Source organism: Terriglobus tenax (assembly GCF_025685395.1).
GTDB lineage: Bacteria > Acidobacteriota > Terriglobia > Terriglobales > Acidobacteriaceae > Terriglobus > Terriglobus tenax.
This window is the reverse complement of record NZ_JAGSYA010000004.1, coordinates 223,543-281,213: the sequence shown is the minus strand read 5'-3', so window position 1 is coordinate 281,213 and position 57,671 is coordinate 223,543. Positions and strand designations below refer to the sequence as shown.

The window sequence follows — 57,671 nt, the reverse complement described above, 5'->3', positions numbered from 1 at the left end:
TTCGAAGACCCGATGATCGGGCCGCTGACACCAGTGCTCAGGCTGCGGATGTTTCCGTCGTTGACCGTGATCGCGCCACGGCCGGAACTCGTAATCAGGTTGACCGCGCGCGCCAGCAGGAAATCAGCGCCACCTTTGAAGGTGTGCTTGCCCTTGGTCCAGGTCAGTGTGTCGACCAGTTGATAGTGGCTGTCCCAGCGGTTCTGGGGGAGGTTGGTCGAGCCGCCAACAGTGGCATAACCGGTCACCGAAGTAAACGGTAGACCGCTGTTATTCGGATAGTTCGCCTGCGTAAAGTACGGCCCACCCGGCAGCCCCGGATAAGCCGACCCGATGGCCGTATCGTCCTCCTGCACGCGTGGCTGCTGCAGACGCTGATAGCCCACACGGAAAGAGTTCAGAAGCGACGGCGTCAGAATGCGGTCATAGGTCAGGTTGATCAGTGTCGAGATCTGGTTGGTGAAGCAGCCGAACTTCGGCAACGTTGCGGTTCCGCACAGCGAGTTGGACGGCTCAAATGCTGGGTCTTTGAAGATGTTAAAGCTGCCGTTCAAGCTGTCCTTGTCGGTAAGGCGGTGGTCCACACGAATGGTGTACTCATTCATGTCTTCCTGGCGAGTACGCTGTAGCGTGTAAGTGCTGCTGGTCGAGGCCGGAAAGCCGAGCTTGGCAATTGTCTGTCCTGCAACTGCACCGACGGAGTTCCACTGATAGGTATTGCTTCCAGCAAGTTGCGTGGCCAGGTTGTACGTGTACACCGTAGGATCACCCGGTGTAAGGTCCGTCAGAGGCAGACCCGTGGCGGGGTTGTAGATCTGGTTGGATGCGGAACTCTTCGACTTTGTGAAGATTCCGTTCAACATGTTTGTCGTGGGGACAGCACTGGTCAGCACCTGCGCACGGCGAATGCGCTGTCCCTCATAGCCGAAGAAGAAGAAGGTATGGTCCTTCCAGATCGGTCCGCCAAGCGTGCCACCGAAGGTGTTCTGTTTGAAGGATGGCTTACTCGCACCGGCGGTGGTGAAGTACGGCTTCGCCGCGAAAATTTCGTTACGGATGAACTCATATGCCGACCCATGAAAAGCATTTGTGCCGGACTTCGAGATAACGACAACCTGTCCACCCGCCATGCGGCCATACTCTGCTGGATACACGCCCGTCAGCAGGCGAAATTCCTGGATCGTCTCGACAGAAGGACGGTACGACGGCTGGGCCACGCCCATGTCGTTGTTGTAGATTCCGTTGAAGGTGAACTGGTTTGAGATCTCCGACGCGCCCGCAATGTTGATACCGCCGCGGAAGCCAAGCGTCGAGTTCTGCGCCGGTTGATAGGCCGCGGGAGAAAGCAGTGCCAGCGAGTAAAACTGGCGGTTGGACAATGGCAGCTCGACTACCTGCTTGTTATCGACCAGCGTGCTGTTCGACGACGTCTGCGTCTGTAGCAGTGGTTCGGCTGCTTCCACATTCACGGTGTCGTTTACGCCGCCAACCGTGAGTGAGATCGGTAACTCCTGCGTATCGCCGACGTTCAGCGTCAGTCCCGTCAGGGTCTTCGTGCTGAAGCCTGACATCGTCGTCGTGACTTCGTACGAACCCGGCTGCAGGTTCGTCACAGTGTATAGTCCGTTTCCGTCCGTCAGGGTGGATCGGGTCGCTCCTGTACCGGTGTTCTTCACCGTCACGGTCGCCCCGGAAATAATGGCTCCCTGGGAATCTTCCACATGTCCCGTCAATGTGGCGTTGACCGTCTGCGCGTGCGCAGACGCAATCATGCTGATAACGTACAGCAGCAACATCGATAGGGAGATAGAGATAGACCAATACCGTCTACGTCCAAGTGACGACATGCAATGCCTCCAGAATGTGCTAAGCGCGCTACAGGTTTTTTCGATGGTCCGTTTCGTCTGGGTTACGGAATTGCTCGTAAGGCGTGCGAGGAAACACTGGGATACAGCGCAGGTACAGAAGCCAAAACAGACAAAAGACACTACACCGGGCCATGCCAGGGAAAATGAGAGGGTGAGACCAGATGCCCCTTGGCACTCTTGCAAACGTTATTTGGACTCTTGTGTGTTGTCCCGGATTACCTATCTATAACAAAGGTTCACGTCCCCGTGAAATTTGACTTTCTAATCAGGTGATAGCGGAATTCAACCAATCCGGAATCGTGCCGAACGGTGACAACAATGTCGCTTGACCCTTGAAGCAAGTACGTCTTAGAGTCGAGCCACCGGCAATCGTCGGTGCACCTGCTTACCGAGGACAATCGAATATGTTTCTGAAGCGCACGCCGTTGTGTCTTTTGGCATCCCTTGTTGTCTTTACGGGATGCACGAAGAAAAACTCCAGCCCCACAACCTCTGCCACCAAACCCAGGCTTGGCATTCGAGCGCAGGCTGATGAAACCATTCATCCAGATCTGAACAGGACCGCACCAGACCTGAAAAAGGTATACGACTACATCGATGCCAATATTGACGATCATGTGCTCGACTTTCAGCACTGGATCCAGCAACCTTCCATCTCAAACTCCGGCGAAGGAATTCCGGAATCCGCTGAGATGGTCAAAGGCATGTTCGATAAGCTTGGCTGCCAGACCACGCGAGTCTACGATGTTGGCATTACCGAATACGGCACACCCGGCAATCCTGTCGTTTATGCAAAGTGCGATGAAGGCGCACCCAAAACACTGGTCATCTACTGGATGTATGACACCATGCCGGTCACGCAACCTGATCTTTGGGTCGCCCCGCCATTTGAAGGGCGCATCGTCGACGGCAAAGCTGCTGGCATCGATCCATCATTTAAAAAAGTCTTGATCGGGCGTGGAGCGGTTAACTCCAAGGGGCCGCAGCTTGCACAGCTTGAAGCCTTCATGTCGATGAAGAAGGTGCTCGGCAAACTCCCCGTCAACCTCATCTTCGTCGCAGAGGGCGATGAAGAACGCATGGACATTGGTCTTCGCAAGTTTATGAAAGACCACGCCGACCTGTTCAAGGGCGCTGACGCCATGTTGCGCTTTGCCGGTCAGAGTGCGGGTGGAGGTGCAAACATTTCCGGCGGCTCGGAGGGTTGCGTCTATGTCGAGTTGTCAACCACGGGGAAGAGCTGGGGACATGGCCCCACCGTCTCAGACATTCATGGCTCTTATAAGAGGTCAGTTGACTCGCCGGCATGGCGTCACATCAAGATGCTGGGCTCACTTGTCTCCGATGATGGCAACACTCCGAAGATCGATGGCTTCTTTGACAATATGCAGCCGCTTACGGCAAAAGAAACGGAGCTGCTCAAATCATCCTCGGCAAAAGTGAACCTCAAAGCCGCGGCAGAGAATATCGGTGTCGCACGCTTCATCTCCGAAGACCCATACACCATGCAGAAGATGCAACGCTATGGCACCAGCTTCAACCTCGACGGCATATGGGGAGGCAATATGTATGCCGGAGGTGCAGGAGCCATCCTGCCCAACAAGATCACCTCGAAGCATAACTTTCGCTACATCCCGAACATGAAGGGAACTGACATCGTAAAAAAGCTCCGTGCGCAGCTCGACAAAAACGGTTATAAGGATGTCGAAATGAAACTGATTGGCGATGTGCCATGGGCCAAGATGAGTTACGACTCCGACATCGCAAAGGCAATCATGCAGACCTTTGACGAGTTTGGCATCAACTATCAGAAGCCGCTTGAAGAGGAAACCATCCTGGGTGGCTACTGGCCCGCGTATCTCTTCTCCAATCAGGAGGTCGGTGATCGCGTCGTTAACGTGAAAATGCCAATTGCCGCGGGTGGTGCAGGCATGGGCGGTCGAGCTCATGCAGCCAACGAATACTACGTTATCGAAGGCGCAGGCAAGGTCTACGGGCTTGCAGGAGCAGAGAAGTCCGTCGCTGCCACTCTTTGGCATTTTGCCAACACGCCTAAGAACTAACCCGTTCCTCTCAGCGCACATCAAAGGACGCCGGTTTATCCGGCGTCCTTTGATGTGCTGCCTGTCACCGCAGCCGTGTGCTACCGTACGAACGAGGTTTCTCATGCCCTTTGCACGCCGTCTGTCTCTGCTCGCCTCAACCCTTCTTCTCACAGCATCTTCCTTCGCCGCAGTTGGCCCACAGGCTAAGACCGCCAGCGGAATTGTTGAAGGGGAACCGACAACCGACGGCAAGATCATGGCCTTCAAGGGCATTCCTTATGCCGCGCCGCCGGTCGGGAAGCTTCGCTGGGCCGCTCCGGCGCCGGTCGAGCCCTGGACAGGCATTCGCTCCGCACATGACTTTGGATACCACTGCGTGCAGTCCGCAGTCTATGCAGACATGGCCTTTCACGACCCTGGAGCATCGGAAGACTGCCTCACCCTCAATGTCTGGACGCCCGCAAACGCGGAGCCTGGCAAGCTGCCGGTGATGGTCTGGATCTATGGCGGTGGTTTCAGTGGCGGCTCCACCTCGGAGCGTCGTCAGGACGGGCAGTATCTCGCGCATCGCAACGTTGTCGTTGTGTCCATGAACTATCGTCTCGGCATCTTCGGCTTCTTCGTTCATCCTGAAGCCACAGCGGAATCCCCGAACCATGCGGCCGGCAACTATGGTCTTCTCGATCAGGCCGCCGCGCTCGCATGGGTCAAGCAGAACATCGCTGCCTTCGGTGGCGATCCCAGCAATATCACTATCTTCGGCGAGTCGGCAGGCTCTATGTCCGTCAGTTCGCAGATGGCATCGCCCCTCTCCAAGGACCTGTTTCAAAAGGCGATCGGCGAAAGCGGCAGCATTATGACTTCGGCCACCTTTCCCATTCAAACCCGCGAGCAGCGTGAGAAGGCGGACACCTCCTTTGCTCTCACCACGTACGGCACAACAAAACTCTCTGAACTTCGCCGCATTTCAACGGAAGACATCCTGCGGCCCATCCTTGCATCCCGTCCGGCGCCGTCCTTCCGTCCCGTCGTCGATGGCTATTTCTTTCCCAAGTCTCCGGTCGCAATCTATGCTGCGGGCGAACAGGCGCATGTTCCGCTTCTCGCAGGCTGGAATGCGGATGAAGCGCGCGGCGGAGTCGTAGGCGGCTACAACCGCTTCACCGCGGAAGGCTTCACGGCGCAGGTGCAGCGTGAGTTCCCAACCCGCTCGGCGGAGTTTCTCAAGCTGTATAGCGCAAATACTCCCGAAGAGGCGGTCTCTTCAGCCTCCGACTACGCTGGTGATAAGTTCATTGCCTATTCCACGTGGAGGTGGCTCGAAGCCCATACTGCGACGGGCACCAAACCGGTCTACCGTTATTACTTCGCTCTCGACAATCCAGGCGACCGCTATCACACGCCTGCCGCTGGAGCCTTCCACTCTGACGACATTGAATATGTCTTCGGCACACTCGATTCGCGTCCCGAAGCCGTCTGGCACGCAGAAGACCGCAAACTCTCTGACCAGATGCAACTCTACTGGACCAACTTCGCCCGTACCGGAGATCCCAATGGCTCCGGACTTCCCAAGTGGCCAACGTATGGACCAGCCCAGTGGCAGGTCATGCACCTGGACGCAAACTCTTCGGCCCGGCCGGACCAGCACCGCGAACGCTATCTTTTCCTCGACAGTGAATGGGCCAAGCCAGCCAGTGCACCAGCGAACCCATAGCACCCTCGATACGACTCGGCGTTACGCCTTGCAACCGCCGACCTCCAGGCCGTTCATGAGCGCGTAAGCCTGCTCGGAATCGGTAATACCGGGAGGGCAGCCTAATGAACGTACAGCTTATGAAGCTCGACTCTGTAACCGTAACGGTGGTTGACTTCGGGACGCTGGTGTTCATCGCAAAGTCGTTGAGTGGCCCTAAGGAACGCTGCATCAAAGAGTTTCTTTACACCGGCCAGCCGCTCACGAAAACCCAGCTAAAGCAGCTTCCTAAATCGACACGCGAAAAGCTTGTTTGTGCGTACGCGGACCCCGGAGCGATGGGCGACAGCCAGGCGTTTCTCGAAGGGCTTTTCCGCCTCGAAGACGGTCGCAATTCACAAAATCCCCGCACGTAAAAACCCAAGCTAGGGGTATAGCCGAGGTTGTCCAGCGGTCGCTCTACGGTGCGGAATCGCCGGGCCGGGGCAGAACCATTCGAGGGCTTGGCAGTCAGCGTATCCGGTTACTTCTGAACCGAGTCCGCGAGGCCGGAGGCGGAGGCTTTGCGGCTCCATAGTGTCGAGTATGAAGCGATGCCCCACCGTCATTCCCATGCCCGCAATGATCGTTCGAATGGCGCGGGCCGTTCGCCCCTGTCCCGATAAGCTTCGCAGCGCAAGCCGCCGTCCATGGTCGGCCGGAGTTACAGGGGCGAGCCTTCGTCATTGAGAGCGAATCGCCCGACGAAACCGTGTTCCTCCGGGCCGAGAAGCTGGGTCCCTTGAACCGCTGCCGGTGTTCTTTCTCAATCTCGCCCTGAGTACGCGATTGCCCTTGAGTCATGGGGCTGAGACATTGACGCGCAGCCCTGCCGACTGTCATAGTGGCTGAAGCGGGCGTTAGACTCGCCAATCACCAAAACCTCTATTTCCCCAAGCCTGTGTGCATTCCTGCTGAGGACTGCCCGGACGATGAAGCTGTTTGTACGTTTTGCTGCGTTGATCGCAGTTGTGTTCTGCCTTGTTGTTTCCAACGAAGCTCAAACGAACGGAACGGGTATCTATCCGTTCGGTGCCTATGACAACAAAGGCTTCGACACCGTTAATCTTGGCAATCTGAACGTGCATTTCGCACTGCCTATCGTTACGCGTTCGGGACGCGGCCTGAACTTTTCGTATGTTTTGAACTACGAAGGATTGGTCTGGTCACCCAACGGGACATGGCAGCCAGACCCTGAGTGGGGTTTCCATGGGCTTCTGAACGGCAATGCCGTGGCCGGTTATATCACATACAAGACGGGGACAATGAAGTGTCCGAACCAGCCAGACCAGCCCCAGGCGACAGGGACGACAACGTCCAACTACGTCTATCACGACCCTTATGGTGGTGCTCACGGCTTTAAGTACTCAGGCCGATTCTGCCCTAATACGTATGAAGAGCCCATTATTACGGGAGATGGGAAAGCATACGACGGTTCTGGTTTATGGATTAGCGGATGGCCTGAAGCTGTGGTTCATACGCGCGACGGCAAAACTATTTATGTCACGACGAGTTCACCCAATGCGACCGTCCAAGACAGCAACGGTAATACGATCACGATCAATCCAAACGGTACATTCACTGATACGCTTGGCGTGACCGCTCTGACTGTTGGCGGAGGGTCCGCTTCCAGCCCGCGCACTTTCACCTATCCCGTCACGTTGCAAAACGGTGGAGCCTCAACCGCGACGGCAACGCTTACATACCACACCTATACGGTTCAAACAAACTTTCAGTGCTCAGGGATCACCGAATACAGCCCGACAACGGTTGATCTACCGTACCAACTTGTCCTGCCAGATTCTCCCGACGACAAGTACACCTTCGCTTACGAATCCACACCTGGGGCCTCGGGAAATGTGACTGGCCGTTTGGCTTCGGTGACGTTGCCCGGTGGAGGAGTTATCAGCTATGCCTACAGCGGCGGTTGCAATGGATCGGGTATCAATGACGATGGAACTCCGGCAACGCTGACCAGGAGTACAAGCTCGTCTTCGAAGATATATGCTCGCGCTCATAGCAGTAGCAGCGCGACCTCCACGACGGAAGTGGACGACGAACTGAGCAATCACTCGTCCTATGCCTTTGTGAGCACCGATCAGGGCCTATGGTATCCGACCAGCCAGCGCGTATGGCAAGGCGGGAACACAGGAGCTACGCCGCTGTCGGAAGCCACAACCGTCTACAATTCGCAGTCGACTCCTGCGTTGCTGACCACCGCTGTCACTCAGACGGACGTGACGACGAAGTCCAACGGCGGATCGGCTGTGCTGACGAGAAGTGCCTATGACACAAATGGGTTGCTTTCCGGCAGTTGGCAGTACGATCCGGCCAACAGCAACTCGCTACTACGAAGCACGGAGTATTCATATAATCTCAACACCGGTGAATTGGTGGCTAATTATGTATGGGATGGGGCGGGTAATATACTCTCCAACACGACGAATGGCTACGATGAAACGGCAGCAATTGGCACATCGGGCGTTCCACAGCATTCGCTCCTGGGTGGGGCGCCAGGCAATCTAACCTCATCCAAGGTTTGGATCGGAGGGTCTGATTACATCACGACAACTTTTACGAACGACGATGCAGGTATGCGTCGGAGTTCTACGTTGAATGGGTTTTCGACCACCTTCGGCTATGACGGTACTGGAGCATTTGCGACCAGTTCCAGCTCTCAGACATCCGGCAATAGCGCGGTGTCTGCGTTGACCACATCGGCCACGTACGACGCTGGAGCAGCGGCCATTACTTCGAGCACTGGCTACAACGCAGGCCAGACCACACAGGTTCTGCAGTATGACGCTTTAATGCGGCCTACAAAAGTCGGCACCCCTGGTGGAGGTGAGGTGGACTACACCTATGTCCCGTCGATGGTCCGAGTAGCAACGAAGCTCAACAGCAACGACACCGCCGTACAGAAGACGTATCTGGATGGTTATGGTCGGGCATGGCGTACGGCTGTTAAGGCTTCAGCCAGCACCTGGTATCTGACGGACACTTGCTATGACGCAGCCGGGCAGGTGCAGAGCGTGAGCGCTCCCTACTCTGCGTCGTCAGACACGGGCGGGTCGCAATGCACGTCGAACAGTACGAACTATACCTACGACGCCCTTGGGCGCACTCTGTCGATCAGCCGCCCAGACGGATCGACCACAACAAACACCTACTGGTCTCGCGCAGCTAAGACGCAGGTTAATCCGGGCAAGGGCACCATCACACAATATGACCTTCTGGGCCGCGTCAAAGAAGTCTGCGAGCTGACGGGAGCAACATTCCCGAACTCCGGCTCTCCCTCGACATGCCCGACGGATATCGCTGGTAGCGGATACAACACCCACTACGACTACGACGATGTGAACCATAAGACAACGATCAGCCAAGGAGACCGGAGTCGCGTCTTCCAGACCGATGCTGCTGGCCGGACGATCCATACCGAGGAGCCGGAGCGCGGTGTCACCGACTATAGCTACGCGTACAACTCCACGGGCCTGGTAGTCACCCGGACTCGTCCCCGCGCGAACCAGTCTGATTCAAATGTAAAGACGACGACCACAACACAATATGACTCGCTTGGTCGCGTCAACTCGGTGTCCTACGACGATGGCACCCCAAGCAAGTCGTTCGCGTATGACGAAAGCACGCATTGGGGTGATGTTCAGCTAGGGGCTTCAAAAGGCCAGCTTACATTCGAAGAAACGCAGGGCGGAACACAGTTTGCATATGATGTAGCTGGGAATGTGACAAACTCGATTACCTGCCTACCTGACTGGTGTGGCAATCCCGCTCGTGATGTTTGGAAGTGGTATCAATACGATCTTGCAGGACGCATGGTTCAAGAGAGCTGGATAAGCGCTCCCACGGCGACTTACGGGTACAACTTGGCAAGCCAGATGACATCGATAAACAATAGCTCTTTCGGGTCGCTTTACACTGCTACGTCGATGAGTCCGTTTGGGGCGGTGACGAGTGCCCAGGGAAATGGGCTCAACACCTTTAACTGGTTTGGACCAAGCGGCCGCCAACAGGCAAAATGGGTGTGCGCGGGGAATCCCGAATTCAATTGCAACACTCAGATGTACGGTGTCGGTACCACATACATAGCCTCAAGAATGGATGGGCTTTGCGATACCGCTTTGGGGCAGTGTGCGACGATTGCCTATGACGAATTCGATCGTATAGTGAGTATGCCTGGGCCGACGGTTAGCCATACCTGGTCTTATGACCGTTATGGCAACCGCGTGCAGCAGGACGGTCAGTCTCTGAGCTTCGACGTGCATAATCATATCCAAGGGTACGGATACGACGCCGCTGGCAATCTGACGAACGACGGCCAGCGTAGCTATATCTATGATGCCGAAGGTAATTTGACCGAGGTGAGAGATGCGGCGGGTTCTACGGTGCTGGCGTCGTACATGTATGACGCCTTGAACCATCGGGTCAAGACCAACGAGTTCGGAACCGTAAAGAGATATGGGTTCGATTTGTCCGGAAGACGCAGCACGACGTGGCAGGACGATGGAAGCTTTATCGCCACGCAGTATTACGTGGGTGGTCAGCCGTATGCGTACTCCGATTCCAATGGACTTCATTATCAGCACCAGGATCTGGTTGGTACGGATCGCATCCGGACTTCTTCCTCCGGCGCGATGGAAGCATCGTTCTACTCCGCTCCCTTCGGCGATGGCCTGACCAGTTCATCGTCTGACACAAACCCATCCCACTTCGCCCTGACCGACCACGATCTGGCTCAGGGATCGGGCATGGAACACGCCACCTTCCGCGAACTCAGCTCCGCAACCGGAAGATGGCAGAGCCCTGATCCGTACGACGGAAGTTACAGCATCTTCGATCCGCAGTCATTCAATCGGTATACGTATGCCAGCAATAATCCTCTGATAAGAATCGACCCCCAAGGGACAAGCGACTACATATGCTATGACCAATACAATTACGTCGACGGTAGCTACGATAGTATGGATACTTTTTGTGGCTACGTCGGGTCGCGTGGCGGACTTAGCCCAGGGGGCGGCGCTTCGGATGGTAGCGGAGGAGCCCCAAGTAACCCAACAACGGCATCTCATTGTGCTGGTGTGGCTTTGAAGAAGAATGGCGTCTCATTAGCGCTTGACGTAGCATCTATTGGAGCAGGGTTTCTTCCCGGGGGCGGTGCTGTGAGACTGGTTGGAACAATTGCGGTTGGTACAGTCGCTACTGGATATTCTGCTGCGACCTCAACGAGTTTCGCTCAAGGAGTTGGTAATTTCGCGAATGGCACATTGGGAACAGCCGCATCCACACTCGCAATACTCGATAAAGCATCTGCGGTCGCCAACAACTTCAAAGCATTGAGCGCGTTGCCTATTCTGAGCTATATCTCGACAGGTATCAGTACGGCGGAGGATCTGGCAAAAACTTATCAGTCGTATAGTTCCTGCATGGCGGGTAATTAGCATGAAGAGTGATGCAAACGGCATAAGATCAGCGAGCGAATCCGATAGTGCTGAACGTAGGATTGCGCTTCTTTGTTTGCTCTGTGGGATTCCTGTTTTTATGATTGTTGCCCATTTTGCGGGCTGGGGCCGTGGAAGAGCTGCAGGTGTGTGCGTAGCCGTGGATGCGCTAGTGATGGTGCTTCGATGGGAAGCGCGTAGGATGCTGCGGTTTTGGTTAGCAATATTGCTGATACTGCTCATTCAGATGATGGTGATCTTCCTTGTGCCGTTTGGTGACCAGTCGTTGCCTGCATATGGTCTGTTACCTGCGGCTTTGGGGATCTACCTCGTCGACGAGGGCATCATCTACCTGTTTGGTGCACGATCTGCCGATAAGCATCCGGAATCTAGTTCCCCGGACTAACCCAGGCCGCTCTCCGGGGCGGTTTGCAATCACAATGCGAATATGACGAGCGGCGAATTTGTGAGCGAATACGGGAATCTTTGGGCCGAGATAGTTCCCGTTATCGCCCCAAGTAACGGGAATGTCTTCAACTGTGCTTCCAACTTCGGAACGACAACGAGTTTAGCGAACGGTTTAAGCAAGCTCGGAATTGGAACCAGTCCGGTCGGCGGCTTTATATCGAGCGCTTTGGCTGGCAATACCTTCAGCAGCATCACCGATCTCGTAACTAGCATTCGTACAGGTTCGGGTGGCGGCCAGAATGTCTTCTACAACATGGCTCAAGGTGTCCTAGCTGGCCCAAGGCAAGGTATTCCCGGCGGAAGTGGGCCTTGGGGGGCATCAGCCACAGGATTAGCTACAGACGCAATCGTAGCGGGTGTTCCAAACTGCCGTTGGCATTACTTCGGTAGTTAACAGCGCCATCTCTGCGGACACATCAAGAACAGGAGTGGTCGGTCTGACCAGTACATTTGCTGGCCTTCATGTGACTGCGCTAACTCCTGCCGCCCGAATCTCGCTTCGAACTGAGGCTGGGTTTGCGAAATCATTTGCCAACCTCTTACCTGGAATAGGAACGGCGTTAAATGTCATTTCCGCTGGTGCTGACCTCATCAGTACAGGTAAGGATTACAACGCTTGCATGGCTCGGTGAGGCAAATGAGTTCAACGTTGAGGTTCAGAGGTGCTAGCAGAAAGACCGGGCTATGGGTGGGACTTTGCGGCCTGCTCGTATATGTCTTATTTGCTCTGCAAGGGAAAATGGGCTTGGCCATGGCCGGAAGCGTTTCAGTGGCCGTATTGCTCGTTGTTGGATATGGGGCATGGAACTTCCGGCACCTTCGAGCGTTCTGGTATGTCATGGTGGTTCTGGCGGTCGCCCATCTTGCCCTGGTCGTGTTGGTGCCGTGGGGAGATGAACATATGCCTGGCTTCGTCCTTGTACCAATCGGCATCCTCGATTTTGCTCTGAGCCTGTTCTGTGCTCACAGTGTTCTTAAGAGGTATGCGGGCTAGGTTGATGCCTCAATTCAAAACTCTGGACGTGAGAACGGGGGGCTGGCTCGGCCTCGTTCTCGGAATTTGCTACTTTGCTTTTGCTTCTCTAAATGGCGGCGCAGCACGAGCCCGACCGCTCGGCGTGTCAGTAGGAGTGATGTTCGCTCTTGGGTTCATCGCATGGGAGTTCAGGCGTAAGCAGTCGTTCTGGCTGCTTATGGTGGGCATCGCGGCAGTCCATCTAATGGTGACGTTCCTCGTGCCTTGGCAGGACAGCCGCTTCCCCGGGTTCTTGCTGGTTCCGATTTTCCTTGCCGACTTCTGCATCTGGTTCTCGCTCGTTTACTTCGTCCTGAAGCGGAGCTAGTGCCGTCTGGGAGGCACACTGCTTCGCATCGGGTTGAGGTATGACACGTCACTCCAAAATGGGAGCTGCACAGCAACCTGAAGTTGCTGTCCGGGAACTCGTTGAAAACAGGCGGCTAATAGGAAAAGGCCAGCAAAAGCGTTACTCCGGAGGCGAACGCAGGTAGCTGAAGCACTGTTTCGGCGGAGCTCAGCATTCACCGATTTTCCTTTAAAAAGGTGATTGCCTGCCATAGAATCGGCAGCACAGAGAAATTCCGCGATTTTGTGGTTTTTAAGAATGGTGGGCAGAGAGGGACTCGAACCCCCGACATCCTGCTTGTAAGGCAGGCGCTCTAACCAACTGAGCTATCCGCCCATTCCTTATTCAGTCTATCGCAAAACCGCTGTTTGTGACCGCTATGTCATGCTCTACGGCGAGGAAAACGAAAGACTTCCGCATCGTGACGCGCTCCAGCTAAGATTGCACGGAAGGACGCCTGGAAGAAGCCTTGCAACGATTCCGCCTTACGCGCCACCAGAGCGCATCGAATAAGACGCCACGGCAGATCAATCTCTCGCTGGTCTTCAACCTCATCCGCACGCGCCAGCCCATCTCTCGCGCGGAGCTGTCGCGCATCTCAGGCCTGCAGCGCAGCACTGTCTCACTCATCGTCGAGGAGCTGATCTCCGGCGGTTGGATCATCGAAGGCGAAATCGGACGCCTGCCCCGCGGACGCCGCCCAACCTTCCTGCAGATCAACGACAAGCGGGCCGTGCTCGCTCTCGACATTCATCCTTCGCAAACTACGCTGGGTATTGTTGATCTTGCAGGACGTGTCGTTTCGCAAAGCATCGTGCCGCTGCCCGACGACGCACGCGCCGCCATGAACGCCATCATCAAGGCCGTCCGTCGTATGGTCGACACGCATCCTGAGCGTTCGCTCGATGGTATTGGTATTTGCATTCCCGGCCGTGCCGATCTGGAGCAGCAGAAGCTCATCTTCGCGCCCAATCTGCATTGGCCTGTACTTGCCGTTAAGCAGCGCATGGAGCGCGCCACCGATCTTCGCGTCGAGATGGACAACGTCGCCAATGCCTGTGCCTTATCGGAAGTATGGTTCGGCGAGAGTGACGGCATGCATGACCTTGTCGTCGTTAACGTCGCCGAAGGCATCGGCACCGGTATCTTCGCCAACGGGCAGTTGCTTCGCGGGGAAGAGGGCATGGCGGGCGAGTTTGGTCACGTACAGATCGATGAGAACGGTCCTGCCTGCGCCTGCGGCAGCAATGGCTGCTGGGAGGTCACGGCCTCTAACCGTGCCGCCCTGCGCTATTACGAGGAAGCCAGCGGAAGCCGGCTTGCCTCCTACGACAACCTTCTCCACCTGGCGCAGAACGGCGACAAGCACGCGCTCACGGCCCTGCAAAAGGCAGCAACGTATCTAGGCAAAGGCCTGCGTATGATCGCCTCGGGACTTGCGCCCAGCGAGATCGTCATCGTCGGCGATATCACCACGGTCTGGCAACTGGTTGCCTCCTGCATTGACACCGAGATGCGCCGCAACGCCTTCTACCGGGGACCGAAGCTCCGTCCGGCGTTTGAGGGCAGCCTTGCGCGCCTGCGCAGCGCTGTGGCCCTGGTCATGAATGACCGCGCGCTCTAAGTCCGTCTCGCGGTATGCGGTATATTGGGTGAACCAACGAACATCCGATGCCGCGAATCTGGCTGAGCTTCCTACGATTCCCGCTCGGCAGCCTCTTGTCTTTGGTCTGCCTGTTGTCCGTGCCGTCAGCGCACGCGCAAAACTCCGCGCTCACCATCACGCCTGCACCCACCACCAGCACACTCAACGTTCAGGCCATTCTTCCTGCGGCCATCACCTATAGCGCAACAGGCGATCTCTATATCGCCGATGCAGGCGACCATGTCATCCTGCGCCGTACAAGTGATGGCATCGTGACCGTCATCGCGGGCGACCGTCGCCAGGGCTTCTCCGGCGACGGAGGTCCGGCCATCTCGGCCTCGCTCGATACACCGCTCGGCCTTGCCTTCGATTCCATCGGAAACCTCTACATCGCCGACGCGCATAATCATCGCATCCGCCGCATCAGCGGGCAGGGAATCATCACCACCATCGCGGGCAATGGCCTTTGTGGGCTTTCCGGCGACGGCGCAGCCGCAGCCCTGGCCAATCTCTGCCTGCCTTCCGCGATTGCCGTCGCCAGCGATGGCACGCTTGCCATTGCGGACCAGCGCAACCATCGCATTCGCAAAATCGACGCCTCCGGCATCATCACCACCATCGCGGGCAATGGAGAGCAAACCTTCTCCGGTGATGGCGGGCAAGCTACAGATGCAGGTCTCGATTCTCCTGCCGGACTGGCCTTTGATGCCGCTGGCAATCTCTATCTCTCCGATACGCATAACCAGCGCATCCGGCGGGTCGATCTCGCCGGCATCATCACCACGGTCGCGGGCAACGGCTCGCCGGGCAGCGCAGGGGATAACGGCAACTCCACCGCCGCACAACTTGCCCATCCAACCGGCATCACCGTAACCTCCGCGGGAGACATCCTCTTCGCCGACAGTGGCAATCAGCGTATCCGCGCTGTCGCCGGAACTGGGATCAGCACCCTCGCAGGCAATGCAGATCAGGCTGACACGGCCTCTTCGCTTAGCTCCGCGCGAACCGTTGCGACCTCTGCTGCCGGAGATATCAGCTACTCGGGCGGTATCCTCCGCCAGGTGGCTCCCGCAGCGCTCTCCTTCGGCATGCAGAAGATCGCTTCCGCCAGTGCGCCGCAGTCTCTTCTGCTCACCAATACCAGCAGCAATCCCCTGAGCCTGCGCTCCCTCACATTGCCCGGTGGCTTTGCACTGGGCCAGGGAAGCTGCCCGACGCTTCCATCCACACTCGCTCCAGGAGCCAACTGCACGCTCTCGCTTCTCTATGTCCCCGCATCCGTTGCGGCCAGCAGAGGTGCAGCCCAGCTTCGCGTCGACGGGCTGCCTTTGCAGACCATTCGCCTCTCGGGCAGCAGTTATAGCCCTGCCACCACCACCGGACTCACTCCGCTCGGCATTACGTATGCAGGCATTCCAGTCACGCTCACAGCTACCATCACCGCCAGCGGCCCTGCAGTGCCCACCGGTATCGTCCGCTTTACTGACGGTGGAACTCCCTTAGGGCAAACCACTCTGACCGGAAGTACGGCAAATTTCACAACATCGGCATTTACCGCTGGAGAGCACAGCATTACGGCAAGCTACTCCGGGGATGCGAACTTTGATGCCAGCACCTCTTCACCCCTGCTGGCATCCATTACTCCAGTCAGCAGTTTCACCCTCGCGCAGGATGCCGGCTCATCTCCCAATGTCTCCATAGCGGCAGGCAGCTCCGCCCAGTTCCGTTTTGCCGTCACGATTCCTCCCGCAAGCCTGGTCACTCCTGTCATCCTGACCGCCAGCGGGCTTCCCAACGGAGCCACCGTGAGCTTTGCTCCGGCCTCTCTCGCAAGCTCGGGAACCGTCACCATGACGCTGCAAACTTCACCCAGGGCCGCTTGGATTCCCATCCTGTTCCTGACCCCAGCCATACTCCTGTTTGCTCGCAGGCGCCGCCGTATTGCCGTATGCACGGTCTGCTGTCTTTTTCTGTTGACCGGGTGCGGAGGCGGTAGCGTTCGTCAGCTCTCCAGTGGATACACCATCACGGTGACCGCACGGGCTACCACGGTCGCTGGCACGCAGGTCCAGCAACAGCTCAATGTATCGCTCACCATTCTTTAGCGGTTATTTCACCGTCAGCGCGCCATCCACATCCACGACCAGCGTTCCGACCTCAATCAGCATGGAGTGGACCTTCAGCCTCTCCAGGGTCAGCAGGTAGCCGGTGGATGTTCCGGACTTCGTCAGGGAATCCCTCAATAGGTTGGCTGCGTTCACCTTCATGTTCTGTGGCAGCTTATGGCTGAGGAAGGGAACCAGCAGAAAGCTCAATTCCTTGTTCGTGCTCAACTGGTCAATCCGTGTATCGCGAAAGCCGATCGACTCGCCCTCTGCCTCCGGCAGCATGGAGACATCCGCGTCTGTCGTCAGGCCCACGCCAATGCACGCGCCGCGAAACCCGGTACCAAGCCGCGACCGCGTGTGGACGCTGACCACAATGCGGTCATCCTTGAAGCTGACATGCGGATTTTCGGCGTAGACGTAGCAGGCTGATTTCGCGTCGCCGCGCAGGTAATAGCGCCCGTCCGGGGTATTGAACAGCTGTTGTTTCAGCGTGCGTTCCAGGGCCGCAGCCGAGATCTTCAGCTCAATGGCATGGGCGCTGACCGCCATCGCCAACAGGAAGAAAACCACAATCCGTCGTGTCACACTCTCAGCCTATCGCGCCTTAATGTCAAAAAGGGAGAGCATCAGCTCTCCTTTTCGTAAATCCTTCGTAACCAGGCTACTTCGTGCCGGTGGTTTCAATCGTGTTGTCCGCAGTCATGGCCGTGGAGTCCATCTTCGGCCCCAGACCCAGCTTGATCAGAGCGCGGGAGTCGGGCACCAGCTTGGTCTGCCAGCCATTGTCGCCCTGAAGCTTCTGCATGGCGGACTCCGTGTTCGAATCCCAGTGTCCCGTCGGATTTCCTGACAGGTAGCCTGCCTTAATGAGTGCCTGCTGGATCTCCGTTGCGCGGGTGTCGTCAATGCCACGCTGGCCGGGCTTGAATGAGGTACGGCGTGCGACCGGCTTGGAGGAAGCCTTCTTCTGCGTATGCTGCGCGGTCGGCCCTCTGCGCGAACGCATGGCGGCTCCTGACGGAACTACGGAAACCAGTGCTACAGCAACGACGAGAGAGATGCGAGAAATCTGCATAGTTCTCAAAATACCTGCTCCCCCAGTATCGGGCGGATTCGAGTCTGGAATGGCCTTGATTTGCATTCAAGGTTACTCAGAACGTAAACCCCGCGCAAGCCAAAAAGAAGCGGCGCGAAGGGTGTTTTCCCACTTCGCGCCGCATTGTTGTACAACCTTCGTTGCAGTTTACGGCAGGGTTCCGCCAATGTAGTTGTTGCCTCCGGCACGCGAGTTCGGATCACGCACCAGGAACACCACATCGTCGCCCGACTTCAGCCCCTTGATCGCTGTCTGGAAGCTGGCCATATCGGTCACCGTCTTGCGGTTGATCTCAATAATCACCACACCACGTGCCAGGCCAATTTCGTCCGCAAACGATCCCGGTTTGATCGCAGAGATCAGGACGCCGCCCTTGATGCCCATCTTGCCCAGAGCGGCATTCGGAATTGCCGTCACACTCATGCCCAGCTTGTCAGCTGAAACATCCGTGGACTGCGCTTCCTGGTCATCGTCCTGTCCGTTGCCGTTCAGGTCCGCGAAGATCTTCGCGCGATCGCCAATCGAAACGGTTGTCGTTCCCGGCTTGCCATCCCGCAGATAGCCGAGCTTGACCGTCGATCCCGGACGACGGGAAGCGATATCGTTCACCATATCGTCGCCGTCCTTGATCTTGCGTCCGTCAATCGACTCGATCACATCGCCCGCCTGCAGGCCGGCCTTCTCCGCCGGTCCGCCCTTGGATACCGTGCTCACAATCACACCCGAGCCGTACATACGCGCCACGGCGGAAGAGATGTTCGACTGGAAGCTGATGCCGATCGATCCGCGGGTCACCTTGTGTTCCGGCCCGATCAGCATGTTGTAGACGTTCACTACCGTGTTCGCCGGCATCGCAAAACCAACGCCCTGCGATCCCATCGACTGCGTGTAGATGGCCGTGTTCATACCGACTACTGCGCCGGACATATCTACCAGCGGACCGCCCGAGTTACCCGGGTTGATCGCCGCATCCGTCTGGATAAATCGCTGGAACTGGTTGGTCGCAAATCCATTTGCCGAAGGGCCTTCATTGATCTGGCGTCCCTTGGCCGAAATAATACCGGCCGAAACCGTTTGCGAAAGTCCGAACGGGCTGCCAATGGCCAGCACCCAGTCGCCTACCTGCGCGCCTTCGCTGTTGCCCAGCTTGATCGTTGGCAGCGGATCCTTGCTCTCAATCTTGATGACCGCAATATCCGTGTCCTTGTCGGTGCCAATCACCTTCGCCGGACGGCCCGGATCGCTCTCAGGATCGGTCGACAGCTTTACAAAGATCTTGTCGGCCTTCTCCACCACGTGGTTGTTCGTGATGATGTAGCCCTTCGAGTCGACAATAAAACCGGAACCCAGGGCACGGCGCTCGCCGCCGGCTCCGTCGCCATCTTCATCATCGTCTCCACCGCCGTTGCCATTCGGATTGCCACCGAAGAAGCGGTTGAAGAAGTCCTGCATATCCTGCTGGTCCTGCCCGCCACCCTGACCGCGGCGGCCACGGCCCTTCGGTGCAGCCTTCGGAAGGCTCTCGGTGTTAATGTTCACCACCGCCGGACCAACCATCTTCGCAATCTTCGAGAAGCCATTGCCGACACTCTGAGGCTCAGGAATCCGGAGCGGCGTCGCATCCGACGAGTCCTGTTCCTTGCCATGAACCTTCGCGGTTAGAATCGATCCCGCCACAATGCCGACCGACAGCGTAGCCAGTAACGCGAAGGTCGAGGTCAGACGCTTCGTCTGAATCCGTTCCCACAGTGACATCTTTCTCTCCATCTCGTTTTTGTATTCCTTCAATCAGCAAAGCATGCGCGTATCTTCACGCAATGTGCCAGTATATCGCCGAAAACAGGCCAGCTTCTGAACCTGCCGGCGTTCATGGGGTTAGACGCCAGTTAACAGGAAAAGTGTTTTGTGCAATTTCCCGCCAATTCCAGCCTAAACCTGCCCGGCGGCGTCCAGCACAATCAGCAACGCACGGCGCAGAGCCAGTTCGCGCCCGGCCGGCTCAAACCATTCGGCAAGCGTATGAATGCCGCCCGCTACGCCGCCCGCACCCACCGCAATCGCTTCGCGTCCCAGCGCCAGCGGCACATTCGCGTCGGTCGAACCGATCCTGAGCTCCGTCCTGAGCCGCAGATGCCGGTCCACCGCACGCACCGTCTCCAGCAGGGAAGACTCTTTGGACAGCTCGCCCGCAGGACGGTCGCCAATCGTACGGATCTGCAACCCAAGCCGCCGTTCCCCGGCATTCTCATTGGCGTCCAGCACCGCATCTTCCAACGCGCGGTGCACCTGGACCTCCAGTGAGATCAGCTCGTCCGCATCCACCGACCGCAGGTCAATCAGGCAGCTCACACGCTCCGGGATCGACGTCACCGACATGCCGCCTTCAATCCTGCCGATATTCCATGTTGTCCGCGGCTGGCGCGGCACGCGGATCTTGTCGATCTTCGCGATCGCCCGGCTCAGCACCACCACCGGGTTCGGAGTTCCAGCCTCCGTCCACGAATGGCCGCCCGGCCCGGTAATCGTTGCCTCCAGCCTCCGGCTCCCAATACCGCCCACCACCACGCCTTCGATTCCCGCGCCTTCCAGGCAAATCGTCGCGCGGATGCGGGACGCATACTCCGACCGGAAAAACAGGTGGCGCATCCCGCGCAGGTTGCCCTCTGCCTCCTCGCCCACGTTGGCCACAAACAGAACCGTCTGCCGCGGAACAAGTCCCGCCGTCTTCATGGCAGCCGCCAGTCCAAGCAGCCCCGTCAGCCCCGCGACGTTGTCCGCGGCTCCGGGAGCATGCAGGCGGCCCTCTTCCAGCCGGGGTTCCGGCAGCACTTCCTCCGGAAACACCGTGTCCAGATGTGCCGACAGCATCGTCACCGGTCCATCGCTCACCAGACCGGGAATCTCTCCCAGGACGTTGCCCTCGGCGTCCACCTGCACTCGCTCCAGGCCGAGCTCTATAAAGCGCTCCCGCATCCACGCGGCGCGCCGCGCTTCCTTATAAGGAGGCGCGGGAATCCGCAAAATTTCCATCTGCCAGTTCAGCAGCCGCTGTTCCTGCAGGTGGAGCCACTGGAAAGCGGCATGCACTTCGCGCCGTCCCGCCAGCTCTACGATCCGCTGGTTCGCGCGCATCAATACTCCACCTCAACCAGAAACAGCCCGCGCGCCGGCGCGGTGGGTCCAGCGGTTGACCGGTCCTTCGCCGTAAGAATCGCCCCCACCTGGGGCACAGACATGCGCCCGCAGCCCACCTCGACAAACGTTCCCACCAGGTTGCGCACCATGTGGTGCAGAAATCCGTTGCCACGCACGCGGTAGATCAGCAGGTTGTCTTCCCGCCGCCATTCCGAGCTGAAGATCGTCCGGACCATTGACGGCGGAGCTCCGCCCTGGCGGACAGACGCGTCCGGATCGTTCGCGGCAAATGAGCTGAAGTCCATTTCGCCCACCACCGCCGCGGCGGCCTCCTGCATCAGGGCCATATCCAGCGGCCAGCGGCAGTCCCATACATAACGAGCCATCAGCGGAGAGCAGATCCGCTCCTCGCGCATCCCGGCATCCCGCCGGACAAAGATGCGGTACTCATAGGTCTTACCACGCGCCGAATGCCGCGCATGAAACCCTTCGGGAGCCAACTCGGCCTGCATCACCCGCACGCTCGTTGGCAGCGCGCGATTCACCGCACGCAACAGGTTCTGCGGGGGGATCCCAGCCTCCAGCTTGACCGACACCACCTGGCCAATCGCATGAACCCCTGCATCCGTCCGCCCCGACCCCTGTGGCAGGACCTCTTCACCCGTTACCTTGCGAATGGCGTCCGCCAGCAGACCCTGCACCGTCCGCAGACCGGGCTGCACCTGCCAGCCGTGAAAATCACCACCGTCGTAGCTCACGGTCAGCTTCCAGAGATTCCGAGAAGAGGCCATCTTTGCACGGTAACATGCTGACGCCTGAGCCACTTGCTATACTCATCGCTGTCCCGCCAAAGGCCATGTCTGTCGCTTCCAAATATCTTCACGGAACCTCTCGCAATCTCTTTGCGTATCAGCCCCTGAAGCAGCCGTGGAGCCATTTAGGAACCGGACACCATTCTGAAACATCTGTCTGTTGGTATCCGTACAACACTTACACCGAGAAAAGGGAAGAGCTGTACCCCTCCTACTCATAAACCCGGGACTGCAACCCGAAAAACTAAAGCAGGCCGGCGACCTTAAACGATCGCATTAGCTGGAGAGCGCAACGTGAATTTGAGACATCTGCAAGCCACCGCGAGCATTGCATTGCTCCTGATGGGACCCGCCGTACAGTATGCTGCCGCACAACAGCAGCAGACCGTCCCCGGAGGCGGAACGCCCGCGCAGGCACAGGCCAACAACACACTTCCGGCCGTGCCGGAACCCAAGCTCACGGAGCCTCTCTTCCTTCGCGACACGGCTAAGGACTACGCCCAGCCCAAGAGTCACATCTTTAAGCCCTGGGCTCCGTATACCCCCATCAATGTCGGCGAGCCGCGCCTGGGCAATACCCCGCGCCTCGAACAACTGCTGCGCGACGGAAAGATCTATCTCTCGCTCTCCGATGCCGTCATGCTGGCGCTTGAGAACAACTACGACATCGCCATCTTCCGCCTGAACCTCGACATCGCGGACACCGACCTTCTGCGTGCTCGTGCTGGCGCCACCCTGCGCGGCGTCTCGTCCGGTCTGGTCTCAAACACCCTCGGCGGAACCACCACTACGATCAGCGGTGGCGGCGGCCCTGGTGGCACCACCACGGCAGCCGGTGCAGCCGGCGCCGGCGCATCCGGTCTCGTGCTTTCCACCAATGGTGCCGGCCCGGTTCCTACCAGCTTCGACCCCGTCCTGACCTCGACCATCCAGCTTGAGCGCGCCAAGAGCCCGCAGACCACCAACGTCATCACCGGCACCTACTCCCTGAACCAGGCCACAAACACCTACAACTTCGGCTATACCCAGGGGTTCATTACCGGTACCACGGCTACGGCGAGCTTCAACAACACCCGCACTTCGAATAACAACACCCGTTCGCCCTACAACCCGCAGCTGCAGTCCACCATGCAGTTCCGCCTGCAGCAGCACCTGCTCCAGGGCTTTGGCCCGTCCATCAACGGACGCTTTATCGTACAGGCGAAGAACAATCGCCGTATCGTCGATTCAGCCTTCCGTCAGCAGGTCATCTCTACGGTTACCCAGGTGGAAAGCATCTACTGGGCTCTCGTCTCCGCCTACGAGGACGTTCAGGCCAAGACTCGCGCCCTTGACCAGTCCACCAAGCTGGCTTCGGACAACCGCAAGCAGCTTGAGATCGGAACCCTGGCGCCGCTCGACATCGTGAACTCGGATTCGGCGGTTTCGACGGACAAGCAGGCGCTGATCACCTCGCAGTCCAACCTCGAGTACCAGCAGTTGCTCATCAAGCAGGCCATTGCGCGCAGCACCAATGATCAGCAGATCGCCTTGGCGCCCGTAGTGCCGACCGACCGCGTCAGCCTCGACCGCATTCCGGAAGAGGATGTGCAGATCGAAGACCTGGTCAAGCAGGCCTACGTCAATAATCCGCAGATCGAGCAGGCCATGCTGGCCATGAAGAACAACGAGATCTCGATCAAGGCCTTGAAGAACGGCTTGCTTCCGACGGTCGATGTCTATGGCTTCTATGGAGCCTCAACCCTGGGCGGCGGCCAGAATCCGCGCTGCTCCTCCACGAATGGTTGCACTCAGCTCGGAACCCGCAACTACGGCGATGTCTTCACCGGACTCTTCGACTCCTCTAACCCCGATAAGGGAGTGGGCCTTGCCATCAACATTCCCATCCGCAACCGCGTTGCCCAGGCTGACCAGGCCCGCTCGCAGATGGAATTGCGCCAGTCACAGATGCGTCTGCAGCAGCTCTACACGCAGATGCGCATGCTGGTCACCAACGCGCAGTTCGCTCTGACCAATGACCGCGCTGCCGTGCAGTCTGCCCAGGCGGCCCGTGATTACCAGGCCCAGTCCCTGGACTCCGAGCAGAAGAAGTACCGCCTCGGAGCCTCCACCACCGCCAACGTCCTGCAGCAGGAGCGTAACCTGGCCACGGCGGAAAACAGTCTGATCTCGGCCACGGCCGCTTATGCCCGTGACCGCGCTTCGCTCTATCAGTTGCTGGCGAACACGATGGACCGTTACGGAATCTCGCTTGTCGATGCTGCCAACGGCACCATGAGCCAGGCTCCGGTGATCCCCGGCCTGACGGCTCCCAAGGCTCCTGAGCCGCCCAAGCCGCTTACGCCGCAGCCGTAAGCGCATCTGTCTCAATCATTAAAAAAGCCCGGCTTCGGCCGGGCTTTCCTTTTGTTTAGACAGCTTCCTGCCTTTGCTTTCCTTGTTTTTTCATCCTGGAAGGTTCTGCTACTCTCCTCAGCACAGCGCCGCCCTGCCACACGGCCCCCAAACCAACTATCCTAGAAACGATGTCTCACGAGCCGAACGCCCTCGCATCTGCCTCCTCCGCCTATCTCCGTTCCGCCATTCACCAGCCGGTCCGCTGGCATCCCTGGAGCCCGGAGGCCTTCGATCGCGCTGCCCGCGAGAACAAGCCCATCCTGCTCGACATCGGCGCCGTCTGGTGCCATTGGTGCCACGTCATGGACCGCGAGTCCTACGAGAATCCCGAGACCGCGGCCGTTATCAACGAGCACTTCGTTGCCATTAAGGTTGACCGCGATGAGCGTCCTGACGTCGATACACGCTACCAGGCCGCCGTCTCCGCCATCAGTGGACAAGGCGGGTGGCCGCTGACCGCGTTCCTGACCCCGGAAGGGAAGCCGTTCTTCGGTGGAACCTACTTCCCGCCGCAGGACCAGTTCGGCCGGCCCGGCTTCCAGCGCGTCCTGCTCACCATGGCTCAGGCTTTCCATGAAAAGCCGCAGGATGTCTTCGAGTCGGCCTCCTCTGTCATGGAGGCCATCGAACAGAACGAGACCTTCTCCGGCCGCGGAGCCCGTGTCAGCGCCGATCTGGTCACCAAGATGACCACCGCCATCACCGGCATGTACGATGCCCGCCATGGCGGATTCGGATCGCAGCCCAAGTTCCCGCACTCCACCGCCATTGACCTGCTGCTGGACGCCGCCACACGCCCCGGCGCGGATGAAAAGATCCTCTCCTCAGCCCTCGGCACCCTCAGCGCCATCTCGCGCGGCGGTATTTACGACCACCTGGCCGGCGGCTTCCACCGCTACTCGGTCGACGAGCAGTGGATCGTCCCGCACTTCGAGAAGATGCTCTACGACAACGCGGGTCTGCTGGCCAACTACGCCCATGCGTTTCAGAGCTTCGCCGAACCCGAGGCCGCCCGCGTCGCCCGCGAAACCATTCTCTGGGTCGATACGTGGCTCTCCGACCGCGAGAACGGCGGTTTTTATGCCTCGCAGGATGCTGATATTAACCTGGACGACGACGGCGACTACTTCACCTGGACCGTCGATGAGGCCCGCGCCGTTCTTACGCCCGACGAACTGAAGATCGCCGCGTCGTTCTACGACATTGGCGACGTGGGCGACATGCAGCACAACACCGCAAAGAACGTTTTGCATGTTCGTCACCTGCTCCCGCAGATCGCCCAGCAGGCGCGCATCTCTCTCGAAGAGGCAAGATCGCTTCTGGTTTCCGCAAAAAAGAAGCTCTATGGCGCGCGCATGCAGCGCCCTACGCCTTATATCGACAAGACCATCTATACCGGATGGAACGCCATGATGATCTCGGCGTACATCGATACGGGCCGTTCGCTGGCTCTTCCTCCGGCCATCCACTTCGCCCTCAGGACGCTGGACCGTATCCTGGCCGCGGCCTGGAACCCCGAGGCCGAACTCTCCCACGTCGTCGCGTATGCCGACGGCTCCACACCGGCCGCGCCTGTTCCGGCAGTGCTCGACGACTATGCTTTTCTGGCTGCATCTTGTCTGGATGCATGGGAATGCAGCGGAAACCTGAAGTACTATCTTGCAGCAAAGCAGATTACCGACTACGTTCTCGCCCATTTCTGGGATGCTGCCGGACTCGGCTTTTTCGACATTCCAGCCACCGGGGAGCCGCTTCTTGGAGCGCTTTCCGCGCGGCGCAAGCCGCTTCAGGACGCTCCGACGCCTGCCGCCAATTCCACCATGGCTTCCGTGCTGGTCCGGCTGGAAGCTTTGACTGGCAATGCGGAGTACCGCGACCGAGCTTTCGATACGCTGGAGACCTTCGGCGGCATCGTGGAGCACTTCGGGCTCTATGCCGCCAGCTACGGTCTGGCGCTGCAACGGCTGGTGCAGCCCTCCGCGCAGGTGGTGATTGTGGGCGAAGATGATGCCGCAAAGATGCTCGAAATTGCCGCTTTAAGCCGCTATTCGGTGTCAAAAAGCGTCATTAAAATCACTTTTTCGCAGCTTGATGCGCTTCCTCCGGCACTTGCCGGAACCATTCCGAACCTTCCGGGGCTTGAGGCTGGCCGCAGTGTTGCCATTGTCTGCGCGGGCAAAACCTGCCATCCGCCGGTCTCCGATCCTGAGAGTCTGCTGGAACTGCTGAACCAGTCTCTCTAGCTCTCGCTGCCGGGAACCACCGGCGCTGCGTTGGGCAGCGTCGGGTCCGGCATGTTGACCATGATGGCGCTGGACGGAATGCCCAGCTTGATGCCTCCCTTGTCAAAGGCCAGGAGCATGCGCCGCCGCAGCTCCCGCAGGACGCCGTCCTTCTGGTTGGCGCGGACCTTGGTGTTCACCAGGTAGATCACCTCGCGGCCGTTGATCTTGTCCACGCCCAGCACCTTCGGGTCTTCAATGGCGACCTGGCGGAAGGCCATGTCGGTCCGTACCTCCAGGGCAACCTTCCCAAGCAGAGCCATGATTTTGTCCGGGTCTTCTCCGGCGTCGATGCTGACCTGCAGAGAAGCGACCGAATAGTCTCGCGAGAGGTTCTGCACGGTGGTGATCTGCGAGTTGGGGATGATGTTCTGCGTTCCGTCGCCGTCGCGCAGAATGGTGCAGCGCAGGCTCATGTCCTCCACGGTGCCGGTCAGGCCCGCCATTTTTACGGTGTCGCCCACGTTGAACTGATCTTCGATCAGGATGAAGATGCCGTTCAGCATGTCCTTGAAGATGGACTGCGCTCCAAAAGAGATACCCAGTCCGACGACGCCGGCGGAAGCCAGCAGGGGCTTCAGATCGATGTCGAAGATCGGCAGAATCTGCAGCAGAACATAGAAGCCAATGGCGCCATACCCGGTGGCGCGAAGCACTGACGACATGGTGCGAAGCTGCGAGGCGCGCTGCGAGTTGCCGACCTGGCGCTCCGCCATCAGCCGCATGCGCTTAACGAAAAACAGCGTGATGCGCTGCAGGATAAAACCAAATAACAGAATGAAGCCGATCTTCGGTAGATCGTGATGCAGGAAATTGCTCAGGTCTTCGTTCCACGAACGTTCCGGCTGTACTGTGCGAGTTTCTTGCGGGGCTGCTGCAGAAAGGTGCATCATAGGCTGGCTTCTATTTCACCACGGCTGTTGTTCAAGGGGGTCCCGATGAAGATCACACATGTATTGTTCCTGGGCTTTTTGGTAACAGCCGCCGCGGCGCAGCAGAGAAATCCGACGACAGGTGTTCCCGGCACTTCGACCGGACGTCCAAACGGTATGCCGGACGTGACCATGGGGGGGCCGGATGACCGTCAGCCGGTCTTTGACGCGCGCATGGAAAACCAGCGCGCCCGGATGCGCAATGACGACCGCCAGAAGAAGATTGTCGAAGACACGGAAAAGCTGTTATCCCTGGCCAGCCAGCTGAAGGAAGAGGTGGACAAGTCCGATAAGAACACCCTCTCCATCACGGTGATCAAGAAGGCGGAAGAGATTGAGAAGCTGGCCAAATCCGTCAAAGAACGCATGAAGGGCTAAGAGTCGCGGCAGGACCGGGAAGCTAGTGAATGCCCAGCGCAGCCGCCGCATTCACTACACCGTAGGGCATCGTAGCCGAGGAGATGGCTGTGTTGCGCAGTGTGTTGACGACAGTTGCCGCGCTCCAGCCGGGATGTGCCGCCATAACCAGTGCCGCGACTCCCGCCGCCAATGGAGCCGACGCGCTGGTTCCCATGGCTCGGACATACTGCTGGTGCCCAAGATTAAAGCAGCCGAAGCTATGCTGAGCAACTGAGGGCGCTCCATCGGAGGTGAATGGCTTGCCGTTGCTGCAGGCGGCTCGCACCCAGCCGGTCACGCCGGTATCGGAGCCAGCGGGATAGCTTCCGCCAGGGGCGGCGACGGCATTCAAGGGGGTTCCGCGGTTGCTGTAATAGGCCAGTGAGACCGGGCCAGCCTGGCAGGTGGCTCCCTTGGCTGTGTTCTCCGCGCAGGCCGGGTTGGTGGAAGCTACCACCGCCAGCACATCGCGTGCCTGCGCCGGCAGCTCCAGATAACGGGGATTGCTGAAATCAAATCCATCGTTACCCGCTGAGGCGACCAGAACAATGCCTGCCTGCGCCGCAGCGTGCGTCACGCGGTCGTACATGGTTTTCAGCCCCGCGCCGTCGCCTGTGTACAGGTCCACCATGGTGCCAAAGGGCATCACGATCACGTTGGCGTGGTTGTCGATGGCATCCTGAATGCCCTGGATCGTCCAGCTCAGCAGGCCGCTGGCCTGGCCGTTGGCGCACTGAAGGGCAGCATCCGGCGTACGCTGCAGTACCTTGATATTCAAAATCTGCGCCTGTGGAGCGACGCCGACGGTCAGCCCCGTATTTGCGCCATAGGCGCCGGCGGCGAGCGAAGCGGAGAAGGTTCCGTGGCCCTGTTGATCCTGCGGCGAGCCGTCATCGCAGGGACTTGGCTGTGCCGTCTGGTCAATCTCGGTCAGGTTCAGAGCAATGTTCGGTGCAATATCCGGGTGCTGCTGGTCTACCCCGGAGTCCAGCACAGCAATGCGGATCCCCGCACCCATGGTCAGGTTCCATGGGCCGTAGCTTGTCTGGCCCAGATAGCCTGCGCCATAGGCGCCCACCTGGGCGACGGCCCAACCCTGCGGGGAGCTGTAGTCGCTGTCCGCCGTGCTGTTTCCCGCGACGGGGAGGTTGCGCCATCCAGGCGGGTTGGCGGCTCCATGGCCCAAGGGATGCTTGTCGATGGGGAGATTTTCGGTCTGGATCCTGCTGGCTCGCACCACGCGATCCTGCAGAACGAACTCGACGTCCGGGTCGCGGGCCAGACTACGAACGTCCGCATCACTGGCCAGCGCAAAGGCATCGATGCCCAGGCCCGCGCTGTTCCGCCGGGTTGCCATTCCCATCCGTTGGCGCGCCGCAGCAACCTGCGCCTGCTGCGCACCCTGGCGGTAGACCACCAGGTAGCGGTGCGGCACAACATTGTTGAGCGGCGTCTGCGCCTGTGCCGTGATTGCGGCGCAAAGAAAGGTGAATCCAGACAGGCAGTTGCGAAGCATCGGCATCCCTCAGAAATGCGGGCAGTTGCCCACAGACGGGATCATCGGCAGACGGGGGGATTTGCGATAGGGTGAAGCGGTACAATCGAGAAGCAGATTACGATGCCTCGCAACGCCGCAGCAGCTACGTCCTCGAAGAAGGCTTCCGATTACGGTGGCCTAAGTCCGCAGCAACTCGTTGAGTTTTACCGCTACATGTATCTTTCGCGCCGGATTGACGACCGAGAGATCCTGCTGAAACGGCAGCAAAAAATCTTCTTCCAGATCTCCTGCGCCGGGCATGAAGCCCTGCAGGTGGCCGCCGGCTTCGCTCTGAAGCCGGGTTACGACTGGTTTGTGCCGTACTACCGCGACCGGGCCATCAGCCTGGTGCTTGGCCAGACGGCGGAAGACCAGTTGCTGCAGGCTGTGGGCGCCGCGACCGATCCGCAGAGCGGCGGCCGCCAGATGCCTTCGCACTGGACCAGCAAGAAGCTGCACATTGTCAGCCCGTCCTCGGCGACCGCGACCCAGTGCCTGCATGCTGTTGGCGTGGCAGAGGCTGGCCGCTACTTCAGCCAGAGGCCAGACGCCGCGAAGAAGGCCGATGGCGACTATCGCCAGTTCAAGGACGTGATCTTTTACAACGATGAGGTTGCATATACCTCCATCGGTGAAGGCTCGACCTCGCAGGGCGAGTTCTGGGAGTCGCTGAATACCGCCTCCAACAACAAGCTGCCGGTGCTGTTCCTGGTGGAAGACAACGGCTATGCCATCTCCACTCCGGTGGAGTGCAACACGCCGGGCGGCAACATCTCGCACCTGGTGGCGAACTTCCCGAACTTCTTTTTCGCCGAAGTCGACGGGACCGATGCTGTTGCCAGCTACAAGGCACTGACCGAGGCCGTTGCCTACTGCCGCAGCGGCAAAGGGCCGGCGCTGGTGCATGGCCACGTGATTCGCCCGTATTCGCACTCGCTGTCTGACGATGAGCGCGCCTACCGCACCGCTGCCGAGCTGGAAGCGGATGCTCTGCGCGATCCCATCGCCAGGATGCAGGCGTTCCTGATCCAGGAGGGAATTCTGGACCAGGAGGGCGTCACCGTGCTTGAAAAGAAAGTGGATGCCGAGGTGCAGCGTGCGGCAGATGCCGCCCTGACGGCTCCGATTCCGGCGGAAGATTCGATCCTGGTCCACCAGTATTCTGAAGACCTGAAGCCTACGGCGGATGTGTTTTCGACCGAGGCAAGGCCCGGTGCCGATACGACCGAGCGCACCATGGCCGACCTGATCAATGCCTGCCTGCATGACGAGATGCGGCGCGATGAACGCATCCTGGTCTTTGGCGAGGATGTTGCCGATGTCAGCCGTGAAGAAGGACTGCGCAAGGGCGAGCTCAAAGGCAAAGGCGGCGTCTTCAAGCTGACCCATGGCCTGCAGAAGGAGTTCGGCGGAGATCGCTGCTTCAACTCGCCCCTGGCGGAGGCCAATATTGTCGGTCGCGGTATCGGAATGGCTGTACGCGGTCTGAAGCCGGTTGTGGAGATTCAGTTCTTCGACTACATCTGGCCGGCTGTCCACCAGATGCGCAACGAGCTGAGCGTGATGCGCTGGCGCTCGAATGGCACCTTCTCTTCGCCGATGGTCATTCGCTGCCCGATTGGCGGCTACCTGACCGGTGGATCGATCTATCACTCGCAGTCGGGCGAGAGCATTTTCACGCATACCCCGGGTATCCGTGTTGTGATGCCGTCGAACGCGCTGGATGCGAACGGGCTTCTACGTACGGCCATCCGTTGCGACGACCCGGTACTCTTCCTGGAGCACAAACGGCTGTATCGCGAGCCGATCTCCAAGGGTGTGTATCCGGGGCCGGAGTACATGATTCCGTTCGGCAAGGCGAAGATCGTCAAGCCGGGCAAGCATCTGACGGTGGTCACCTATGGCGCCGTAGTTCCGCGCACACTGCAGGCCGCAGCCCGATTGGAGCGCGAGACCGGGGTGAGCGCGGAGGTCATCGACCTGCGTTCTCTCTCGCCGTATGACTGGGAAGCGATCGCCGAGTCGGTCCGCAAGACGAGCCGGGTGCTGATTGCGCATGAGGACATGATCAGCTGGGGCTATGGGGCGGAGATTGCCGCTCGCATCGCCGACGAGCTGTTCCATGATCTGGACGCTCCGGTGCGCCGCGTTGCGGGCATGGATACCTTTGTGGCCTACCAGCCGGTGCTGGAGGACATCATCCTGCCCCAGCCGGAGAAGATCTACGCCGCGATGAAAGACCTGGCGGAGTTCTAAAAACCAGTAGAAATTTCTGCACAAACGGCAACTTGTGGGGGAGAATTGGTTCCTTCCCCCACAGGTGACCGTTATGCTTCGTTCCAATTCCAGTTTCCGTGCTCTCTGTTCCGCCGCGCTTTGCTGTCTGCTGGCCGGTCAGCCCCTGTTGGCGGAAGAGGCGGCGAGGCCGCAGGCGCCCAACCGCCTTACAGGGCAGGAGCGTGTTCGCTACGCGCTGAATCGCCTTACCTTTGGTCCACGACCGGGCGACCTGGAAGCTGTCGAAAAGACCGGCCTTGACCGGTGGTTCGAGCAGCAGCTCCATCCTTCTGCCATAGACGACACGGCGATGCTTGCGCGTCTGGAAGCCTATCCGGCGATGAAACTGAGCACGGCCGAGTTGATGAGGCGGTTTCCCAGCCCCCAGATGATCCGCGTTCTGGAGCGCACCGGGGCTCCCTTGCCAGGCGACCCGGCGGAGAGGGCCATCTACCGCAGCCAGATCGAGCAGTACAGACTGCGCACCGCTGCGCAGCAGCAGGGGCAGGATGTGGCCCAGATGCAACCGCAGAACGATATGGCGGGTGACGATGCGGCTTCCAAGCGGGATGCGCGCATGCTGGCGGCAGGCGTTCAGCCGGGGCAGCCGCAGCGACTTGCCCGGGAGCTGTCGGGGATGCCTCCCCAGGAGCGCTTTGATCGCATCCTGAACCTGGATACGAGTGATCTGATGGCTCTGCGCATGATCGGACAGCAAAAGCTGCCCGCCCTTGTCGAAGGCATGACACCCGAGCAGAAGGAGACGCTCGCTGCTTTAGGGGGCACCGCGCGTCTGGTTGGAGCGGAGTTGATGGAGCAGCGTCTTATCCGCGAGATTTACTCGACGCACCAGCTGGAAGAGGTGATGACCAGCTTCTGGACAAACCACTTCAACGTCTACCTCCGTAAGAACGCACAGGAACCGTACTACCTGCCGAGCTACGAGCGGGATGTGATCCGCCCCCGCGCCCTGGGCAACTTTGAAGACCTTCTGGTGGCAGTGGCGAAGAGTCCGGCCATGCTGGTTTACCTCGACAACTTCCAAAGCACCGGACCGAAGTCGCAGGCGGCGACGCGCCAGCCGCTCTTGCAGCGTGCATCCGCGCAGCAGCGGCCCACGGGGCTGAATGAAAACTACGCACGCGAACTGATGGAACTGCATACGCTGGGCGTGAACGGCGGCTATACGCAAAAGGACGTAACCGAGGTGGCGAAGGTCTTTACCGGATGGACGCTCGATCCGGGGTTCCGGCCACAGCAGGAGATTCGCCGGAGTGTGTTCGGCGGCCGTCAGCAGGCGGCCCGGCAGATCGGCATGAATATCGCCTCGGCAAACCAGTTTGCCTTTCTCGAACGCCGCCATGAACCGGGCTCGAAGACGGTGCTTGGCGTAACGATCCAGGAAAGTGGCGAACAGGAAGGGCTCCAGGTTCTGCACATCCTGGCGACAAGTCCCGCTACGGCGCACTTCCTCAGCGAAAAGCTGGCGGAGCGTTTCGTCAGCGATCATCCCATCCCGAAGCTGGTCGATAAGATGGCGGCCAGTTTTACGCGCTCGCACGGCGAGATCAAAGCGGTGTTGAAGACGATGTTCGATGCTCCGGAGTTCTGGGCGGCTTCGAACGATGAGGCCAAATTCAAGACGCCGGAAGAGTTCCTGGTCAGCGCTGTGCGAGCCACCGGAGCCGAAGTGGAGAACCCGCTGCCGCTGGTGCAGGCCATGAACACGCTCGGAATGCCACTGTATGGCGCTCAGCCGCCGACCGGATACAAGAGTGACCAGGAGACATGGCTGAATACAGCCGCGCTGGTCAATCGCATGAACTTCGGCATCCGCCTGGGTCACAGTCTGCCGGGCGTGCTGGTGGGCAACCCGGCCACCAGCGGTAACTCGGATGAGACCAGGGAGAAGGCGTTGGAGATCGCCCTGCTGGGGCGTCCGGCGAGTGCCGGGACACGGAAAACCGTACTTGAACAGTTCCGCAACTCCGGCCTGCAAGCCCAGGCGGAGAAAGACTTTATGGCATCTCCTGAGCAGGGAAGTCAGATGCAGGCAAATCCCGGGGCAAGGCCTCCGCGGCCGGTAGTTCCGGCATCGAATCTGGATGATCAGACGGCCAACATGATTGGCCTACTGATCGGGTCACCGGAGTTTCAGCGGCGTTAGGGGTCGTTGGGAGAAGCGGATTCCAAGATGACAAAAAACAAGAAAGCAGCGGCGCTCAGGACTAAAGAACGAGAGGAATTCTGAAACTTAGGGTCTGTACCTGTAGAAGAAAGCACGTCCTACAGTAAAGACGGCGAGGTTCTGGCGATGAGCATTACACGGCGTGGATTCATGAAGGGCGGCGCGCTGGCGCTGGTGGGTACCTCCACCATCCCTGCGTTTCTGACTCGGTCCGTTATGGCGGAGGTCAATACCGCCGCAGCAAACAAGAAGAAGCTGGTTGTGCTCTTCCAGCGCGGTGCTGCAGATGGCCTGAACATCGTGGTGCCCTACAAGGAGAAGAACTACTACGCCATGCGTCCGTCGCTGGCCATCAAGCCGGAGCAGGTGCTGGATCTGGATGGCTTCTTCGGTCTGCATCCCTCCATGGCCGCCTTCAAACCGCTCTACGAGCAGGGACACCTTGCGGTGGTGCACGCGACCGGATCGCCGGATACGACACGTTCACATTTCGACGCTCAGGACTTCATGGAAAGCGGTACACCCGGCCTGAAAGCTACGCAGGATGGATGGTTGAACCGAGCTTTGCAGGAAGAGTTACTGCGCGGACAGAGTTCTCCCTTCCGCGCCGTTGCTTTGGGGGGACAGGTGCCGCGCACGCTGCAGGGCAAGTTGCCGGCGATCGCCATCAGCAACCTGCAGGACTTCTCCGTCGGTGGCCGCGGCCCGAATCCTTCACCGATGTCGAATGCCTTCCAGCAGATGTATGCCGATAGCGTAGACGCTGTGTTGCATGGCACAGGGCAGGAGACCTTTGAAGCGGTGAAGATGCTGAAATCCGCCGATCCGGCGCATTACACGCCGGCGAATGGAGCGGTGTACCCCAACACGCCTTTCGGCAACAGCATGAAGCAGATTGCGCAGTTGTTGAAGGCGAACCTTGGTGTGGAAGCTGCGTTTGCCGATATTGGCGACTGGGACACGCACCAGAACCAGGGAAACATCAACGGCCGTCTCGCCAATCGTCTTAAGGAGTTCTCAGAATCGATTGCGGCCTTCTGGAAGGACATGGGAGACGACACCGAGAACATCACTCTGGTGACGATGAGTGAGTTTGGCCGCACTGCGCGACAGAATGGCACGGGCGGCACCGATCATGGTCACGGCAATGTCATGTTCGTGCTGGGCGGACAGGTGAAGGGCGGAAAGGTCTACTGCAAATGGCCTGGACTGGAGAACGAGCAGTTGAACGAAGGCCGCGATCTAGCCATCACGACGGACTTCCGCCGTGTACTGGGTGAGGCGGCGTACAAGACGCTCGGAGCGAAAGACCTGAAGCTCGTATTCCCGAATACGAACGTGCAAAGCAATGATTTCCTGAACTTTTTATGAGTCGTTGCCGTTAAGTGAGATATCAGATGAGTGTGAGACAACTTTTCCAGTTCACAAGCGTCTGATGAAGTGTTGTCAATCAACGCAGCTTGGGTTACCGACTACGACTTGAGCTTCCAATATCCGCACCATCACTCCCTCCCATTTGGGGCTCCCGGAATATCGGGAGCCCTCACTTCTTTAAGGCGGATGGGATGGTAAAAGCCTGGGGCTTTTCGATGGAAGAGCAGCAAGGTTGTAGAGGACTGCAGATACTGAAGGACCGTCAGCCCAGCCCACCATCCAACTAGTCGAGACCGATGCGTCGATCCAGTGCCAGGGCTCCGGGGCCGAAGCTGGCGATCATCAGGGCCATGACGGTAAGCGCCAGCGGATACTGCGATGCCTGGTAGCCATGGTGCAGTGTGACCAGGCAGATGGCGAAAATCATGTTGACGGCGCCAAGGATGGCCCAGAAGCGCGTCAGCAGGCCCAGCAGAAGACAGATGCCGCCGAGGAACTCCGTGATGGCGGATACGTAGCCGAGCCAGTACGGCATGCCGAGCGAATGAACGAAAGCGGCGTGATGATTCAGAGCGGACAGTGCGCCCGCGCCGTGTGCGGGAATCACCTTGCTCCATCCCCAATAGGCAAGCGCAAAGCCGAGCGCGAGGCGCAGCAACAGCGCGGTGGTGGGTTGGAAGCTTTCAAGCCACTTGCTCATGGAGATAGTTAACCGTCCCTGCGTGTCTGATTGCCAGTGGAAAGCTGTGCAGGGAACCGGGTTGGTTAGCATGGAGAGAAGAGGTTTCTGTTCATGTCGCAATGGGTACGTTTGTGTTCGATCGGTGAGGCTCCGGAAGAGGGCAAGGCGATGCAGGTAACAACTCCGGAGGGCGTTGACGTGTGTCTTGCACGGCATGGAGGCGATCTGCACGCCCTGGACAACTGGTGCCCGCACCGTCGTGGGCCACTGGGTGAGGGCTGGGTTGAAGGTGGAGCCGTGGTGTGCCCGTGGCACGCCTGGGCCTTCGACCTGAAGACCGGTGTGGCGCATCCGCCGGAGCGAGCCAAGGTCGATGTATTTCCGGTGAAAACCGAAGGCGAGGATGTACTGGTGGATCTTGCCTAGCAGAGGGAGGTTTGGAGGGCGTGATTTGCGTGCCATATCCAACCCTCGAAACAAGAAATCGGCATGATCAAAGAAGGTCCGGCAAATCGCCGGTCCTTCGTCTTTGTGAAGCGGCTAAAAGCTGATAAAATCGATTGAATCCACTCCCTGGAGAGGCGATGCAAGCCATCCTAGCGCTCGAAGACGGGCGCATCTTTCGCGGTAAAGGTTTCGGCGCCAAAGCCGAATGCTATGGAGAGGTCGTTTTCAATACATCGTTGACCGGATACCAGGAGATCTTCACCGATCCCTCGTACGCCGGGCAGATTGTTGTATTGACGAACCCCCAGATCGGAAACTATGGCACCACTCCCAGCGATGCAGAGGCGTCCCGCCCCTACATTGAAGGTTTGGTCGTCCGTGAGTTTTCTCCTATTAGTTCCAACTGGCGTTCCACGCAGGTGACGGACGAGTATCTGGAGCGTTATAACGTTCCCGTGATCTCGGATATCGACACCCGTGCCGTGGTTCGTCACCTGCGCAACCATGGTGTCATGCGCGGCGTCATTTCGACGCTTGAGACGGATGCCGAAAAGCTCGTTGCAAAGGCGCGGGCGATCAAGAAGATGGAAGGCACCGACCTGGCGTCGGTGGTCACCACCAAGACCATCTACGAGTTCGACGCTGAAGATCCGCGCAACCAGGCAGGCGATCCGCTGCTGCCGCAGGCGCGCGACTCCAAGGGCGAACCGCTGCACGTCGTTGCCTACGACTTCGGTATCAAGCAGAACATCCTGCGCATGCTTACGCGCGAGGGCTGCCGTGTCACGGTCGTTCCCGCGACCACGTCTGCAGAAGATGTTCTGGCGATGAACCCCGATGGCATCTTCTTCTCGAATGGCCCCGGAGACCCTGAGCCGCTGGAGTATGCCATTGAGAACGCCCGCAAGCTGAAGGGCCAGAAGCCGATGTTCGGCATCTGCCTGGGCCACCAGATCTTTGGCCTGGCGCTGGGCGGCAAGACCTACAAGCTGAAGTTCGGTCATCATGGCGGAAACCACCCCATCATGAATAAGCAGACCGAGAAGGTTGAGATCACGGCGCAGAACCACAACTTCAACGTCGATCCGGCAAGCCTGCCGGCTGATGTTGCGGTGACGCACGTGAACCTGAACGATGAGACGCTGGCCGGTCTGAAGCATAAGACCGATCCGATGTTCAGCGTGCAGTATCACCCGGAGGCAAGCCCCGGGCCGCACGACTCGCATTATCTCTTCCAGGATTTCCGGAAGATGATGGAGGAGTGGAAGAAGTGATTCGGTTCCTGACAAAAACAGCGGTGGTGGTGTTTTTCGCCCCCGCTGTTTTTTCAGGAGAAAAAGCAAAAGAGTTGAAGCAGTTCTTTTGTGTGCAGAGTTCCCAGCGCGAGTGGGGCATGCAGAAGTATCCGCCTCTTATCAATCCTCGGGCTCGCACAATCTACAGCGAACTATGGGCCTCCGGAACGATGATTGAGCGGGTCAGGCTACGAAGGTTTGAACGGAACCGCGACCTTATCTTTGAGTATCACTTTGATGTTGCGGGAAATCTAAAGTCGATTCGGGCCTCGTTGAGTTATTGGGGTTACTGGGTTGCAGAGTCAGATTTGGTGATTCAGGATGGAAATATCCTGCCACCCAGCATGGTGCGCTATTACAAGTCGCGTGTGGTTGAAGGTGAAGACCGCCGGCCGACAATGGCGAACCCGGACGAGAAGAGCCGCTACGTGGACGAACTCAGTACGGCTCCTCCATGGACGAATGCGCAGGAAACGCCCTGTGCCAACAAGTTGAGTTAGGAAGAGAGACGCAATGCCACGCAGGAATGACATCGCGAAGATTCTGGTGATCGGCTCCGGGCCGATTGTGATTGGACAGTCGGCTGAGTTCGACTACTCCGGCACGCAGGCGTGCAAGGCGCTGAAGGCGGAGGGGTATGAAGTGGTGCTGGTGAACTCGAACCCGGCCTCCATCATGACCGATCCTGAGGTTGCCGACCGCACCTACATTGAACCTCTTTCGGCGGCGTACGTGGAAGAGATTCTGCGCGTCGAGGCCGAGATGCTGACCGAGAGCGGCAAGCCCGGCAAGTTTGCCGTGCTCCCGACCGTTGGCGGTCAGACGGCGCTGAACCTTGCCGTGGACCTGGCTGATGCCGGTGTACTCGACAAGTTCGGTGTGGAGCTGATCGGCGCCAAACTGGACGCCATCAAGAAGGCCGAAGACCGTCTGCTGTTCAAGGACGCGATGAACAAGATCGGTCTCGACATGCCTCGCTCGGCGCTGGTGAACAACCTGCGCGACGGCATGGAGTTTACGCAGAAAATCGGCTTTCCGGCGGTCATCCGTCCCTCGTTCACGCTGGGTGGATCGGGCGGCGGCATTGCCTACAACCGCGAAGAGCTGATGGAGATTCTGTCCCGCGGAATCGATCTGTCGCCCGTACACGAGTGCCTGATCGAAGAGAGCGTGCTCGGATGGAAAGAGTATGAGCTTGAGGTTGTCCGTGATCTGAAGGACAACGTCATCATCATCTGCTCGATTGAGAACTTCGATCCGATGGGCGTCCACACCGGCGATTCGATCACGGTGGCTCCTGCGCAGACGTTGACCGACCGCGAGTACCAGATGATGCGCGACGCCGCTATCAAGGTGATTCGCGAGATTGGTGTTGAGACTGGCGGAAGCAACGTGCAGTTCGCCGTCAATCCGCAGAACGGCCGCATGACCGTCATCGAGATGAACCCGCGCGTCTCGCGTTCGTCGGCACTTGCGTCGAAGGCCACAGGCTTCCCGATTGCGAAGATCGCCGCGCGCCTGGCCGTCGGCTACACACTGGACGAGATCAAGAACGACATCACCAAGGCAACGCCTGCATGCTTCGAGCCGACGATTGATTACGTCGTCGTGAAGTTCCCGAAGTGGCAGTTCGAGAAGTTCCCCGGAACCGACGAAGGCCTCGGGCCCCAGATGAAGTCCGTCGGCGAAGTGATGGCGATTGGCCGCACCTTCAAGGAAGCGATGTTCAAGGCTGTCCGCTCGCTGGAGACCGGCAAGAAGGCCTCCGCTGCTGACATTGAGCCGCGCCGCCTGACGCAGCGCCTGGTTACGCCGCACCCGGACCGCTTCAACTACGTTCGCTATGCCTTTGAGAAGGGCATGAGCGTCCGCGAGGTTTCGCGCCTGACCGGTATGGACCCGTGGTTCCTGTACCAGGTGAAGCAGGTGGTGGACGAGATTGCGGCGATCGGCGCAAAGCCGATGGACGAGGTCACGGCCGACGATCTGCGGACCGCCAAGCGCATGGGCATCTCCGATGACCGGCTGGCGGCGGGATGGGGCCTGGAAGGAAAGACCGCCGGTATCCAGGTAATGGACCTGCGTAAGAAGCTGGGTATCACTCCGGTCTACAAGCTGGTGGACACCTGCGCCGCGGAGTTCGAGAGCTTCACTCCATACTTCTACTCCTGCTATGACGAGGAAGATGAAGCTACGCCGACTGCGAAGAAGAAGGTCATCATTCTTGGCTCCGGACCGAACCGCATCGGGCAGGGCATTGAGTTCGATTACTGCTGCTGCCATGCCGCCTTCGCTCTGAAGGACGACGGTTACGAAACCATCATGGTCAACTGCAACCCGGAGACGGTTTCGACCGACTACGACACGGCAGACCGGCTGTACTTCGAGCCGCTGACCTACGAGGACGTCCTCGCTGTCTACGAGCATGAAGCCGCGAACGGCGCGGAGATCGGCATGATCGTGCAGTTCGGCGGACAGACTCCGCTGAATCTGGCTCTGCCGCTGAAGGCCGCCGGCGTACCGATCATCGGTACCTCGCCGGAGTCGATCGATCTGGCGGAAGACCGCAAGCGCTTCGGCAAACTGATTGAAGAGCTGGAGATTCCGCAGCCGCAGGGCGCTATCGCGACCTCGGTCAACGAAGCTCTGGAAGGCGCCAACCGCGTTGGCTACCCGGTTCTGGTACGTCCTTCGTATGTGCTCGGTGGCCGCGCCATGGTCATCGCCTATGACGATGAAGCCATTGTGAAGTACATGAGCACCGCGATCGAGTACTCGCAGGAGCGCCCGGTGCTGATCGACCACTTCCTCGAGGATGCAACCGAGGTGGACGTCGATGCTCTGTGCGACGGCAAGGATGTCATCATCGCCGGCATCATGCAGCACATTGAAGAGGCCGGTATCCACTCGGGCGACTCATCCTGCGTACTGCCCGCGGTGGATCTGACGCCGGAGGTGCTGGACACCATTCGCGTCTACACGCGCAAGCTGGCGCTCTCGCTCAACGTCATCGGCCTGGTGAACATCCAGTTCGCCATCCAGCATGGCAAGGTCTATGTCATCGAGGTCAACCCGCGCGCTTCGCGTACAGTACCGTATGTCTCGAAGGCTACCGGCATTCCGCTTGCGAAGATCGCATCGCGCCTGATGATTGGCAAGACGCTGGCTGAGTTGCTGCCGGCTGAACTGGCCAGCGGCAAGGACCTTGGCACCGGAGACCACTTCTTCGTCAAGAGCCCGGTCTTCCCGTGGGGCAAGTTCCCAGGAGTGGACACGGTTCTCGGGCCGGAGATGAAGTCGACCGGCGAGGTGATGGGTGTGGCCGATAACTTCGGCGAAGCCTTCGCTAAGGCGCAGCTCTCGGCCGGACAGGTGCTTCCGAAGAAGGGCAACGTCTTTATCAGCGTGAATGAGCATGATAAGCAGCATGTAGTCGCCTTGGCACGCCAGTTCCGCGAGATGGGCTTCCATATCGTGGCGACGCACGGCACGGCGGACGTGCTGGAAGATGCCGGCCTGCAGGTGGAGCGTGTGTACAAGGTGAAGGAAGGCCGTCCGAACGTGGTCGACTACATCAAGGGCGAGCGCATTCAGCTCATCGTCAACACACCGCGCGGACAGGACACCTTCTTCGACGAGAAGGCCATTCGCCGCGCCGCTGTGCTGGCGCGCATTCCGACTATCACCACCATTGCGGCGGCACGCGCTGCCGCGGAGGGAATCGATTCTCTCCAGGGTGGAGAGGTGAATGTAAAGGCCCTCCAGGCACTGCACGCGGAGCGCGAGCCGGTGAAGGCGTAACCCTTTGTAAAACTGGACCAAACACGAAGGGCGTGAGCACATGGCTCACGCCCTTCGTGTTTTTCGAAAAGAATTAGTCTTCCGTCTTGGGCAGGCCGAGGTTGGCTCCAAGGGAATACGAAACCAGCGACAGCGGCAGCCATGTGCCCACGGCGAAGCCGTAGCCGCCCATCAGGCCGCTGGGATTCGCGAGATTAAAGAAGGTGCGGTAGAGCTTCTCCACGGCACCGCAACCATTGCACAGGCCGGGGCCCGTTGGCAGGTCCAGCACGTAGACACAGACGATGGAAAACATCAGCAGGCCAGAGATCCAGATGTGGCGTGCAACCTCGTTCCTGATGACCTTGGAGAGGCCAAAACCTACGATAATCGCGGCCAGAAAGATGATTGCGGTACACAGCAGCTTGGGCTGCGTCGCGTCGGGATCGGGCTGCGAAAGGCCGAAGACGGCAACCACGACCACGACGACCAGGAAGGCCAGAAGGCTATGGGCCACAAACCACAGGGCCTCAACCCCCAGGTCGCCCGCAGACTTTCCACCTACGTCTTCAAACTCTTCTGCCATATAGTGATGCGTCGTCTCCCCTGATTAAACTGTGTGGCTTCCCATACACGGTACGACATTGCAGGACCGTTGGGAAATAAGCTTTCGTGTTATTGCCATGCAAACGGGCAACCGGTAGAAAGCGCACTAAAATAATGTTCATGCTGCTTGATGGACTGCATATTCCTGCCGCCACTCCGTTTTATCCCGATGGCCGCGTGTATTTGCGCAAGCTGGAACACAATGTTGCGCACTATGCGATGACGCCTGCCGCGGGCATCGCTCTTCTTGCCGGACCCGGTGAGCCGGAGATGCTGACCGATGCGGAGACGCGTGAGGTGCTGGCCGTTGCTGCCCGTGCGGCATCGCCGGAGAAGGTTCTGTGGGCTGGCGCAGGTCGCCCCAGTGTGGCTGCAACGCTGGAACTGATTCAGTATGCCGCCGGCCTTGGCTATGACGTCGCCCTGGTGCAGGTGCCTGCGCTGCGGCCCGATGTGTACTTTGCCCCCGTGGCAGATGCGAGCGAGTTACCTGTCGTGATTCTGGATGCCGAGGCGAAACTCTCCTCAGAAGAGATTGCTTCGCTGTCGCGGCATCCGCGGATATTCGGCGTTGTGACCGGTACGGACGATATCGCGGGCGTACTCTCCGCCACTGCAGATGCTCCGAAAAGGGACGTCGTGGTCACGCCGATTTTTGCCGCTGTGACCGGACGAATGCTTGCGACTGATCGCAATGAGACGGGGACTTTTGTGAATGCAGGCGCGTTGTCAGAGGGAGGCACGGCTGTTGCTGTGGCCCCATCAAAGCCAGCCATGAAGACACGTACCCGAAACGTGGGCTTCCAGGTGATCGCTGCCGCGGATGCAGGCATGGTGGACGCCCTGGCGTCCGGTGCCCAGGGGCTGCTGACGGCCTTTACCGCCAGCGCTCCGCAGGCCTGCCACGAGGTGTATGCCGCGTGGAAGGACGGAGACCCTAAGCTGGCTGCTGAGAAGCAGACCCGCATTGCGGCGCCGGCGAAGGGAATTGTTGAGGGCCTGGGGATTGCCGGTGTGAAGTACGCGGCGGACCTGACGGGATATTACGGCGGAACGCCCCGGCTGCCTCGCCTGCCGCTTACGGCGGATCAGCGTGCCGAGGTGGAAGGTCTGATGTACGGCATCCGCAGTTAGTTGGCGGCGCGCTTCAGGCCATTCAGCTTGACGCGCGCCTGATTCGCTTCCGGCGTTCCGGGATAGCGTGCGATCAACGCGCGCAACTCACGGGCGCCTGCAGCCTCCTGCCTGGTAGCGATCAGGGCATAGCCCTTGTGCAGATGAGAGAGGGCGATCTTGTTGTTGCCCGGATACTGCTCCAGCACCTTGTCATAGAACTTGATGGCGGAAGGGAACTTCCCGGCGCGGTAGTCGATCTCGCCTAGGTAGAAGTTCGCGTTTCCGGACAGAGCGTTGTCCGGGTAGAACTGGATCACCCGGTTGAACTCTGCCGACGCCAGGGCATACTTGGCGGCAACATAATCCGAGTACGCGGTCTGGTACAGGTCGCTGACCGGGGGGGCTGATTCCGCCACCGGCTGCTGTGCGGCATTTGGGTCGACGCCCTGGCTCATCGGCGTGCCTGCGGCAGGTTTACCGCCCTTGCGGGGAGTCGGTGTAGCTGCCGGCGGAGGTGTGTAGGGAACAGCGGTATCCGGTACAGGGTTCGCACCGGCAGGAGGCATGTTCGAACCGCCTGAGGGAACTCCGTTATCCAGCTTGGCGTTGATGGACTGCTGCTGGTTCTGCAGGTCGCTCAGTGCCTTTTCCATGCGGCCAAGACGGGCCTTCAGCTCATCCATGGAGTCGTTGAGGGACTGCACCTGGTTGCTGAGCTGTTCGGTCTTTCCTGCCTCGGTCTCCGAACTGGTCGACATCTGTTTCTGCAGCGTATTGACGGAGACCGACATGCGGTTGACGGAGTCGGCGGTCTGCTGCACCAGGTCGCGGAGAACGCCCATGCGCTCATCGTTGGCCTGCTGCAGGCGCGCGACGGACTCCTGCAACTGCTGCACCTGGGTCTGCAGTTGCACCATGTCCTTGTTGACGGCAAATGCCGGGGAGACGAAAAGCGAGCAGGCGAACAGGGCTGCAGGTGCAATGCGCAGAAGCTTCATGGCGGGTTTCCTCAAACGCTATGGACGCGGAAAAGGCGCTTGCAGCGGGCAAGCGCCTCTCCGGGTTGTTGGTTCCAGTCTACGACGCGCGGACTAGCGGTCGAGCGAGAACTGTGCACGGCGGTTCTGCTGCCAGCAGGCCTCGGTCTGGTCGGTGCAGAACTGCTTTTCCTTGCCGTAGCTGATAACGCGGATGCGCGAGGGAGCGACACCAGCGTTGACCAGGGAGGTCTTCGCGGCATTGGCGCGGTTTTCGCCCAGGGCCAGGTTGTACTCCGCCGATCCACGCTCGTCGCAGTAGCCGCCGATGACCACCTTGATGGCCGGATGAGCGGCCAGGTAGCTGGCAGAGGCCGAGATGGAGCCCTGCGCATCGGTGCGAACGTCGTAGCTGTCGTAATCGAAGAAGATGTCCTGCACGTTGCGAGCGAACTCGGCGTCCGTACCCATGTCGGCATTGGCGGTCGGCACGGTCGGGGTCTCAGGAACACGCACGGTCACGCGAACGTTGGCCTCTGCCGTACCGCCATCGCCCTTGGCCACCAGGTGGAAGTTGGTCGAGCTGGAGGGGGTCACCGTCTGGGTACCGTTCACGTTGACAGCGCCGATGCCGTCAATGGTGACCGAGGTCGCATTGGTGGTGCGCCAGTTCAGAACCACGGACTGACCCAGATCGATGGCCAGCGGCTCAGCGGTGATGTTGGCCGTTGGTGCAGGGCTGGCCGGAACATCGGGAGCGGTATACGGCGGGGGAGCCGAAGCCTTCTTGTGGCATCCGGCAGCGCCAAAAGCCAGCGCAATAGCCAGAACGGTCATCTTGCGAAGAGCGGATACGTTCATTGGAAATCTTTCCTCCTGCCTCGGCGCGTTCCAATCACGGCCGGGCCCTACCTACATGTTTGATTCAATTCCGTTGATACATTGCTGCAAAGCATCGACTAAATTTGCGAAAGGCGGTTATTTCCAGCTCCAGTTGGGCATGTCGTTGCCGCCATTTGTGGTCAGGCGGCGCTTCTGCGTGCCATCCGCCAGCATGGTCCAGATCTCCATCTTGCCGCTGGCGGTGCTGGCGTAAACGATGTGGCGGCCATCGGGCGACCACGACGGGAAGTCGCAGCGTCCGTTGTCATGCGTCACCTGGACCCAGCGGTACGACCCGCCGGCTCCGGGGGAGACTTCCTGAACGTAGATATCCTGGCCGCCCGGTGCTCCGGGACCGTACTTGCGGTTCCACGCGAAGGTGAGGAACTGGCCATTGGGGGACCATGAGGGTGAGGTGGCGTAGCCGATATCGGTCAGGCGGGTTACTCCTGCGCCGTCCGCATCCATGATGTAGAGCTGGGGAAGGCCGCTGCGGCCGCTGATCCAGGCAATCTGCGCGTTGGTACGCGGGTTCCAGACTGGGGAGACATCCGGTCCGCGGAAGCTGGTTACGCGGTGGGCGCCGTTGCCATTCGCGTCGGTCACCCAGATTTCAGGGTCGCCCGTGCGTGAGCTGGAGAAGGCGAGATTCGCTCCCGTGGAAGACCACGCCGGAGACAGGTTCGTACCCCCGAAGATGGGGAAGCCAACCATGCGGCCAAGTACCAGCGAGTACATGCGAATTCCCCAGCCATCCTTGCCCAGCGATGAGAAGGCGATGCGCGTGTTGTCCGGAGAAATACGCGGCGAAAGGGAAACCGTTCCAAGATGGGTGATCTGGTGCTGGTTGGCGCCGTCGTAGTCCATCATCCAGATCTCTTTGGAGCCTCCGGCCTGGTGGACGTAGACGATCTTTGTCTCGGCAATGCCGGGAACGCCGCCACCCAGCCGGAAGATAATCTCATCGGCGAAGCGGTGGGCAATCTGGCGAGCCGAGTCGTCGGTGGCATCTTCGGTGTACTGTTTGGCCAGCACCTGCGGGTACTGTACGTTCTTGGCGTCGAACAGCCAGCCGTTGACGACGAGTTTGCCGGACTGCACGGTCGCCGATCCAAAGGCGACCATGGCGGCGTTGACCGGGGCAGCTCCCCACTGCTGAACGTTCATCTCGCTGGGAGCGCCCGGTGTGAGCTGCGGCAGCATGCTCTTCGAAACCAGGTCAAACAAACCGGCATTGCCCAGATCGGCATAAAACACGGAATCGAAGGTGCGCTTCAGCGCAGCCGCATCGGCGGAGCCCTGCTTGAAGTCAGCGGCCGCGATGCGGATCTTGTCGACGCCGGTGCTGGTTTCGGTCTTGAACCAGTCCTGGGCACGCGCCGGTACAGCCGCGGTAACGACAGCGGCCACGAACGCTAGAAGAACGTTGAACTTACGCGACGGACTTTGCATTCTCATTCCTATGGTATGACGAAATCTCATCCGGTTTGATGCGGATAACGTCAGTGTGGCTGGTAATGAAAGGTGTACTCCACCGTGATGTGGTCGCCGGCGGGCAGGGGACCGAAGCCATCCACCCGCTCCAATGCATGCTGTGCTGATGCATCGAGCGACGGCGAGCCCGAGCGTTGCCCCATGCGGACGTTGCTTGGTGTGCCGTCCCGCAGAATGTCAAAAATAATGGTCACGCTGCGTCCCACGGAGGCGCGAGGGTCCGCTTCCTGGGTGAACCAGTTCCGGGCGACCGTGCGGTTCACAACGTTGACGTAGTAGGCGTACCGCGCTCCGAAAGCGGAGTCCTGTACGGCAACCGAGGCCGTCCCGTTGGTCACCTGCATGGTCGACTGCGCAATACGAACGCCGGAGGTTTCGCCTGTCTGGGCTACGTTCGGCTTGGGAGGAGTGACCGGCTGCGGATGCTTGGGCGGCGCAGGAGTCTCCTTTTCCGCCACCTGCGGCTTCTTCGGCGTCTGTTTGACCGGGATAGGAATTTCATCGGCTTTGGGCGGAGTTACCGTCTCAGGCTTGGCCTCTTTAGGTGCGGGACTCGGCGTCTCGGAGGTCAGAACCTGCTTTTCGTCAAAGCGCTGGGTGTTGGGCAGTGGAATGGCCGAGACCATGGAGGCCTGGATGGCGCTGGTCTGCGCCGAGGCCGCGCCCCAGGTATCGCCGCGATGGGTGATATAGCCCGCGGCCACCACGCCGCCGAGAATCAGGGCGTGCAGAATCACTGACCCGGCGATATTGCCGCCGAGCGGGTCCTGTTCCGTCCATGTGCGGTCGTTCGGCATGGCTACTTCTCGATGGGCTGGGTCACGATGCTGATGTTGGTGATTCCGGCCTGTTTCACCGCGTCCATTACTGAGGCGAAGGCGCCGAAGGGAACGCGCTCGTCGGCACGCAGGTAGATGATCTTCTTTGCCGGGTCAGACGAGCCGCGGCGCAGCAACCCCGGCAGCTCATTGACGTTGACCGGCTTGTCCTGCAGAAAGACCTGCTGGTCCTTGTTGATGGTGACCACCTGCCGCTCCTCGGTTACCTGGTTGACCGAGCGCGTTTTGGGCACAGCCACGTCAATGCCGGACTGCAGCACCGGCGCGGTGAGCATGAAGATAAGCAGCAATACCAGCACGACGTCAATCAGCGGCGTCATGTTGATCTCTGCGAGCGAGGTCTGCGTCTTACCGCCGCTGGAGAAAGCCATGGTTGCGTGTCTCCCTTAGTACTGGCGCACCCGGCGCTCCTCGACTGGAGGTGCGGCAGGTGGCTGGGCCATGGCTGCGTTTTCGATCGCCGAGAGCAGTTCGCGGCCGAAGTCATCCATCCGCGAGCCGAACTCCCGCAGGCGAGCGGTGAACTGGTTGTAGCCGATTACCGCCGGAATCGCGACGACCAGGCCCGCAGCGGTCGTGATCAGCGCCTCGGAGATACCCGGAGCCACGGCGCGCAGCGTTGCCGCACCCTGGGTTCCCAGGCCATGGAAGGCGTCAATAATGCCCATGACGGTGCCGAAAAGGCCGACAAACGGCGCAATTGCGGCGATCGTCGCCAGCCAGGTCAGACGGGATTCCAGCCGGGTCAGCGCCTCGGAGGAGGCCGTCTGCGCCGCGCGTTCCAGGGCGAGCGGGTTGCGGGGAAGTCCGCGACCGCCGGTCTGGCGCTGGTACTCGTCGTTGATCTCAGCAAAGACACTGACCAGCGGCGACGGCTTGAACTGCTCGGCGACAGTGGCAATCTCGCTCAGCCGGTTGGACTTGCGGAAGGCCCGGACAAAACGCTGCGACTGGGTTTGCGCGCGACGGAAGCCGGACCATTTGGAGAAGATGATCGCCCACGAGAAAACACTCCCGAGCGCCAGCAACACCAGCACGCCCAGAGCAATGGGGCCGGAGTTGTGGATCATCTCCACAATGGCGGAGCTATTGCCCGCGGAGGGTGAAAGCGGCGCAGCCTGTTGATCGGCGGCGGTCTCCTGCAAACGCAGGAGGAAGGAGGCGAACAGGTGCATTGGGCTCATCGTCATCACAGAAATGCTTATTACCAGTGTAAACGCGCAAAATGTGCAGAAGGTTGTGCGGGGTTCCCAGTTTGGTGCATCTGTTTGTTATGCTCAGGCAGCCATGCTGTTGGAATTACGAGCCGAAAACTATGCCGTAATGGACCACGCTGTTGCTGGGTTCGGTCCCGGCCTGAATCTACTTACCGGCGAAACCGGCGCCGGAAAATCCATTTTGATTGACGCTTTGGCGCTGCTGATGGGCGGAAAAGCCTCAAGCGACGTGGTGCGTCACGGTGCCGAGAAGGCTGTCGTGAGCTGCGTCTTTGAGGCCACGCCAGGTTCGGAGGCGCTGCTGGAAGCCAATGGCATTGATATCGAGGGCCATGAAATTCTGCTGCGCCGCGAGATTGCCCTGAACGGCAAGGGGCGCGTCTGGGTGAATAACCAGCCGGCGACGGTTGCTGTTCTGCGCCAGCTTGCGCCGGAGCTTGCCCTGATCCATGCCCAGAGCGATACGCTGGCCGCCTTTGACCAGGCCCAGCAGCGCGGTCTTCTGGATCGCTATCTGGGCGAGGGAACAGCCGTCTTCACCGAGGTGAGCACCACCTATAAGAAGTGGAGCGAAGCAGGCAATCGCCTGCGCGAGCTGGAAGGCGATGAGCAGGACCGTCTTCGTTCGGCCGACCTGTGGAGCTTCCAGGCGAAGGAGATTGAAGAGGCAGCGATTACGGGGCCGGAGGAAGACACCGCTCTCGAAGCCGAGAAGCGCGTTCTGGCTAATGCAGAAAAGCTGTACTCCTGCGCTATGAATGCGCTTGACCAGCTCTATGAGGGCGAAGGCGCAGCAGCCTCCAAGCTGACGTCGGCACTGCGGCAGGTGGAGGAGTTAGCTCGCTTTGAGCCACAGTTTATCGATCCTGCCCAGCAGCTTGCCGGAGCCAAGGCCTCCGTGGAGGAAGCCGGTGCGCTGTTGCGGGACTACGCCGACAACATCAACGCCTCGCCCGAGCGACTGGAAGAGATTGAGGACCGGCTTGCCCTCCTGGACCGTTTGAAACGCAAGTACGGACGCACGCTGGCCGAGGTGATTGCGCACGGGGACGAGGTGACCCGCAGGCTCAGCGAGATTGAGAACCGGGACGAACTGGTAAAGCAGGCCCGCAAGCTGGTGGACGCAGCCGCGCTGGAGTTCCGGGCAGCCGCAGGGCGCCTGACCGCCGAACGCAAGTCCGCCGCGGCGCGGTTGGAAAAGGTCGCCGAAAAGCAGATCAACGATCTGGCGATGAAGGTCCGCTTCGAGGTCCGCGTGAACTGGAACGAGGACGAGAGCGCGTGGACGACGCATGGCTGGGACACGATCAGCTTCCTGATTGCCACCAACGTCGGAGCGCCGCTGGCTCCGCTGACGGAGATTGCTTCGGGCGGCGAAATGTCGCGCGTGATGCTGGCCCTGAAGGTCTCCGTCGAGGACGGCGCCAGCAAGCTGCGCAAGAAGACGCCGCTGCCGCGCACGCTGATCTTTGACGAAATCGACATCGGAATCGGGGGGCGCGCTGCAGAGGCGGTGGGCCGCAAGCTGAAGCAGTTGAGCCAGGGCCAGCAGGTGCTTTGCATTACCCACCTGCCACAGATCGCCGCGTTTGCCGATACCCACCTGGTGATTGAGAAGACGGTTAAGGCCAACAAGACCCGCACGGGTGTCCGCGAGATGTCCGATGAGGAGCGCGTGGACGAGATTGCCCGCATGTTGAGCGGCGCAACCATCACCGACGCCAGCCGCAGGAATGCCGAACAGATGATCGCCGAATCAACCGTCGAATAACAGGATGAGGAACGCATGCGCACTCTGAAGTGGACAGTTCTGGTGCTGTTGGTCGCTGTGGTTGTGGTGCTGGGCGGGCTGGAGACCGCCCATTGGACGCTGCCACTTGAGAATACGCAGCAGGCAAAGTTTGACTCCATCATTGTGCTGGGCACACCGTCCAAGGCTGACGGCACGCCATCGCCGGAGCAGCGCGAGCGCGTGCTGGAAGGAGTACGCCAGTGGAAGGCCGGGGTTGCGCCGGTCCTCATCATGACGGGCGGAGCCGCGCACAACAAGTGGACTGAAGCACACTCAATGGCTGTCTACGCCGAGCAGCAGGGAGTTCCGGCCTCGGCGGTGATTGAGGAAGGCCAGGCGCAGAACACCGTGCAGAACATCTACTATTCCAACCAGATCCTGCAGGCGCATGGCTGGCACTCGGCGGAGGTGGTCAGCAGCAAGAGCCATCTGCCGCGCGCGGGCATGATTCTCTCGCATTATCCGGCGATCAAGTGGAAGGTGGATGGCTCCGCCAGACCAGCCGAGTACGGCTGGTGGCGCGAGGCGGTCTTTGAGTTCAACGAGGCACAGTACTGCTGGACGCTGCGGCGTAAAGGGTTTCCGAAGTCGAAGTTTATGCCGCAGTAGAGTTGGATAGCGTGATGCTCGGATGGTGAAAACAGGATGAGTCGGATGTCCTGCCTCCTCGCCCTGTCTCGCGTGCGAGGCAGGAGCACCCCGGTAGATGAAGCGGATTCAGTACCATCTTTTCCTCAGCAACACCTCACGGCCAAAGCTCACTAGAATTAACCCATGGCCGCTGAGTTCACGCACCTTCATCTCCACACCGATTACTCCCTTCTCGACGGCGCATGCGATGTCGACAAGCTGGCTGGGCACCTGGCCAAGCTGGGCCAGAAGGCCGCCGCCATGACCGACCACGGCAACATTTATGGCGCGGTTCACTTTGCTGCGGCCATGGAGAAGAAGGGCATCAAGCCCATCATCGGCTGTGAACTCTATCTTTCGAAGACAGATGACCACCGCACCATGGAAGGCGGCTACAACCACTTCCTCGTGCTGGCTGAAAACGAAGAGGGTTACAAGAACCTGGTCCGTCTGACCAGCGAGGCCGCGCTTAACGGCTTCTATCGCAAGCCGCGTGTCAGCAAGGAATTTCTGTCGAAGCACACGGAAGGCCTGATCGGTTTCTCCGGCTGCCTTGCCGGTGAGTTGAACCAGCACCTGATGGCCGGTAAGTACGACGAGGCCAAGCGTAGCGCCGGCATGTTTGAAGAGATGTTCGGCAAGGGCAACTTCTTCCTGGAGATCCAGGACCACGGCCTGGAGCCGGACAAGGCCGTTTGCGAAGCCTTGTTTCGCATGGAGAAAGACCTCGGCATTCCGCTGATCGCCACCAACGACAGTCACTACGTTGCGGATGACGATAGTAAGGCTCACGAAATTCTGCTCTGCGTGCAGACGGCCGGCTCCATCAACGACCCGAACCGCTTCAAGTTCGACACCAACGAGTTCTACATCAAGAGCGCGGAGGAGATGCACCGTCTCTTCAAGCAGAACCCCGAGGTCTGCACGCGCACCATGCAGTTTGCCGAGCGCTGCAACGCCAAGATCAACAAGGTGAAAAATCCCTTCCCGGAGTTTGTGGTCCCCGAAGGAGAAACCATTGACAGCTATTTCGAGCAGGTATGCCGCGAGGGTCTGAAGAAGCGCCTTGAAACCGCGGTGGCGCACCTGCGGTCGCGCGGCTTGTTGCGCAAGACGGTGGCCGAGTATGAAGAGCGTCTGAACCGCGAGATCGACTGCATCAAGCAGATGAAGTTCCCAGGCTACTTCCTCATTGTGTGGGACTTCATCAAGTACGCCCGCGAGCGCGATATCCCTGTCGGTCCGGGTCGTGGTTCAGCAGCCGGATCGCTCGTCGCCTACTGCATGGAGATCACCGACGTTGATCCCTTGCAGAACGAATTGCTCTTCGAGCGCTTCCTGAATCCCGAGCGTATCTCGATGCCGGATATCGACATCGACTTCTGTATGAATCGTCGGCAAGAGGTCATCGAGCACGTCACGCGCAAGTATGGCCGCGACCAGGTGGCGCAGATCATCACCTTCAACACCATGGCCGCCAAGGCTGCAATCAAGGACGTTGGCCGCGCCATGGACATGCCCTATGGCGAGGTGGACCGCGTCGCCAAGCTGATTCCCGCGACCATCGGTATCACGATCGAGCAGGCGCTGAAAGACTCTCCTCCGCTGGCGACGGCGTACGAAGACCCGAAGGTGCGCGAGCTGATCGACACGGCGATGCGCCTTGAGGGGCTGGTGCGTGGCGCCGGTGTTCACGCCGCCGGTGTAGTGATTGCACCAACCAAGCTGACCGAGCTGGTGCCCGTCACACGTGCCAAGAACGAAGACATCGTCACTGCCTATGACATGAAGGCCGTCGAGAAGATGGGTCTTCTGAAGATGGACTTCCTTGGCCTGACGACGCTGACCGTCATCGACGATTGCCTGAAGCTGATCAAGAGCAATCGCGGTGTTGTGGTGGAGATGGCCAAGGTTCCGCTCGATGATCAGGAGACCTATGAGAAGGTCTTCCACAAGGCGCTGACCTCGGGCGTCTTCCAGTTTGAATCCGGTGGCATGCGCGATGTACTTCGCCGCTACAAGCCAAATACGGTGGAAGACCTGACCGCTCTCAACGCGCTGTATCGTCCTGGCCCGATCCAGGGCGGCATGATTGACGATTTCATTGAGCGCAAGTGGGGCCGCCGCGCGGTGGAGTTCACCTTCCCGGAGCTTGAACCCATCCTGAAGGAGACGCTTGGCGTCATCGTCTATCAGGAGCAGGTGATGCAGATTAGCTCGGCCATCGGCGGCTACTCGCTCGGCGGCGCTGACCTGCTGCGCCGCGCCATGGGTAAGAAAGACCCTGCGGAGATGGCCAAGCAGCGCGACATCTTCATGGCCGGAGCCGCGGAGAAGAAGTTCGACAAGACCAAGGCCGGTTCGCTGTTTGACCTGATGGAGCAGTTTGCCGGATACGGCTTCAACAAGTCTCACTCGGCTGCTTACGCCCTGCTGGCGTATCACACGGCGTACCTGAAGACCCATTACCCGGTGGAGTTCATGGCGGCGCTGCTGACCTCTGAAACCTCCAAGCCCGAGAACGTGGTGAAGTACATCGGCGAATGCAAGGAAATGGGCATCACGGTTCTGCCGCCGGATGTGCAGATCTCCGCCGCGAACTTCACGCCCACTTCCGATGCGATTCGCTTCGGTCTGGCGGCGATCAAGAACGTTGGCGGCAACGCGATCGAGTCCATTCAACAGGCGCGCACGGCGCTGCAGGCCGAAGGCAAGCCTGGCTTTGCTTCCATCTGGGAGTTCTGCGAGAAGGTTGACCTGCGCCTGATGAACAAGCGCGTTCTGGAGTCGCTGCTGAAGGCCGGCGCCATGGACAGCTTCGGCGCCCGCGCCCGCGTGAATGCCGCGCTGGACAAGGCGATTGAGCGCGCGCAGAAGGCACAGCGCGATGCCGAGACCGGTCAGCATGGGCTCTTCGGCATCTTCGATGCGGAGCCGGAGGTCGTCAATAAGAAGGTGGATGACGATCTGCCCAAGGTGCCGGATTGGGATGAGCACACCCGCCTGCAGAACGAGAAGGAAGTGCTCGGGTTCTTCGTCTCCGGACATCCGATGGACAAGTACCGCGAGAAGCTGCGCAACCTGAAGGTGGTCGATACGGCGACAGCGTGCGAGATGAAGCCGGAGCCGCAGAACTTCCGCCGTGGGCAGGACAACAGCGCCAACGAGATTCAGATTGCCGGTGTCATCACCGCGCTGAAGGTCGCCAAGTCCAAGCGCTCGGGTGAGATGTATGCCTCGGCGTCACTGGAAGACACCACGGGCAAGATCGACCTGATCGCCTTCCCGAAGGACTACGAGAAGCTCTCAGAAAAGCTGAAGATTGATGTCCCGGTGCTGGTGCGCGGAACGCTGCGCGGTGAAGAAGACTCCGCTCCCAAGCTGTCTGTCTCCAGCATCACCGCGCTTGAAGATGTGCAGATCAAGCTGCCCGGCGCGTTGCGTGTGAAGGTGCCGCTGCATCATCCGGATGCGGCGTTGCTTGAGAAGCTGCAGGCGCTGTTTGAAGCCACGCCCGGGCCGGGCAAGGTACTGCTTGACCTGGAAGAGCCGGGGCAGTTCTGCGCCGTGCTGGAGCCGCAGGGCTTCAACGTCGCGGCTGACCGCCTGTTCATTGACCGGGTTGAAGAGATCGTAGGCGGTGGTGCGGTGCGAGTCATCGACTGAGCAGGCAGAGAAACGATTTGAGCCCACCCTCTCTAAAAGGGTGGGTTCTGTTTTTGTGGGTCAGAATGTTAGTTTGTCTGCATGCCTTCCAAGCGGACTGTCCTGCTCTCTCTGTTTGCCGTTGCGCTTTCTCCTTTTACTGCTGTCGCGCAGAACTCTGACTTCCAAACCAGGCTGCATGCGTTGAGTGATTCTTTCTGGAGCTGGCGTGCCACGGAGCAGCCCTTCACTAACGATGACATTCCTCGTATTGAGCGGGCCGAGCCCTTTGTTGTTCACTGGGCACCGGCGGATGCGACGGGTTACAAGACGAAGATCGGCGACTTCGAAAGGCAATGGCGCGCTCTGGATGCAACGAAGGCGCCTGTAGCGGACCAGGTGGACTATCGTCTCCTCGGCTCGGCAATTGCACGCGTGCACTGGGAGCTGACCGTCTTCCCGATGTGGACGGAGAACCCCTTCTTCTACGTCGACCAGAGCCTCGGCTCGGTTTTCGCCGCTCTGCTGCCCAAACCTCCGATTACGCCGGCCCGCGAAGAAATTATCCTCTCCCGCCTGGAGCGCATGCCTTATACGCTGGAGGAAGGGAAGAAGAATCTGACCGACATTCGTGCCCCCTATGTCCGCGCCACGCTGGGCGAGATGAAGGGCATCGAAGACCGGATGCAGCGCTTCCATGACGGCCTGCTGACGGTGCTCTCCCTGCAGAACAAGCCACGTTTTGAGAAGGCTGAAGCCGCCGCGGTCAAGGCTCTTGTCGACTACCGCACCTGGGTCGAAGGCCGCCCGAAGAGCCTGCCCGAGAAGACCGCTGTTGGCCGCGATGGCTATGTCTGGTTCCTGAAGAACGTGGCGCTGATGAACCATACGCCGGAAGAGATGCTCCGGATGGGACGCCAGGAATGGGAGCGTGCGGTCAGCTTTGAAGCGCTGTCGCATGCCGCCAGCACCGGTGTCCCCGAAGTCCCGTTCTACGGCACAATGGAAAAGCAGCTTACCGCTGAAAAAGAGAATGAAGCCGCCATTCGCAAGTACATGGTTTCGCACGGCGTTCTATCGGACCCCGCCGGGGTGAAGCACTATTACTACCTGCCGACACCGGCGTACATCGCTCCGCTCAGCTTCCTGGGGGTGACGGACGACCTGACCGGCCCGTCGCGGCTGGACGAAGACGGTACCAGCTACAAGGGCGTTCCTCGTCCGACGACGGCCTTCTGGGGTTCTATTACCGGTCGCGACACACGTCCGTTGACGCTGCATGAGGGAACCCCGGGCCATTACTTCCAGATGGCCTGGAGCTGGCACCACCCGGATACCATCCGTCGCCACTACTACGATTCTGAGGCGAATGAGGGCATCGGTTTCTATGCCGAGGAGATGATGATGATCGCCGGCCTCTTCGAGGATTCGCCCCATATGAAGGAAGCCATCTACAGCCTGATTCGCCTGCGTGCACTGCGCGTAGAGGTTGACGTGAAGCTGGCGCTGGGTGAGTTCACGCTGGAGCAGGCGGCAGACTATCTGACCAACGTGGTCCCCATGGACCGCGGCACGGCGACGAGCGAGGCTATTATGTTCGCTTCAACCCCGGGACAGGCCATCACCTACCAGATCGGCAAGCTGGACATCCAGCGGTTGATGACCGACGCCCGGCAGAAGCAGGGAAACGACTTCAGCCTGCAGAAGTTCCATGACACGATCTGGCTGAATGGCAACCTGCCGTTCTCGCTGGTTCGCTGGGAGATGCTGGGCGACGCGAAGGATGTGCCGCCGGTTCCGGCCTCATTTGTCGCTGCAAAGTAAGCGGAAAACGCGGCTCCTGTTCCGTCTCCTCAAAAGAGAAGGGCAGGAGCCTTCACTTTGCTGGATGGCCCTCCTCCAGCTTCGATACAATCAACGGTGATGGCAGATTTAGAAGCAGGAAAGCCCGCCGTGGCAGAGGTTTCCGAAGCCTGGCGCAGGACAGAGATGGCGCGGCATCCGCAGCGCCCGTATCCGATGGATTTTATCGAAGCGCTCTTCACCGACTTCAGCGAGATCCACGGCGACCGCGCCTTTGCTGACGATCCCGCAATGGCCGCAGGTATGGCTCGTTTTCATGGCCAGGAGGTTATGGTCATCTGCAACCTGAAGGGTCGTACGCTGAAGGAGCGCATGCTCCGCAAATTCGGCAGCCCCGACCCCGAAGGCTATCGCAAGGCGCTGCGCGCGATGAAGATCGCGGAGAAGTTCGGCCGACCTGTCTTCACCTTCCTCGATCTTGCCGGGGCGAATCCCGGACTTGGCGCCGAGGAGCGTGGCCAGGCCGAAGCGATTGCCAGGAACCTGTTTGAGATGGCTCGCCTGCGCGTGCCTGTTCTGGCGACGATCACTGGCGAAGGCGGCTCCGGTGGAGCGCTGGCGCTGGCGGTAGCCGACCGCGTGCTGATGCTGGAAAACGCGATGTACTCGGTGATCTCCCCCGAAGGTGCGGCGTCGATCATGTGGAAGGACGCTACCAAGCGGCAGAAGGCAGCCGAAGCGCTGAAGTACACCGCCGAGGATGTAAAGCGCATGGGCTGCGTCGATGAGATTGTCGCCGAGCCAGCAGGCGGATCGCAGAACGACCCGGCAGCCTCCGTCGCGCTGCTGAACGACCGCCTGGAAACGCACCTGGCCCAGCTTCAGGCGCTCAGCGTCGATGAGATGCTCGCCCAGCGTTACACCAAGTTCCGCAACATTGCGCAGTTCTTTGAAGTAGCCTCCTAATCCGCATTGGCATGATGACGCACGAAACTCAAAGTGGTATGCGCGCTGCCGGTGGCGGTCTCTTCGGAGGCCGGACGCGGGGCAGCGCCGCCATCCGTTTTGTCTTCGCAGCATTCTGGATCTTTGCTTCGGAGATCATTGCCGGCATCGCCACGGCGAATATGGGCTCGGTTGGTCACGAGTTCTTTTACCGTACCGTATGGCTGGTATTGCTGCTTGTCGGCTTCTGGGGCATGGGCCGCACCATGGATGCCCAGCAGCACCCCATCCGCGAGATGGGACTGATGCGCCGCGAGGGCTTCGTCCAGGAATGGAGCCTGGGACTTGCCACTGGCTGGGGACTCATGGTGCTGCTGGTGCTTCCCATCATGCTGGGCGGCAAGCTCGA

The 57,671-nt window shown here is 59.5% G+C and carries 42 protein-coding genes and 1 tRNA gene (2 of these 43 only partly in view); 26 read left to right on the top strand and 17 right to left on the bottom strand.

Translation table 11 applies throughout. The features are described from left to right. A protein-coding gene (locus tag OHL13_RS06850) for a TonB-dependent receptor (protein ID WP_263409386.1) crosses the window boundary here: on the bottom strand, nucleotides 1-1,847 show its 5' portion. The gene continues 1,549 nt to the left of window position 1, outside the view; the window shows 1,847 of its 3,396 coding nt (coding positions 1-1,847); the start codon lies at nucleotides 1,845-1,847; the stop codon falls past the left edge of the window. Nucleotides 1,848-2,272: 425 nt separating this feature from the next. On the opposite strand from OHL13_RS06850, the gene OHL13_RS06845 reads away from it, so the two are divergent. The 7 genes from OHL13_RS06845 (at nucleotide 2,273) to OHL13_RS06815 (ending at nucleotide 12,909) form a co-directional block, all read left to right on the top strand. Continuing rightward, complete coding sequence (locus tag OHL13_RS06845) at nucleotides 2,273-3,931, top strand: M20/M25/M40 family metallo-hydrolase (protein ID WP_263409385.1); 1,659 nt, start codon at nucleotides 2,273-2,275, stop codon at nucleotides 3,929-3,931. A 103-nt stretch (nucleotides 3,932-4,034) separates the two neighbouring features. Further along, nucleotides 4,035-5,627 (top strand): carboxylesterase/lipase family protein, encoded by a 1,593-nt coding sequence (locus tag OHL13_RS06840; RefSeq protein ID WP_263409384.1) that lies wholly within the window; start codon nucleotides 4,035-4,037, stop codon nucleotides 5,625-5,627. A gap of 104 nt (nucleotides 5,628-5,731) precedes the next feature. Further along, nucleotides 5,732-6,022: a hypothetical protein gene (locus OHL13_RS06835; protein ID WP_263409383.1), complete on the top strand. Its 291-nt coding sequence runs from the start codon at nucleotides 5,732-5,734 to the stop codon at nucleotides 6,020-6,022. Between the two features lie 555 nt (nucleotides 6,023-6,577). Next, on the top strand, nucleotides 6,578-11,098 hold the full coding sequence (locus tag OHL13_RS06830) for an RHS repeat domain-containing protein (RefSeq protein WP_263409382.1): 4,521 nt from the start codon (nucleotides 6,578-6,580) through the stop codon (nucleotides 11,096-11,098). 1 nt (nucleotide 11,099) lies between these two features. Beyond that, nucleotides 11,100-11,504, top strand: coding sequence for a hypothetical protein (locus OHL13_RS06825; protein ID WP_263409381.1), 405 nt, complete (start codon nucleotides 11,100-11,102; stop codon nucleotides 11,502-11,504). 699 nt (nucleotides 11,505-12,203) lie between these two features. Next, complete coding sequence (locus OHL13_RS06820) at nucleotides 12,204-12,560, top strand: hypothetical protein (RefSeq protein WP_263409380.1); 357 nt, start codon at nucleotides 12,204-12,206, stop codon at nucleotides 12,558-12,560. A 139-nt stretch (nucleotides 12,561-12,699) separates the two neighbouring features. Beyond that, entirely contained in the window at nucleotides 12,700-12,909 is a 210-nt protein-coding gene (locus OHL13_RS06815) for a hypothetical protein (RefSeq protein WP_263409379.1), read from the top strand. A 280-nt stretch (nucleotides 12,910-13,189) separates the two neighbouring features. Here OHL13_RS06815 and OHL13_RS06810 read toward each other — a convergent pair. Beyond that, nucleotides 13,190-13,266, bottom strand: a tRNA-Val gene (locus tag OHL13_RS06810). 133 nt (nucleotides 13,267-13,399) lie between these two features. On the opposite strand from OHL13_RS06810, the gene OHL13_RS06805 reads away from it, so the two are divergent. Both OHL13_RS06805 and OHL13_RS06800 read left to right on the top strand, forming a co-directional pair. Beyond that, nucleotides 13,400-14,554: an ROK family transcriptional regulator gene (locus tag OHL13_RS06805; RefSeq protein ID WP_263409378.1), complete on the top strand. Its 1,155-nt coding sequence runs from the start codon at nucleotides 13,400-13,402 to the stop codon at nucleotides 14,552-14,554. A 47-nt stretch (nucleotides 14,555-14,601) separates the two neighbouring features. Next, nucleotides 14,602-16,680: an NHL domain-containing protein gene (locus tag OHL13_RS06800; RefSeq protein WP_263409377.1), complete on the top strand. Its 2,079-nt coding sequence runs from the start codon at nucleotides 14,602-14,604 to the stop codon at nucleotides 16,678-16,680. Nucleotides 16,681-16,683: 3 nt separating this feature from the next. Here OHL13_RS06800 and OHL13_RS06795 read toward each other — a convergent pair whose 3' ends face one another. The 5 genes from OHL13_RS06795 to truA all read right to left on the bottom strand — a co-directional run bounded on the left by OHL13_RS06795 (nucleotide 16,684) and on the right by truA (nucleotide 21,705). Then, entirely contained in the window at nucleotides 16,684-17,268 is a 585-nt protein-coding gene (locus OHL13_RS06795; RefSeq protein WP_263409376.1) for a hypothetical protein, read from the bottom strand. 76 nt (nucleotides 17,269-17,344) lie between these two features. Continuing rightward, entirely contained in the window at nucleotides 17,345-17,689 is a 345-nt protein-coding gene (locus OHL13_RS06790) for a peptidoglycan-binding domain-containing protein (RefSeq protein ID WP_263409375.1), read from the bottom strand. A gap of 237 nt (nucleotides 17,690-17,926) precedes the next feature. Next, complete coding sequence (locus OHL13_RS06785; protein WP_263409374.1) at nucleotides 17,927-19,534, bottom strand: trypsin-like peptidase domain-containing protein; 1,608 nt, start codon at nucleotides 19,532-19,534, stop codon at nucleotides 17,927-17,929. A gap of 174 nt (nucleotides 19,535-19,708) precedes the next feature. Beyond that, on the bottom strand, nucleotides 19,709-20,911 hold the full coding sequence (locus OHL13_RS06780; RefSeq protein WP_263409373.1) for a M20/M25/M40 family metallo-hydrolase: 1,203 nt from the start codon (nucleotides 20,909-20,911) through the stop codon (nucleotides 19,709-19,711). Beyond that, a complete protein-coding gene (gene truA / locus OHL13_RS06775; RefSeq protein ID WP_263409372.1) occupies nucleotides 20,911-21,705 on the bottom strand; it encodes a tRNA pseudouridine(38-40) synthase TruA in 795 nt (264 codons plus the stop codon). The genes OHL13_RS06780 and truA overlap by 1 nt, the downstream gene beginning before the upstream one ends. 315 nt (nucleotides 21,706-22,020) lie before the next feature. On the opposite strand from truA, the gene OHL13_RS06770 reads away from it, so the two are divergent. Beyond that, on the top strand, nucleotides 22,021-24,081 hold the full coding sequence (locus tag OHL13_RS06770) for a TolC family protein (protein ID WP_263409371.1): 2,061 nt from the start codon (nucleotides 22,021-22,023) through the stop codon (nucleotides 24,079-24,081). Nucleotides 24,082-24,251: 170 nt separating this feature from the next. Next, nucleotides 24,252-26,366, top strand: coding sequence for a thioredoxin domain-containing protein (locus tag OHL13_RS06765; protein ID WP_263409370.1), 2,115 nt, complete (start codon nucleotides 24,252-24,254; stop codon nucleotides 26,364-26,366). On the opposite strand, the gene OHL13_RS06760 is transcribed toward OHL13_RS06765, so the two are convergent. Next, nucleotides 26,363-27,298: a mechanosensitive ion channel family protein gene (locus OHL13_RS06760; protein WP_263409369.1), complete on the bottom strand. Its 936-nt coding sequence runs from the start codon at nucleotides 27,296-27,298 to the stop codon at nucleotides 26,363-26,365. The two genes, OHL13_RS06765 and OHL13_RS06760, sit on opposite strands and share 4 nt — an antisense overlap. A gap of 45 nt (nucleotides 27,299-27,343) precedes the next feature. On the opposite strand from OHL13_RS06760, the gene OHL13_RS06755 reads away from it, so the two are divergent. Then, nucleotides 27,344-27,715 (top strand): hypothetical protein, encoded by a 372-nt coding sequence (locus OHL13_RS06755; RefSeq protein ID WP_263409368.1) that lies wholly within the window; start codon nucleotides 27,344-27,346, stop codon nucleotides 27,713-27,715. A 22-nt stretch (nucleotides 27,716-27,737) separates the two neighbouring features. On the opposite strand, the gene OHL13_RS06750 is transcribed toward OHL13_RS06755, so the two are convergent. Beyond that, complete coding sequence (locus OHL13_RS06750; protein WP_263409367.1) at nucleotides 27,738-29,258, bottom strand: S8 family peptidase; 1,521 nt, start codon at nucleotides 29,256-29,258, stop codon at nucleotides 27,738-27,740. A gap of 96 nt (nucleotides 29,259-29,354) precedes the next feature. Here OHL13_RS06750 and OHL13_RS06745 point away from each other — a divergent pair, with 96 nt between their 5' ends. The 3 genes from OHL13_RS06745 to OHL13_RS06735 all read left to right on the top strand — a co-directional run bounded on the left by OHL13_RS06745 (nucleotide 29,355) and on the right by OHL13_RS06735 (nucleotide 35,109). Further along, a complete protein-coding gene (locus OHL13_RS06745; RefSeq protein WP_263409366.1) occupies nucleotides 29,355-31,529 on the top strand; it encodes an alpha-ketoacid dehydrogenase subunit alpha/beta in 2,175 nt (724 codons plus the stop codon). A gap of 73 nt (nucleotides 31,530-31,602) precedes the next feature. Continuing rightward, a complete protein-coding gene (locus OHL13_RS06740; RefSeq protein ID WP_263409365.1) occupies nucleotides 31,603-33,717 on the top strand; it encodes a DUF1800 domain-containing protein in 2,115 nt (704 codons plus the stop codon). Nucleotides 33,718-33,864: 147 nt separating this feature from the next. Further along, entirely contained in the window at nucleotides 33,865-35,109 is a 1,245-nt protein-coding gene (locus OHL13_RS06735; protein ID WP_263409364.1) for a DUF1501 domain-containing protein, read from the top strand. A gap of 286 nt (nucleotides 35,110-35,395) precedes the next feature. Here OHL13_RS06735 and OHL13_RS06730 read toward each other — a convergent pair whose 3' ends face one another. Continuing rightward, nucleotides 35,396-35,812, bottom strand: a complete 417-nt coding sequence (locus tag OHL13_RS06730) for a DoxX family protein (protein ID WP_263409363.1) — start codon at nucleotides 35,810-35,812, stop codon at nucleotides 35,396-35,398. Nucleotides 35,813-35,905: 93 nt separating this feature from the next. Here OHL13_RS06730 and OHL13_RS06725 point away from each other — a divergent pair, with 93 nt between their 5' ends. The 4 genes from OHL13_RS06725 (at nucleotide 35,906) to carB (ending at nucleotide 41,337) form a co-directional block, all read left to right on the top strand. After that, nucleotides 35,906-36,220 (top strand): Rieske (2Fe-2S) protein, encoded by a 315-nt coding sequence (locus OHL13_RS06725; RefSeq protein WP_263409362.1) that lies wholly within the window; start codon nucleotides 35,906-35,908, stop codon nucleotides 36,218-36,220. 158 nt (nucleotides 36,221-36,378) lie between these two features. Beyond that, nucleotides 36,379-37,515, top strand: a complete 1,137-nt coding sequence (carA, locus tag OHL13_RS06720; protein ID WP_263409361.1) for a glutamine-hydrolyzing carbamoyl-phosphate synthase small subunit — start codon at nucleotides 36,379-36,381, stop codon at nucleotides 37,513-37,515. Further along, nucleotides 37,503-38,036 carry a hypothetical protein gene (locus tag OHL13_RS06715; protein ID WP_263409360.1) on the top strand — a complete coding sequence of 178 codons (534 nt, stop codon included), beginning with the start codon at nucleotides 37,503-37,505 and terminating at the stop codon, nucleotides 38,034-38,036. Before carA ends, OHL13_RS06715 begins: the two co-directional genes overlap by 13 nt. A gap of 13 nt (nucleotides 38,037-38,049) precedes the next feature. Continuing rightward, the gene (carB, locus tag OHL13_RS06710) at nucleotides 38,050-41,337 is read left to right on the top strand and encodes a carbamoyl-phosphate synthase large subunit (protein ID WP_263409359.1); all 3,288 of its coding nucleotides are present in this window, start codon (nucleotides 38,050-38,052) and stop codon (nucleotides 41,335-41,337) included. Nucleotides 41,338-41,410: 73 nt separating this feature from the next. On the opposite strand, the gene OHL13_RS06705 is transcribed toward carB, so the two are convergent. Continuing rightward, nucleotides 41,411-41,902 carry a hypothetical protein gene (locus OHL13_RS06705; RefSeq protein ID WP_263409358.1) on the bottom strand — a complete coding sequence of 164 codons (492 nt, stop codon included), beginning with the start codon at nucleotides 41,900-41,902 and terminating at the stop codon, nucleotides 41,411-41,413. Nucleotides 41,903-42,036: 134 nt separating this feature from the next. On the opposite strand from OHL13_RS06705, the gene OHL13_RS06700 reads away from it, so the two are divergent. Then, a complete protein-coding gene (locus OHL13_RS06700; RefSeq protein ID WP_263409357.1) occupies nucleotides 42,037-43,056 on the top strand; it encodes a dihydrodipicolinate synthase family protein in 1,020 nt (339 codons plus the stop codon). Here OHL13_RS06700 and OHL13_RS06695 read toward each other — a convergent pair. From OHL13_RS06695 to OHL13_RS06670, 6 genes are all read right to left on the bottom strand, one after another. Continuing rightward, entirely contained in the window at nucleotides 43,053-44,036 is a 984-nt protein-coding gene (locus OHL13_RS06695; protein WP_263409356.1) for a tetratricopeptide repeat protein, read from the bottom strand. The genes OHL13_RS06700 and OHL13_RS06695 overlap by 4 nt on opposite strands. 93 nt (nucleotides 44,037-44,129) lie before the next feature. Further along, a complete protein-coding gene (pal, locus tag OHL13_RS06690) occupies nucleotides 44,130-44,876 on the bottom strand; it encodes a peptidoglycan-associated lipoprotein Pal (RefSeq protein WP_263409355.1) in 747 nt (248 codons plus the stop codon). 117 nt (nucleotides 44,877-44,993) lie between these two features. Continuing rightward, nucleotides 44,994-46,349: a Tol-Pal system beta propeller repeat protein TolB gene (tolB, locus tag OHL13_RS06685; protein ID WP_263409354.1), complete on the bottom strand. Its 1,356-nt coding sequence runs from the start codon at nucleotides 46,347-46,349 to the stop codon at nucleotides 44,994-44,996. Nucleotides 46,350-46,399: 50 nt separating this feature from the next. After that, on the bottom strand, nucleotides 46,400-47,188 hold the full coding sequence (locus tag OHL13_RS06680) for a TonB family protein (RefSeq protein ID WP_263409353.1): 789 nt from the start codon (nucleotides 47,186-47,188) through the stop codon (nucleotides 46,400-46,402). A 2-nt stretch (nucleotides 47,189-47,190) separates the two neighbouring features. After that, complete coding sequence (locus OHL13_RS06675; protein ID WP_263409352.1) at nucleotides 47,191-47,601, bottom strand: ExbD/TolR family protein; 411 nt, start codon at nucleotides 47,599-47,601, stop codon at nucleotides 47,191-47,193. 15 nt (nucleotides 47,602-47,616) lie between these two features. Beyond that, nucleotides 47,617-48,414, bottom strand: a complete 798-nt coding sequence (locus OHL13_RS06670; protein ID WP_399256066.1) for a MotA/TolQ/ExbB proton channel family protein — start codon at nucleotides 48,412-48,414, stop codon at nucleotides 47,617-47,619. 103 nt (nucleotides 48,415-48,517) lie between these two features. Here OHL13_RS06670 and recN point away from each other — a divergent pair, with 103 nt between their 5' ends. The 6 genes from recN to OHL13_RS06640 all read left to right on the top strand — a co-directional run. After that, entirely contained in the window at nucleotides 48,518-50,218 is a 1,701-nt protein-coding gene (recN, locus tag OHL13_RS06665) for a DNA repair protein RecN (protein ID WP_263409350.1), read from the top strand. A gap of 15 nt (nucleotides 50,219-50,233) precedes the next feature. Beyond that, nucleotides 50,234-50,848: a YdcF family protein gene (locus OHL13_RS06660; protein ID WP_263409349.1), complete on the top strand. Its 615-nt coding sequence runs from the start codon at nucleotides 50,234-50,236 to the stop codon at nucleotides 50,846-50,848. A gap of 165 nt (nucleotides 50,849-51,013) precedes the next feature. Then, nucleotides 51,014-54,535 (top strand): DNA polymerase III subunit alpha, encoded by a 3,522-nt coding sequence (gene dnaE, locus OHL13_RS06655; RefSeq protein WP_263409348.1) that lies wholly within the window; start codon nucleotides 51,014-51,016, stop codon nucleotides 54,533-54,535. A gap of 81 nt (nucleotides 54,536-54,616) precedes the next feature. After that, nucleotides 54,617-56,338, top strand: coding sequence for a DUF885 domain-containing protein (locus tag OHL13_RS06650; protein ID WP_263409347.1), 1,722 nt, complete (start codon nucleotides 54,617-54,619; stop codon nucleotides 56,336-56,338). 99 nt (nucleotides 56,339-56,437) lie between these two features. Further along, the gene (locus tag OHL13_RS06645) at nucleotides 56,438-57,283 is read left to right on the top strand and encodes an acetyl-CoA carboxylase carboxyltransferase subunit alpha (protein WP_263409346.1); all 846 of its coding nucleotides are present in this window, start codon (nucleotides 56,438-56,440) and stop codon (nucleotides 57,281-57,283) included. A gap of 11 nt (nucleotides 57,284-57,294) precedes the next feature. Further along, nucleotides 57,295-57,671 carry the 5' end (the start) of a CPBP family intramembrane glutamic endopeptidase gene (locus tag OHL13_RS06640; protein ID WP_263409345.1) on the top strand. Its footprint extends 694 nt past the window's final position, so only the first 377 of its 1,071 coding nucleotides appear in the window; its start codon is at nucleotides 57,295-57,297; the stop codon falls past the right edge of the window.

What these genes read in the sequence shown, in the direction of transcription:
- dnaE (WP_263409348.1), top strand. Translation starts at nt 51,014, where the DNA reads ATGGCCGCTGAGTTCACGCACCTTCATCTCCACACCGATTACTCCCTT.
- carA (WP_263409361.1), top strand. Translation starts at nt 36,379, where the DNA reads ATGCAAGCCATCCTAGCGCTCGAAGACGGGCGCATCTTTCGCGGTAAA.
- OHL13_RS06650 (WP_263409347.1), top strand. Translation starts at nt 54,617, where the DNA reads ATGCCTTCCAAGCGGACTGTCCTGCTCTCTCTGTTTGCCGTTGCGCTT.
- OHL13_RS06745 (WP_263409366.1), top strand. Translation starts at nt 29,355, where the DNA reads ATGCCTCGCAACGCCGCAGCAGCTACGTCCTCGAAGAAGGCTTCCGAT.
- recN (WP_263409350.1), top strand. Translation starts at nt 48,518, where the DNA reads ATGCTGTTGGAATTACGAGCCGAAAACTATGCCGTAATGGACCACGCT.
- OHL13_RS06760 (WP_263409369.1), bottom strand. Translation starts at nt 27,298, where the DNA reads ATGATGCACCTTTCTGCAGCAGCCCCGCAAGAAACTCGCACAGTACAG.
- OHL13_RS06765 (WP_263409370.1), top strand. Translation starts at nt 24,252, where the DNA reads ATGTCTCACGAGCCGAACGCCCTCGCATCTGCCTCCTCCGCCTATCTC.
- OHL13_RS06815 (WP_263409379.1), top strand. Translation starts at nt 12,700, where the DNA reads ATGTTCGCTCTTGGGTTCATCGCATGGGAGTTCAGGCGTAAGCAGTCG.
- OHL13_RS06700 (WP_263409357.1), top strand. Translation starts at nt 42,037, where the DNA reads ATGTTCATGCTGCTTGATGGACTGCATATTCCTGCCGCCACTCCGTTT.
- OHL13_RS06750 (WP_263409367.1), bottom strand. Translation starts at nt 29,258, where the DNA reads ATGCCGATGCTTCGCAACTGCCTGTCTGGATTCACCTTTCTTTGCGCC.
- carB (WP_263409359.1), top strand. Translation starts at nt 38,050, where the DNA reads ATGCCACGCAGGAATGACATCGCGAAGATTCTGGTGATCGGCTCCGGG.
- OHL13_RS06825 (WP_263409381.1), top strand. Translation starts at nt 11,100, where the DNA reads ATGAAGAGTGATGCAAACGGCATAAGATCAGCGAGCGAATCCGATAGT.
- OHL13_RS06730 (WP_263409363.1), bottom strand. Translation starts at nt 35,812, where the DNA reads ATGAGCAAGTGGCTTGAAAGCTTCCAACCCACCACCGCGCTGTTGCTG.
- tolB (WP_263409354.1), bottom strand. Translation starts at nt 46,349, where the DNA reads ATGCAAAGTCCGTCGCGTAAGTTCAACGTTCTTCTAGCGTTCGTGGCC.
- OHL13_RS06695 (WP_263409356.1), bottom strand. Translation starts at nt 44,036, where the DNA reads ATGAAGCTTCTGCGCATTGCACCTGCAGCCCTGTTCGCCTGCTCGCTT.
- OHL13_RS06830 (WP_263409382.1), top strand. Translation starts at nt 6,578, where the DNA reads ATGAAGCTGTTTGTACGTTTTGCTGCGTTGATCGCAGTTGTGTTCTGC.
- OHL13_RS06790 (WP_263409375.1), bottom strand. Translation starts at nt 17,689, where the DNA reads ATGCGTTCGCGCAGAGGGCCGACCGCGCAGCATACGCAGAAGAAGGCT.
- truA (WP_263409372.1), bottom strand. Translation starts at nt 21,705, where the DNA reads ATGGCCTCTTCTCGGAATCTCTGGAAGCTGACCGTGAGCTACGACGGT.
- OHL13_RS06740 (WP_263409365.1), top strand. Translation starts at nt 31,603, where the DNA reads ATGCTTCGTTCCAATTCCAGTTTCCGTGCTCTCTGTTCCGCCGCGCTT.
- OHL13_RS06845 (WP_263409385.1), top strand. Translation starts at nt 2,273, where the DNA reads ATGTTTCTGAAGCGCACGCCGTTGTGTCTTTTGGCATCCCTTGTTGTC.
- OHL13_RS06820 (WP_263409380.1), top strand. Translation starts at nt 12,204, where the DNA reads ATGAGTTCAACGTTGAGGTTCAGAGGTGCTAGCAGAAAGACCGGGCTA.
- OHL13_RS06680 (WP_263409353.1), bottom strand. Translation starts at nt 47,188, where the DNA reads ATGCCGAACGACCGCACATGGACGGAACAGGACCCGCTCGGCGGCAAT.
- OHL13_RS06785 (WP_263409374.1), bottom strand. Translation starts at nt 19,534, where the DNA reads ATGTCACTGTGGGAACGGATTCAGACGAAGCGTCTGACCTCGACCTTC.
- OHL13_RS06660 (WP_263409349.1), top strand. Translation starts at nt 50,234, where the DNA reads ATGCGCACTCTGAAGTGGACAGTTCTGGTGCTGTTGGTCGCTGTGGTT.
- pal (WP_263409355.1), bottom strand. Translation starts at nt 44,876, where the DNA reads ATGAACGTATCCGCTCTTCGCAAGATGACCGTTCTGGCTATTGCGCTG.
- OHL13_RS06835 (WP_263409383.1), top strand. Translation starts at nt 5,732, where the DNA reads ATGAACGTACAGCTTATGAAGCTCGACTCTGTAACCGTAACGGTGGTT.
- OHL13_RS06780 (WP_263409373.1), bottom strand. Translation starts at nt 20,911, where the DNA reads ATGCGCGCGAACCAGCGGATCGTAGAGCTGGCGGGACGGCGCGAAGTG.
- OHL13_RS06705 (WP_263409358.1), bottom strand. Translation starts at nt 41,902, where the DNA reads ATGGCAGAAGAGTTTGAAGACGTAGGTGGAAAGTCTGCGGGCGACCTG.
- OHL13_RS06800 (WP_263409377.1), top strand. Translation starts at nt 14,602, where the DNA reads ATGCCGCGAATCTGGCTGAGCTTCCTACGATTCCCGCTCGGCAGCCTC.
- OHL13_RS06645 (WP_263409346.1), top strand. Translation starts at nt 56,438, where the DNA reads ATGGCAGATTTAGAAGCAGGAAAGCCCGCCGTGGCAGAGGTTTCCGAA.
- OHL13_RS06840 (WP_263409384.1), top strand. Translation starts at nt 4,035, where the DNA reads ATGCCCTTTGCACGCCGTCTGTCTCTGCTCGCCTCAACCCTTCTTCTC.
- OHL13_RS06670 (WP_399256066.1), bottom strand. Translation starts at nt 48,414, where the DNA reads ATGAGCCCAATGCACCTGTTCGCCTCCTTCCTCCTGCGTTTGCAGGAG.
- OHL13_RS06675 (WP_263409352.1), bottom strand. Translation starts at nt 47,601, where the DNA reads ATGGCTTTCTCCAGCGGCGGTAAGACGCAGACCTCGCTCGCAGAGATC.
- OHL13_RS06735 (WP_263409364.1), top strand. Translation starts at nt 33,865, where the DNA reads ATGAGCATTACACGGCGTGGATTCATGAAGGGCGGCGCGCTGGCGCTG.
- OHL13_RS06755 (WP_263409368.1), top strand. Translation starts at nt 27,344, where the DNA reads ATGAAGATCACACATGTATTGTTCCTGGGCTTTTTGGTAACAGCCGCC.
- OHL13_RS06725 (WP_263409362.1), top strand. Translation starts at nt 35,906, where the DNA reads ATGTCGCAATGGGTACGTTTGTGTTCGATCGGTGAGGCTCCGGAAGAG.